Genomic DNA, 42,540 nt, shown 5'->3' with positions numbered 1-42,540 from the left:
CTCAGACTATCTCGGTTTTGATATGGTCATGGCCGATAACCTGCCCACGCCAAGCGTCCTGCTGGCCGACCGAGGCTATGACGCTGACAGCATTCACAAATCCATGGACAGGCGTGACGTTCTGCCGGTCATCCCGATGCCGAGATCACGCAAGATGCGCGTCGGCGTCAACCGCTCCCTCTACCGGCTACGCAACCTGCTTGAACGGTGCTTCAACAAGCTGAAGAACGCCCGCCGAGTTGCCACTCGTTACGATAAGACCGCAGAGAGCTTCGTCGACATCACCTCGATCAGGCTTGGGATCCGCCATTTGTCAACATGAACTAGCGCGTGAGGAACCCGAAGTCCTGCTTGTCGTGGGCGCCGGAGGCCTGGCGCCGCATGTCATTGCCGCCCATTGCGCGGCGCGGCCTTCGATTTCACGCATTATGGTCTGGAACCGGACGCCAGCGCGGGCCCGGACATTGCAAGCCACGCTCGCCAAAGAGGGTGTCACGATCGAGACCGTCTCAGACCTCGATGCCGCCTTGGCGGTCGCGGATGTCATCTCATGCGTGACGATGTCCAACGCCCCATTGGTCAAGGGCGCGCTATTAAAGCCTGGCGCGCATCTCGACTTGGTGGGGGCCTACCGTCCGGATTTTCGCGAAGGCGACGACATCTGCATGACACGCGGCACCGTCTTCGTGGACACGCGCAACGGAATGCAAAGTGCCGGGGATCTCTGCCAACCTGTCGCTGCCGACGTGATCGGCTGGGACGCGGTGCAGGCGGACGACTACGACCTGGCGCAGGGCAGACACTCTGGTCGCAACAACGATACGCAGATCACGGTCTGCAAGAATGTCGGCGGCGGGCATCTTGACCTGTTTGCCGCACAAGCGCTGATGGCTCGGCTGGCCGCCTGAGCCCGGCGCGGCATGACCAAAATGGACCGGCGTGCAGACTGTGATCTGACAAGAGGTCATCCAGTCTTTGCCGGTCCGATCGTACCGCGATCCAACAGAGGCGTCGGGATCACGAAAAGCTTCGGCGGGGAGGCATCGCCCTGCAGCCGAGCAATCAATCGCTCGGCTGCCTTTTGACCAAACTGATAGGTTGGCTGATCTACCACGCTGATCCGGGGCGAGGTCACCCGCGACCAGTCTGCATCGAACCACGACACCAAGCTCATGTCTTGCGGCAGGGACAGGCCACGATCCGACAGTTCCCGGAAAACCCGCGCCCCGATAAGGCTGTCCGAGGCCAAGATCGCAGTAATCGGCGGGGAATGCTCAAGAATGCGGGTCACAACAGAGGTCGTCTCATCGTCACCGGTTGCCCCGATAAAGGCAAGATCGGCAGGGTTTTCCACGCCCGCCTCGCGCATGTGTTCCAGAAAGCCCGCGATCCGCTCCCTCACCGCCGAAATTCCAATGTCTTCCAGTCGGCCAAGTTTTCCATCGCGCGTTTCCATGGCCGTGACGTAGGCGACGTGGCGATGCCCCGCGCCTTGCAGCCTGCTCAGCACGCGCCCGATGCTTTCGCGGTCCTCGCCGCAGATCGCATCGGCCGCGAGTTCCGGCGCATGTCGGTCGATTGTGACAACCGGCGTGCCCGCGACCAAAGCTGCTTTCAGGTGATTCACGTGACGTGAATCTGTCGGCGCCACGATAAGACCGGCAACCCGCTGGCGCAGCAGGACCGAGACCATCTCGACCTCTTCAGAGAGCCGCTCGCTGGAATTGCTTATGATCAGGTTGAGGTCAGCGGCGCGCAAAGTGTCGCTGATGCCCCGCACGGCTTGGCTGAAAAAGGCGTTTTCGATGTCGCCGACGATCACGCCGACCAAACCGCTGCGCCCGGTGCTCATGGAGCGGGCCAGATCATTTGGCTGATATCCCAGACGATCAGCAGCCTCCATCACGACGCGGCGCGCGCTGTCGCTGGCAATGCCGTAGCCTCCGAGGACACGAGCAGCCGTAGCCTTCGACACTTTTGCTTCGCGGGCGACATCCGCCACGGTTGGTGAACTCGATTTTTCGCTCATTTCTGACACTTCGATTTTTTCGGGCTCGAAATCCTTAGCAATCCTATTGACGCGAATCAAAACATACATAAAGCATAAAGCTAATGATACCGGTCTCACACCATGTGATATCGGTATCATTTCCAAAAAGAGGTAGGCTTGGCAGTGCTTGGGCGCCGCAAAAGCCGACCCGTCAACAGCGGAGAAACGACATGTCAAATTCCCTTTTCGCCCGGGTGAAAGCCCCCCTGACCGGCGTTCTGGTTGCTCTTGCCACTGCCGGCGCCGTCCAGGCCCAGGACAATCCCTACAACCTGATCGACCCCGACACGGTAAGCGTCGGTTCACTGGGTGACGCAAAGCCCTATGCCTTCACCACGATGACCGGCGAATTCAGTGGCTTCGACGTCGAGTTCCTGCGCAACGTGCTCGGGCGTCTTGGGTTCGAAGAAGATCAGATCCTCTTCACCGGTCAGGATTTCGCAGCACTTCTGCCCTCGGTCTCCAACGGTCGCTTTGACATCGCCGCTGCCGCGATCGGGATCACCGAACAGCGCGAAGAGGTCGTTGATTTCTCGGATGGCTATCTGGCCGGTTACCTGACGGTCCTTTCGGGCGAAGACACGATCACCGATGACCCCGCCAGCCTCGCTGGAAAGCGACTGGGCGTCGTTCAGGGGACGCTTCAGGAAATGTATGCAAAGAAGACCTTTACTGACACCGATATCGTGCAGTTCCCCGACAACAACACCGGTGTCGCAGCGCTGAACAACGGCACGACCGACGCGCATTTCCTCGACTACGAGGCCGCCAAGTCCTACGGCGAGCGCTACGAGCTTGAGCTAAAGGTTAACATTCCGTCCTTTGACGCGCCGGCGGGCTTTGCCGTCAAGCCGGGCAACGACGCGTTGCGCAACGCACTGAACGAAGCGCTCCGCGCTGCGATGGAAGACGGCACCTGGCGCGACCTTTACGAAAAATGGTTCCCCGGCTCGCCGATGCCCAAGCAGTACCTGCCGAACAACGGCTGATCACGCCAGCCCCTCTGGCTGCCGGTGGATCCGGCAGCCCAACCCCCTAGACGTCGGGCGGCGCCAAGGCCCCGCCCAGGGAGATCCCTCATGTGGTTGGAAAACCTTCAAAGGACGTTCCTTGACTGGGACGCCATGGCCCAGATCTTGCCGATCATGCTGGCGACCGGACTGAAGAACACCCTGATCCTTGCCGCCGCTTCGACTGTCATCGGCATCATCATCGGCATCATCTTGGCCGTGATGGGCATCTCGCGCGCCGCTTGGCTGCGCGTGCCCGCCCGCATCTACACCGACATCTTCCGCGGCCTGCCCGCCATCGTCACGATCTTGTTGATCGGTCAGGGTTTTGCGAGTGTAGGGCGAGAAATTTTCGGTCCTTCCCCCTACCCTCTCGGCATTCTGGCCCTGAGCCTGATTGCCGGTGCCTATATCGGCGAGATCTTCCGCGCCGGCATCCAAAGCGTGCCGACCGGCCAGATGGAAGCCTGCCGAGCCTTGTCAATGAGCTATGGCGAGGGCATGCGCCTGATCGTTGTACCACAGGGCATCCGCCGGGTGCTGCCGGCGCTGGTCAATCAGTTCATCTCGAACGTGAAGGACAGCTCGCTGATCTACTTCCTTGGCCTTCTGGCCACGGAGCGCGAGATCTTTCGCGTCGGACAGGACGCTGCCGTGGTCACCGGCAACCTGTCGCCGATGCTTTTGGCGGGGATCTTCTATCTCGTGATCACCGTGCCTCTGACCCACTTGGTCAACTACATCGACCACAGCCTGCGCACTGGCAAGCGCCTGTCCGGTGGCCAGCCCACCAGCGGCCTTGACGAAGTCGAAGAACTTGGCGCGGCAACGCGCGGCGACGCACAGACCCGATTTGACGGCGGCAGCCTGTCGATCCAAGGACTGAGGCTCAGCTACGGCACCCTCGAAGTGCTGCGCGGGATCGACCTGGAGATTCCGAAAGGATCGGTCACCTGCATCGTCGGGCCATCCGGCTCGGGCAAGTCGACGCTTTTGCGCAGTCTCAACCGGCTGGTCGAAATGAACGATGGTCAGGTGATGCTTGATGACACCGACATCCGCAGCATGAAACCCGAAACCCTGCGTGCCCGCGTCGGCATGGTGTTCCAGCACTTCAACCTGTTTCCGGATCACACGGCGCGGGAAAACGTCATGCTTTCACTCACCAAAATCAAGGGGTTGGGGCGCACCAAGGCCCGCGCCATCGCCGATGCCCGTCTGGCCGAGGTCGGCCTGCAGGGGCGTGGCGATCACCGTCCCTCCAGCCTGTCGGGAGGGCAACAGCAACGCGTCGCCATCGCGCGGGCGCTAGCGATGGACCCAGAGGTGGTGTTGTTCGACGAGGTCACCAGCGCGCTTGATCCGGAACTGGTGAAAGGCGTGCTCAACCTCATGGCGGATCTTGGACGGCGTGGCATGACCATGGTCGTGGTGACCCACGAGATGGGGTTTGCACGGCAGGTCGCTGACCAGATCGTGTTCATGGACGAGGGCAAAATCGTCGAAGCGGGCCCGCCCGACGTCCTCTTCGAGTCCCCAAAGACCGACCGGCTGAAGAAATTCTTCGCCGAGGTTATGTGACACGAAACTCTAAGGAAAATCCGATGAACGACCTGACATGGGGCATCCTCGGCACCGCCGGCATTGCGCGCAAGGCGATGCTGCCCGCCCTACGGGCTGCCGAAGGCTGCCGTCTCGGCGCGATCGCCTCGCGCGATGTCACCCGCGCCGAGGCGATGGCCAGAGACTTTGACATCCCCCGCGCCTACGGCAGCTACGAGGCGCTGCTTGCTGATCCCTGGATCGACGTGATCTACAATCCCCTGCCGAACCACTTGCACGTGCCCCTGACGCTGCAGGCCCTGGCCGCCGGCAAGCACGTATTGTGCGAAAAGCCGCTCGCCCTGACCCTGTCCGACGCCCGAAACGTCACCGCAGCCGCGCAAGACGCCGGGCGCGTGGTGGCTGAGGCCTTCATGACCCGGCACCACCCGCAATGGCGGCGCGCCCGCGACATGGTGAGCTCGGGCCGGATCGGGCGGCTTAACGGCGTGCAGGCGATGTTCAGCTACTGCAACAACGACCCCGGCAACGTGCGCAATCAGAAGGCCATCGGCGGCGGCGGTCTTTATGACGTCGGCTGCTACGCGGTCGACACCGCCCGCTTCTTTTTTGGCTCAGAGCCAGAGGCGGTAAGTTGCCTGATGGATATAGACCCGGACTTCGGCACCGATCGGCTGACGACCGGCGCTGCGCGCTTTGCGGGTGGTGGGCAGCTCAGTTTCACCGTTTCGACGCAATCCGCGCTGGTCCAGCAGCTCACGCTACTGGGGTCCGATGGCTATCTGGTGTTCGACGCGCCGTTCAACTGTCCAGCCGATCATCCGGCGCGGTTGGCCGTCGACAGCGGGGCCGATCTGCTCGGCGGTGGTCGCGCGCTGCTGGCCTGTCCACCCGTCGACCAATATCGGCTGCAAGCCGAAACTTTCGCGCAGGCAGTGCGTCAGGCCCGGCCAGACCCGGCCACGGCAGGGGATATTCTGGGCAATGCTGCGACGCTTGAGGCTCTGGCCCGCGCCGCACAAAGCCACCGCTGGGAAGCCATTTCACCAACGACAAATCACGCAGGAGACTGACATGCAGTGCCCCAAACCCTCCATTTCGACCGCAGTTATCATCGGAGGCGGCATCTTTGGCGTCTCGACCGCCGCAGAGCTCTGCCGCATGGGTGTGCAGGTCACGCTGGTAAATGACGGTCCGCTGGCAAATGGCGCCTCCGGGCGCTCTTTGGCCTGGCTCAATTCGGCGCGGCGACGCAGCCTGCCCTACCACCGTCTTCGTCTGGCTGGGATTGAGCGCTACCGCGTGCTTGCCGATCGCACCCCCGGTATCGACTGGCTGTCTTTTGCCGGTGGCCTGACCTGGGACGCCGAAGACGACAGCAACGAGATCGCGGATATTTACCGCCATGAACGCGCGTTGGGCTATCCGTCCGAGCTGCTGTCAGGCGACGACGTCACCAGGCGGATCGCAGGTGTCGACGGCAGCCAGGTGACCAGCGCCGGAGCGATCCTTAACGGCAACGAAGGATGGGTGGACCTGCCGTCGCTGATCAACAAGCTCGCCTCCGAGGTCACCGAGCTGGGCGGCACCATTGTTACCGATGCAGGGCCGGCCAGCCTGATCGTCGAAGATGGCCACTGCACCGGCGCGGTTTGCGCCGACGGTCGCAGCTTCAACGCCGACAAGGTGTTGCTTGCCACCGGCCCTGCGGTCCCGGCCATTGTGGCCGAACAGGGCATCACCATCGGCGACGACACGCCCGTGGCGCTGCTTGTCGAGACCCACCCGACCGCACATCCTTTGCAGACTGTGCTCAACACCCCGCGTGTTGCCATCCGTCCGACGCCGGACGGGGCGTTCTTTCTCGACTCCGGCTGGTCCGAGGAAGAGGTGATCGTGCATGACGACGGGAGCTTTGAGGCGCCGGAGGAAACCGTTTCGCAACTGATCTCCGAGGCGCGCAAGGTGCTGTCGGGCGCGCCCGATCTTACGGTCAAAGCGGTGCACCTTGGCCCCAAACCGATCCCCGGGGACGGCGAACCTGTGTTTGGCGAGTTGCAAGAGCTTCCGGGGTGTTTCGTGGCGTTTTCGCACAGCGGCGCCACGTTGGGGTTAGTTGCCGGCGAATTGCTGGCTGAAGAAATGGCGCTCGAGCTGCGCCATCCACTGTTCGACCCGTTCCGCCCCGAGCGTTTCGCGAACTGAGCCGCCAGGTTGGCGGGACTGGCGTGGCCGCGACCCAGGTCGCGGCCACAGGTCCACTCGCAATCAGTTCTGTAGAAAAAACATCATGATTTGGCTCGCATCCGTATCCGAGGATCATTTTTCAGCATGATCTCAGCTGCGATGAGCCGGATACGCCCCTCGTTGTCCACCACGATACTGGCGCAGGCTACATTGCCGGAGATGTAGTCGCTCCATCGCAAACGGGTCTTCCGTGCCCCCGAAGGACGCCACGCATAAATCTGATGCTTTCGGGCAGGCTGCGGACGAAGCTATTGTCCTCCCCTACCCCGCACGCAATTGTATGAGACTATGGCATTGAGATGGATCGCGATCTGTTTCGTGTGTGGCTCTTGTCGTCAGTCATCGGCCAAGTCGTCGAAGGCGCCCGGAGAAAGCTCCTCCCAAAAAGCCCGGATTGCCTCGGCGTTCAGCGCCGACATCCAACCGTGGCGCTCGAAATCCTCTCGTAGGTCACCGTTGAGCCGTGCCGAAAACAGCCGCTTATCCGCGTCGCGCTGTGTGGGTTTGCGGGCCGAGGCCAGCTCCTGAACGCGTGCGAGACGGAGGGCGCGCGGGCTGGACGGTTTCGCAGGTTTCGCGGCGAAACCTTCCACCCGTTCGGGCCGGTAATCTTCTTTCAACGCCGCTGTGAGATAGCCCACCGGGTTTTTCACACCACCCTGCCCCGCCACGTAATCGAGCTTTGTACGCACCGTGCTTTCTCCGTGCTCGGACATCCATTGGCGCGCCAGACGGTCTGAGACGCCCAAGGCCCGCAGACGAGCATAGACGTCGGATTTGCGCAGCCCTTCGCCGTCGTCGATGTCCAGGATCCCAAGCTGCGGGTTCTCCGCAATCTTGAACCGGATGTCAGTCACGGTACGGCCCATTTTACGGGTTTCAGGCGTGACCACGATGTTGGAAGTCTTGTTCACCTCTGTCACCGCGGGCTTGATGATCTTGGCGTTGAGGTGCTTGTAGACCTCGTAATACGGGCTGTCCGCGACGCCCATCAGTCGGCGGAACAGCTCCAGCGACCACCAGCCTGTCGATCCCGTGCGCACGAAACGATAACAGTTTTCGTACAGAGCGAGCGCATGGCCAGACGTGAAGCGCCGCTGGATATTGAGGTTGATGAGCGCAAAGACCTTTGGATCGTGCAGCTTTTCCGCCAGCGCCGGGGAATAGGCGTATTCGCAGACCCCGCCAGACAATTTGGCGTAGGACAGCAGCGAGGACACGCCCCACTCCTGCTGGCCCTTTTCGTCCAGCATGTCCCATTCGGCAACCGTTTCTGCCAGTCCGCGCAGGGAGGCTTTCAGCGTGTCCATATCGTTGGAGTTGTAGCCGATCATCAGACACAGCGTGCGCGCATCAATCTGGTGGCGGCTTTGCGAAGTTATCGTGTCATAGGCGTTGAGCAGCAGCACGTTCGAAAGCTTGCGCTGCAAGAGCGTCAACTTGCCGGAAACGTGGATCGCCGCGACGTGCTTTTTGACCGCACCGCGGCGCAAGGAGCCGCTGAGCTGATCGCGGGGGATATCGTCCATGGGTCTCGTGCCTCTTGCCAGACGGGGCCGCGCGATGCCACGACCTATGTGCCTCTGTCCGGAATCACGAGCACCGCCCGGCTCCGGTTGCGTTGAGTGTCGGTTAAAAGGTATCCATAGGCAAGAGAAGATCGGGCACCTTGGACGCACACCGTAAACGGGTGCCTGTGAAAGGACCCCCTGCTTTAAGGGACCCGTTTACAGGATTACGCAGGTTGGAGCCCCTCCGGTTGCGAATCGATTCGTGCTCCACAGGCTCTAATCAGGCCAAAACAGGGGGCGAGACGGCGGTTATCCACAGGAAGACCGCGAATCGGTTCTTTTGATCCTGCAAACGGGTGCCCCAAAGCCCGCAAGCGGGTGCCCGAGTTCCCGTAAGCGGGCACCTATTGTTGGCTAACGTACTGAGTAATTTACAGAAATCACGCCGTAAAGATTCTTAAATATCCAAAAGACTCTCAAACATCGTTGTCGTTTTCTGTAAGTATATCGAAGAATATAGGGGAACAGTGACGAAGCTGATTCACTCTGACCTCAGCATGTGCCATAGTTTCCACGATATCGCGGCAAACAGCGAACATGACGAGGCGAGGCAGCACACTGATGGTACAGAAACCCGGCCAGAAACCGACAGCGAAACCTGACCTTCCCCCCTATTTCAACATCGACCCGGAGACGGCAGCGAAGAAACTGGCGGAGCCGATCGATACGGCGCGCTTTGCCAAGGCGGCGGCTTTTGCCATGCGGGGGCGCGACGATCTGGCGAAGCGCGGCTATGCGCCGGACGGGGCCAAGCGACTGCGCAAGTTTTCGACCTGGGAGGTATGCCGTTACCTGATCCCGGTGAACCCCGCGCATCTGCGGCGTGTGCTGCGCCAGAACCCGGAGCTGCCCCAAGGCGAAGGCGAGGGCGGCTCGAAATGGTTTACGCTCGAAGAGATCCTGACGCTGCGGGATTTCTTTGCCGAGGAGGGGGCGAAGGACAAGGAATACCGCGCATGGCGTCCGGAGGGGTTGCCGGCGAAAGTCGTCGCCGTGGCGAATTTCAAGGGCGGCGTGGGCAAGACATCCACCTGCGCGCATCTGGCGATGAGTGCGGCGCTTGATGGCTACAAAGTGTTGGTGATCGACCTCGACAGCCAAGGTTCCATGACCTCGATCATGGGCGGCAAGGTTGAGGATGAATGGCAGACCGTCTTTCCGATGCTGGCGCGGGATTATGCGTTGAAATTGCAGGAAGAGAATCGTGTCCGGGAGGCCGCGGGTCAAACACCTTTCCCATTCGATGAGACACTGACCGCTGCGTTAGAGGTTTCGCCACGAAACCTCGTTCAGAAAACCCATTGGCCGAATATCGATCTGATCGGGGCGCAGCTGAACCTTTATTGGTCCGAATTCCAGGTGCCGGTCTGGCGCATGCAACTCCGGGGTTGGGCGCTGTGGGATGCGCTGCTGAACGCGCTGGAAGAAGGCGGAATGCTGGATGAGTACGACATCATTCTGCTCGATACGCCGCCGGCGCTTGGCTACCTGACAATCAACGCGCTGTCGGCGGCGGACATCCTGCTGGTGCCCTTGGGCGCGTCGTTTCTGGAATTTGACAGCACGGGGCGCTTCTTTGACATGATCTATTCGACCTTTGCCTCCATCGAGGAGGGGGAGAACCGCGCGCGCAGAGCAGGGGGCTTGCCCGAGATGAAGTTTGAATGGGACGCGGTGCGGGCGCTGGTGACGCGGTTTGATGCCAACCAGCAGGCGGATCTGGCAAACGTGATTCAGGCTTATTTCGGAGATTTCATGACGACTTATCGCCAGGAGATGACGGCCATGGTGGGGCAGGCGGGTGAACAGGTGAGTGGCATCTACGAGACCGATTACCGGGAGTTCAACCGCGACACCTATGTGCGCGGGCGGGAGACCTTTGACCGGACATGGGCAGAGGTGAAGGAGGTCATTCTGGGCACCTGGTGGCGGGATGCGCAGTTGGCAAAAAGCGCGGAGGCAGGCGCGCAAGAGGAGACTGAGTGATGGCCAAACGTCGTAAGCTGGAGGCCCCGTCGGCCGAGGATCTGAGTAGGCTGGAGGAGGAGTTTCGCCGCGAAACCTCCAAAGGAATGATGAACGCACCGATCGCTCAGGTGGCAGCGGAAACGGCCAGCGCCCACGACGTGCGGTCGCAAGCGGAGCGTGAGACGGCTGCCAAGGACCGGGCTGATGCGACGCGGCTGCGGGCGGCGGAGGCCGAGGGACTGGTGATGCGGGAGGTGCCGCTGGACCAGATTCGCCGCGATGCCATTCAGCGGGATAGGGTCGTGATCGACCGGGAGGCCTTGGACGAGCTGAAGCATTCGATCATGCGCAACGGACTGCGGCTGCCAGTAGAGGTGTTTGCCACGCCGGATGATCCCGATTTTGCTTACGGGCTGTTGTCGGGCTACCGCCGGATGATGGCGATGCAGGAGCTGGCGGAGTATTTCCAGGGCGAGAAATACACCACCATTCGGACCGTGGTGCGCGACCCGGAGACCATGGGCGGCACATTTGCCGCGATGATCGAAGAGAACGAAATCCGCGCCTCGCTGAGCCATTTCGAGCGCGGGCGGATTGCGGTTCTGGCGGCGCAGCAGGGGGCTTTCGTGAATACCGAGGAGGCTGTGAACGCGCTGTTCCCGCAGGCCTCGAAGGCGAAGCGGTCGAAGATCCGTTCCTTTGCGCTGATCTTTGAAGAGCTCGGCGATATGCTGGAATTCCCCGACATGCTGCGGGAGAAGGATGGGCTGCGCATGGCGGCTGCGCTGCGGGACGGGGCCGAGGCGCGGCTGCGCAGCGAACTGGCAGAGGTGCGGGCAGAAACGGCGGAGGACGAGACTCTTGCGATTCGACGCGTTCTGGATGGTGTGGAGCGTAAACATGACCCAAAGAGGGGAGGCCGTCCGGCGAAGGCCCCAGCCGCGCGAAAGACACCCACTGGAATCTCGATCCTCGCGGAAGAGGATAGCCGGGGCTGGTACATTCGCATGAGCGGAAAGCAGGTCGACCGCGAGCTGGTCGAGGTGGCGATGCGCGAACTGGAACGGTTGCTCAGCCCGCCGCAAAAGTAACTGCCGCAGGGCAGGGGGCTGATCCTCGGTAGACACGCAGGCCTTGTACCGGATCGGCTGGACCGTGCGTCGGCTGTCCGGTGGAGCTGCGCCGCTGACAGTTCGGTCGTGTGTGGGCGATCTCGAAACCTTCCTTGATCGACGCCAACGTCCTGGGCAGGGAGAGCGTTTCGAAGAGGCCAAGGCTCCCTTGCGCTTGCTCGAGATGGCAGAGCGCGAAGCCTTCGAGGACCGGGCTGCCGGATGGCTCGCGATGATGGATCAGGCCGACGACCTCCACCCCGTGACTCGGGCCTGCATGGGTTTGGCATGTCGCGGAGCTCTCGCCGGTCGACGATCCGGTCGAGGCCGCGGTGACGGCGTCGCGTGTTGCGATCACCGAGCTCGCACCGTCAGGGAGCATGCCCGGCGCGATCTTCGCACCGATCGCCATGGGCGGGGGAGGGGGCTTCCGCGCGATCGGGGACCCGCCCGCCCGGTTAGCGCGCTGGCTGAACGCGATGGAGAGCGCGACATTCGCAGCCCTGCGCAGGCTCGAGGAGATCGAGGCTTGGGCGGCTGCCGCGGAACGAACGATGGCCCCCCTATCGGGCAATACGCCGCCGATGCTGCGGAACCTCTTCACAAGCTGGCCGCTGGTCTCGGTACAGGTGGCCGAGAAACTGACAGGTACGCATCGGGCAACGGTTCAGCGCAACATCGACTGGATGGGCGAGCAGGGCCTCATCCGGGAAGTTACGGGGCAGGGACGATACCGAATGTGGCGGATCGTTGAGCCGCGCTCAACAGAGGCAAATTCGATGCCCGAAAGGCATAATGAGCTGCTGGCTGAAGATTTCTTCGATGTGCTGGCCGCGCGCCAGTGATCTCCGGATTTTTTCCCTTCAGGTTTCCGCGTCCCGCAGCTCTCGCAGAGCAGCCAGATAGCGGTTCATGCGGCGCATGTCCTTTTCGGTCAGTGCCGACAGTCGCGAAGCGTTCAGATTGTCGAGGATGTCTGCCGTTTTGACCCGGCGCGCGATCTTGTTGCCCTTGGCGCGTCGGACGAAGGCCACGTAGACGGCCTCGCTGTCGGCTTCATCCTCGGGCCTCTTTGTGACAAGGCGTAAAGCGTCGAGCACAGTCGGCGAGAAACCTTCTTCCTCAAGGCGCTTGAATGTCCAGCCAGGGCCGTCTTCGACTACGTCATGCAGGACGCCAACGATCCGTTCGTCGTCGGTCTCAATGACATCATCACCCGGATCGGATGTAGCAGATACGGCGCGCCGGCCTTGTCGGTTTGTCCCCGATGGGCTTTCGCAGCGATTTCAATGGCGCGTTGAAGGTTCAATAGCTTCTCCCGGTGTGTGAATATGATCGTGACCATTCGGTTGGTGTTTTTGGATCTTCACATCACTTCCATGGCGCAAAGTTTGGCGTGTATACAATAATACGGTTCCTAAGAGCTTCTAGTTCTGGAGAAATTTCTGCGTGGGTTCCCTGATGCGGCAAAACTTCCCCGTGTAATTGTGCACGCAGCTCCATCCACCGCTCCTTCAGGACCTGCCAGTTGTGATCATCATAGGTCCCGCTGACAACGACAGGATGAATGCGTATACGTGATGGGTCGCCCTCGGCGTGCCCATACCAATTTTCCAAGTCTTGGAGCCAATGGCTGAAGGAAAGGATCGGCGTTGCGCGGTCGTCGATCCGCACCTCGACCACCGAGGGCCCGTCATGGGCAAAGGTTTCGTCCAGCGCGGCGCCGATCTCGTACGGCTTTTCGACGTAGATGCCGTTGAGCCCAAGGGCCTCACCTACGACGCTTCGGCGACCACCATGGCCCTCGGGGGCCTTCTCCCTGAGCCGGAGGCGCGGCTGTGAACGGTAACCTATCCCGCGCGGCCACCGCGCCCTTCGGCCGGTCTCTCTGAAGAAGAGATATGTATAGTTAAGTAGGGGGAGGTGACGGAGAGTATAGCGCTGTTACGTAGCCCGTAACGCCTTAGTTATTGATTTATATATATTATATTTGGTTCGTAACAGCGTAACGGATGTAATGCCCATCATGTATCGAGGTTGCTGAGTTTTCTGACCAGTCTACCTTTCCTGTCCATTGGACAGTTGGACGGTATCGATATTGCTGTATTTTTCGTCGCTTTATCGATGGACAACCAGTGCAGCCCTGCCGAATGCAGATCGTCCGGGCCGGAAGATGTGGACAACCGATAACCTTCGGTTGAGATATCAGGCCCCATGCCCGACAATCAGGTCAGTAAAATGATCGGACGTCCCATGAACCAGCCTCTCTCCTCGGAGTTGACCGCCGACGCTCCACATCCGGAGCTTTCCGCCACCGGCCGTTTCCTTCATGAGCTGCGCAGGCTGATGCCGCCATCCTATGTTTTGGCGAACGGAACTATCCATTGCTGCAACCGAAGCAACAAACCGGGCATACCGGTCTGCTCGCCCCTGCAAGTGAGCGCGCTAGTCCGTGATAACAACGGTCAGGGTTGATCTCGCCTGGTTCAGGTTCTGACACCTGACCGTCGCGTGATCGACTGCGTCGTGCCGCATACGGAGGTAGAGGCCAAACCCAATGACGCGATCGCACGGCTCGCTGATTGCGGGTTGCAGATTCAGGGTGACCGCTATCTTTTCCTGCAGTTTCTCACGTCCTGGAAGCCCACAAGCTATGCTCTGCGCCTCCCTCATGTTGGGTGGACACCGGACAGGACAGCCTTTGCACTTGGTGATGGGCGCATCATCGCGCCGGTGCCGAGGGGTGAAACGGTGATCTACACAGGGACGGTCGACCGCACCACCACAGGTCGCCTAGAAGATTGGCAGTCAGGTGTGGCGACACGTGCCTCAGGTAACCCTATTTGATCTTCGGCATCAGCCTCGCGCTCAGCGGACCCTTCTTGAGCTTGACCAACCGAACTGGAGCGATTTTCCATATCTACGGCGAAAACTCGGTCGGCAAGACCAAGGCGCTCATGGTCGGCAATACGGTCTGGCCCTCCGCTGGAACGGAATCTCCATGGCGTACCACGAGCGCGGGCCTGGAGGGACTGCTGGCCCAGGCGAACGACACATTTTTGCGGGTTGATGAATTGCCCGGTGAGCCGCATGCCGGCTTCGGAGATGACATCTATGCAGCTGCGAATGGCGCCGGCAAGAACCGCGCCACGGTGACTGGCCGGGCCCAAGCGCGCCAGCAGTGGCGGGCTCCGGTCCTCTCGACCGGTGAGGCTCCTGTTCGCCAGGTTCTGCGGGATCTGGGCCAGTCACTGCGAGGTGGTCAGGCTGTCCGGAGGATCGACATTCCAGTCATGGGCATGGCGCATGGCGTCTTTAACGACCTTCATGGGCACGCAACGTCGAAGGCGTTCGCTCGCAAGATCGAAAGCATCGCCCCGAGAAATTGCGGCCATGCCGGGGCCAATCTGGTCCGCGAGCTTATTCTGTCGGACCAGGACCAGTCGATCCGGACCACCATCGAGACCCTGCATGAGATCGAGCTTTCAAAGCTGGTGGTGCAGCTTGGTCTGGACCCCCGGACCGCACGCAATGAGACCCTGCGGGTGCCGGACCGGTTCGCACTTGTCGCGGTGGCGGGGGAGTTCGCCAGCCAGCGTCAGATCACGGGTTGGCCGGCAGGAACGGCGCCTGAGGCGGTCATGGAGGGTTTGTTGCACATATCAGTGATGAGGATTCACCGCGCGAATCCAGTGAGTTACATCGGCGCCATGCCGAAACCCTCTCCTACCCGCTATCGCACGACGAACTGATCCGAATATAACGCGGCGCTGCGCCAGCGGGGTTCGCTCTCGGTCTGGTTTGATCCCGACACGGTCTGGCACGCCGGAAAGACCGGCAAGCGGGGACGGCCCGAGACGTTCTCGGATGCGGCGGTCCAGGTCTGCCTTACGCTGAAAGTGCTCTTCGGCCTTCCGCTTCGGCAAACGGTTGGGCTGGTCGACAGCCTGATCCGGATGGCTGGGCTCGACTGGCCGGTGCTGGATTATTCGACGCTGTGCAGACGGCAGGCACGGATCGGGGTGCAGGTCCCGTATCGCCGTTCGGGCAAGCCCTTGAACCTGCTTTTCGACAGCACAGGCATCAAGTTTCGCGGCGATGGCGAATGGCTGGCCCGCAAGCACGGGTCGTCGCGCCGCAGGCAATGGCGCAAGGTCCACATCGCCATGGACACGGAGATCGGCGACATACGCGCAGTCGAGTTCGCCTCGAGCCTTCAGGGGGCCAGCCCTCTGCTGCCGGACCTGCTGTCGCAAATTCCCGAGGGTGAAGAGATCGCCACCGTCACCGCGGATGGTGCCTGTGACACGCGGCGATGCCATGCCGCGATCATCGAGCGAGGCGCTGACGCCATCATACCCATTCGCCGGAATGGCCGCGCCTGGAAAGAAGACTGTCCCGCCGCAATTGCGCGAAACGAGATCCTGCGCGCAACACGGCACCTCGGTAGGGCACTCTGGAAGACGTGGGCGGGCTACCATGTCCGAAGTCGGGTCGAGGCGCAAATGAACTGCCTGAAGCTCTTCGGTGAGCGGATCATGTCACGAGACCCCGACCGCCAGACCGCAGAAATCCAGATCCGCATCGCCATCATGAACCGCTTCTACGCCCTCGGCAGAGCCGAGATCGAGGCCATCGCGTGAAGGGCAACGGGAACGGGAACGGGAACCGTCAGACCGTAAGACGATTTGCGCAACAACGCCATGTTGTTGACGCATCCCATCTGCACTCATAGCCATCTCTCAGGATCAGCCAAGTTTCTCAGCCTCGCCTGAAGGGTTTTCGGTTCCCTCGGTCCATCATTTCTTATGCCATCTGGACGGACCATCGGTTTGGCTTGGGCCTTCGCGATGTCGAGGATCTCTTGGCTGAACGGGGCGTAATCGTTTCGTATGAAAGCGTCCGGGTGTGGTGCCAGCGGTTCGGAACGCAGACAGCAGCCATGATCCGTCGCGATCGCCCGTTACCTGCCAACAAATGGCACCTGGACGAGGTCGTGATTTCAATTCGAGGGCGAAAACAATGGCTTTGGCGAGCAGTCGACGCCAACGGAGACGTACTGGGATCCTGATAAAAAGCCGCAGAAATGCCCATGCCGCCAAGCGCTTCTTGATGAAGTTGATGAAGCGATGGGGTGTGCCAAGGGTCCTCGTGACGGACAAACTGAGCATCCATGGCGTGGCCGTCCGTGACTTTTGCCCGAGCGCCGATCATCGCTCCCACACGGGTTTGAACAACCGACCAGAGGCGTCTCATCAGCACACACGACGAAGAGAAAAAATCATGGATCGTTTCATATCCCCACGCCAGACGCAGCGTTTTCTATCCGTTCACGATCAGGCCGCGACAATCTTCCGTCCTAAACACCACCGCCTTTCCGCAGCAGCCTACCGCCAATCTCGGGCTGACGCGTTCAGCCTGTGGAACAACTATGCGGCTGAAATGGCTGCCTGAACGGAGGCGCGGTTTTTGGTCGCGTTCCGGCAGAACAACCTGACAAAGCCGACGGCGGCGATGAAGGCCTCGCGCCGCCGCAAAGGCAAGTTCCGGCGTGATAATGGCGGCGGACTCGGCCTCGGTTATCAAAATCATGTCGGTCTCCTTACCAGCCACCGAAGCGGTGCCAGGTCTGCATGGGGCCGCCGTTCACCGGCAGCACATTGTAACGATCATGCTGCGCGGCGGTCGCGCAGGCGTGGTTCGGCAGGACGCGCAGGCGGGTCCCCACAGGCAGATCCGGCATCGGCCTGTCCGCGCCCGGACGGAGCGAAACAATCCCGTGCTCCTGATTGGCGCTGCTCACGATCAGGTCGGGAAGGACATGGCCGTTCTCGTCGCAGACCAGGCCATACCCTTGATCCACGTCCTGCGCCGCTGTGCCGCGGTCGCGCGACAAGGCCATCCACCCGGCGTCAATCATGGTCCAGCCCTTGGCCGGCTGGTGTCCGATCACGGTCGTCAGCACGCTGAGCGCGATGTCGTCCACAGTGCAGACGTCGATCCCGGCCATGACAAGATCGAAGAACATGTAGACCCCGGCCCGCAGCTCTGTCACGCCGGTCAGATCGCGCGCAGCATGGGCAGTGGGTGTTGATCCGACACTGACGACTGGGCACGGCAGGCCCGCGACACGCAGCGCCTCTGCTGCGGCGACGGCGGCCTTGCGCTCCAGTTCGGCAAACTCGGCATGGGCGGCGTCGCCGCGGACGCTATAGCTTTCACCTGCATGCGTCATCACGCCGCGCAAGCAGCCGACCGTATGCAAGATGCGCCCGATCTGGATCAGCGCCGGATCATCCGATCGAAGCCCGCCACGATGGCCGTCGCTGTCGATCTCTATCAGTGCAGGAACGGCTGCCTGTGTCACGGCCTGTGCCTGCGCCTCGCTGTCGAGGATCACCGTGAGGTCGCACCCCCGGCGACGCAGCGCTTGTACGCGCTCCAGCTTCTGCGGGGCGATCCCGACGGCGTAGAGTATATCCGTGTGCCCTGCGTCGTGGAACACTTCGGCCTCCGCCAAGGTCGAGACGGTGATGGAGCCGGGCGTCCCGCCGGTCAGGCGGCGCGCGGCCTCGACGGATTTCGCCGTCTTCAAATGGGGGCGCAGCGAGACGCCGAGGCATTCTGCGCGCCCGGCAAGTCGCGCGATGTTCCGCATCATCTTTGCCTCGTCCAGCAGCAGTGCGGGCGTGGGCAGGGCATTCTGGCTCGACAGATCGGGCTTTATCATCGGGGTCATCCTCCAGCATTTTCCCAAGGTCTACGCGTAAAATAGTTCAGGGCATATTCACATGATCTGAAGTCCGCATTAAGCTGTGCCTTAATGCTTGATGTCTCCGATCTCCGCTTTGTCACGGCCCTCTCGACAGCACCAAGCCTTGCAGCGGCGGCGCGCACTCTGGGCGTCACGCCCCCGGCGGTGTCGCAGCGTCTGGCACTGCTGGAAGACCGCTTGCATCTGCGGCTCATCGAGCGCGGTCGGGGTCAACTCAGGCTTACCGCCGAAGGCGCGTATCTGGTCGACCGGGCAAAAGGAGTCCTGGACGACATCGAAAGTCTTGCGGAAGACATGTCTGCCCGGGCGGGCCGGATCGACGGGCCACTTCATGTCATTGCACCCTTCGGCTTCGGGCGCTTGCGCGTTGCCCCGGTTCTCACGCGCTTCGGCGAGGAGAACCCGGAGCTGCGCCCGATGCTCAGCCTCCGCGAAGATCCCGTGGGCGCGATGAACGACGGGCTCTGGGATGTCCTGGTTCATGTGGGGCGATTGCCGAACCTGCGGATTACGCAGCGCAAGCTTGCGCCCAACCGTCGCCTGTTGGTGGCATCAGCCGATTACGCGGGGCGCGTCGGTCTTCCGCAGAAACCCCAGGACATGGCTGCCCACCGGGTCGGTGTGGTGCGCGAGAACCAGGCCGACGCCTCGCTTTGGCCGCTGACGGGTCCTGACGGCATCGAAATGAACTTGCGCGTGCAGCCGGTTTACAGCTGCAACGACGGAGAAGTCCTGCGCGCATGGGCTCTGGACGGATTCGGGATCGTGGAGCGGTCCGAATGGAGCATTTCCGCCGACCTGCGTGCTGGCAGGCTGGTGCGCGTGTTGCCGGACTGGTCCCTCCCGGACGCCGACATCGTGGCTTTGCTGAACCCCCGCGCCGTGCGTTCGCTTCGAATAGACAAGTTTGTCGAGCGGCTGACGGCGGAGATCAGCGCCATGCCAATGGCTTGACCGTCCGCAGTTCGACAGACCCTCGCAAGGCGCCGGAAAACTGATATTCAGCTCTCTTTTGATCGTCGAAACGGGGGACGGAGCGGCGTGCGGACCTGTTCCAGGCAACGTTTCGATGTCGGGCAGGGCCCACGTCGGCCTTTGGCAACAACGGCCAACGATCCTTTCCGGTTGCCCAGCGATGCCGTCGAAACGACCACTAGACGCCATATCAACGGCCGATGATCTCCACGCGTCGGTTCCGTTCGCGACCTTGTTCGGTCTCTTTGCTTGAAAGCGGATCGGCCTCTCCCCGGCCTTCGGACGAGATCGACACGCTGTTCAGGTTGTCGAGACTTGCAAAGTAGTCGCGCACTGCGGCGGCACGCTCACGCGACAGTGTCATATTATACGCGTCGCTGCCGGTGGCGTCGCTATGGCCGACAACGCGGAAAGCGGAGAGGTTGGCCTCGGCGATCTGCGCGGCGAGCGTGTCGAGAGCCGCCCTGAGGGCCGGCAGAAGGTAGGTGTTGTCATGGGCAAACATCACGGCGCCGTCCAAAGTGAACCGTAGGGCTGAACCGATGGCCGCAAACGCAACGACATCAGCCCCGGCAAATGAAGTGCCATGCCCCTTGCCCTCATCGGTAAGACGCACGTAGCGGGAAACAGTTCCGGCTTGCGCGCTGCCTGCAGTGTCCACCTCGGACCGCCCTCCGGTCATCGCAGCGACGTCTGTCCAATCCATGCCATCGATAGAAGTGGCGAGCACCATCCCGTCGACTTTCGGCCACCCTTGAAAACGTAAAGGTCCGGTCCCTCCACATCCGCAAGGGCGTTGTCGGTAAACTGCAAAACCACATTTCCGTCGCAACCGAGTTACAAGAAGCTGCCGCCATTCACATTTCCGGAGTAGTTTGATGCGCCCAGCACTGCGGCCGGGTCCTGTGCCGAAGTCCTGATCGATCGGCTGCCCACTGTGTGCGAGACAATCGCGCCAGCAAAGGAACGATCGCCCTGAGGAAGAAAGAGAATGCCGCGCGCATCGTCGCTATAGTCGCTCTGCTGCGCGGCGGCAGGGGACGCAGCGAGGCCAATTGCGAAGGCGCGAAGGATTGAATGTATGAGTGGCCTCTTGTTTTTTGAGGAAAGCCGACGCGGGGGCATTCATCAAGTCTGCGAGCTGATAGGCAGGAAAACGAGGGCGCTACGGTCAACCAACAAGTGCCCTGCGACTGATATTACCTGCGGAGTTCCTGGCCGACGGTGTCGACGAAAGTGCGGAGATCATATGACCATTAGAAAAATGGCGGTTTTCGCGCGCGCTCTTCGCTAACCGGTCATCCATCAAAACCCTGAAGGGGATTTTCCGCGAACGGCCCGGTTATGCAAGAAACTGCGTTCATTGCGGTTCTATCCAAACTATCCTGCCGTGTCGCGGTGGGGCTTCGGCATCCGTGCCTTTGCGAAGCGGTCAAAATGGCCAGGAAAGCCTGCTGGCGGCGGCGTTGATCCCAAATGCTCCCGCCTCAGGCCTCGGTGGCCAGAAAGGACTCTCCCCATGACCGATCCTCTTACGCATCTTTCCAAAATCAACCGGGTGGATCAGTTCCTGATCGGAGGAGACTGGGTAACGCCGCAGGGCAGCGCGTTCCAAGCCGTCATCGACCCCGCGACCGAAACGGAAATAGCCCGGATCCCGCTGGGTGACGCCCGGGACGTTGACAGGGCTGTCGCCGCAGCCCGGGCGGCCCTCGCCGGATGGAGTGCACGCGCACCGCAAGACCGCGCTGATATCCTGGAACGGCTGGCCGATCTGATGGAGGATCGGGCAGATATGCTGGCGCAGTGCCTGACGCGCGAAATGGGGGCCGCGCTGTCTTATGCACAAACGGCGCAGGTGCCTCTGGCCATCGCCCATGTGCGCACGGCCTGCGAGGTCTTGCGGGAGTTCGCCTTTGTCACGCAGCGCGGAACCACCGCGATTGTGCGCGAACCCATCGGGGTCGTTGCCTTGATTACGCCATGGAACTGGCCGCTCTACCAGATCACGGCCAAGGTTGCCCCGGCGCTGGCGGCGGGCTGCACCGTGGTTCTGAAACCCAGTGAGCTGGCACCGCTGAACGCGTTGCTGTTTGCCGAACTGATCGAGGAGGCGGGTGTGCCCGCCGGGGTTTTCAACCTGGTCCAGGGCGACGGACCGGGCGTGGGAACGGCTTTGTCGATCCACCGGGATGTCGACATGATCTCGATTACCGGCTCCACCAGGGCAGGCATCGCTGTCGCCAAGGCCGCGGCGGACACAGTCAAACGCGTGGCGCAAGAGCTGGGCGGCAAGTCCCCCAACCTTATCCTTCCCGATGCAGACCTGGCGCGCGCAGTGCCTCCCGGCGTGGCAGCGGCGATGCGCAATCTTGGCCAGTCGTGCAGCGCGCCGACCCGGATGATCGTGCCGCGCGCGCATTTGGCCGAAGTCGAGGACATCGTCGTCCGCGCGGTTTTGGAAATCACCGTGGGTGATCCAAGGGATGCCGGTGTGACCCACGGCGCCATCGCGAACCGGGCGCAGTTCGACCGCATCCAGCAGATGATCGAAGTCGGCATGGCAGAAGGCGCGCGAATGATCGCTGGCGGGCCGGGCCGCCCCGATGGGCTGGACAGCGGGCTTTTCGTCCGGCCAACGGTGTTTTCCGATGTCCGGAGCGACATGCGCATCGCGCAGGAGGAAATCTTTGGCCCGGTCTTGTGCGTCCTTCCCTACGACACACTTGAAGACGGCATCGCCATAGCCAATGACACGGTGTACGGACTGGGCGCGCATGTGCAGGGCCGCCATCTGGATCAGGCGCGCGCGGTCGGTCGGCAGATCCGGGCTGGACAGGTCCACCTGAACTACCCCGCGTTCGATCCGCACGCCCCCTTTGGCGGCTACCGCCAGTCGGGAAATGGCCGCGAGTTCGGGCGCGAAGGTCTGCTTGAGTATCTCGAAGTCAAATCAATGCTGGGCTATTTCCCTCAGTCCTGAGCTGCAGATCCGCCCCGGCCGATAAATCTGTCAGGACGGGGATGATCGCCATTTTCCACTGCACGGCCGCTGCATTCGGCACAAAAAGCAATTCAGCAAGGGGCAGGCTGAAGAAAACAAAAAGATCTTTGCAAAAGGCCTGCGCAACCCATTCCAACAGGAGCATCCATGTCAAATCTCGTCCCTCTCGACCCTAAACCCGATTTCGCGCCGAAGCATGCGCAACCTTTGCCCGAAAGACTGATCTCCGGCGCGCCGGCCTTTAAAACGTGGGCGCAGGACGCGTCCCGCGACGGCAGCGTGCTGACGGGGGTCTGGGAGGCGACGCCGGGCGAAACGCATTCCATCAAGGGGACGACGTTTGAATTCTGTCACATCCTGTCCGGCTCAGTCGAGATCGAAGAAACCGGCGGCGCGACGCACAGCTTTGCTGCCGGCGACAGTTTCGTGATGAAGCCCGGCTTTACCGGCGTGTGGCGCACGCTGGAAACGGTGCAGAAGATCTATGTCGTTGTTCAGGATTGATCGTGGCTCCAGCCGCGATGGCCAGAGTCACACCATGAGCCATCACCAGAAGGATATGCCCAAAGGAGCGCCGGAAACAGACTTTCCTGCTGCATCATCGGCGCGAAACCACACCATCGTGGCTTGCGAACCTTCACACTCTACTCAAAGGCGGCGAAATTCTCCCTTCCGGTTCGGCTTCGAACCGATGGACCGCCCCACAACAACGCCCCGGCCCGGTGACATCTGTCGCAGCCCGGCGCGCAGTCAAGAGGAAATACAGCCTATGGTCGCTGGAGGTCACCCCGCATCCGCCCCCGACGTCGCGCTGTCGGTTCGCGACCTTACGGTGAGCCTGCCCGTCGGCATGGAACGGCTTAACGCGATCGAGGGAGTTTCCTTCAACCTGAACCGTGGCCAGATCCTCTGCGTGATTGGCGAATCTGGATCTGGCAAGTCGATGACCGCGAGCACCATCATGGGGCTCCTGCCCAGAGGCATGGAGACCAGCGCTGGCTCTATCACGCTGGAAGGCCGCGAAATCGTCGGCATGGAAGCCGAGGAATTGCGCAGCCTGCGTGGGCGCGTCGTGTCGATGATTTTTCAGGATCCGTTGTCTGCGCTCAATCCGCTGATGACCGTTGGCGCTCAGATCGAAGAGGCCATGGCCGCCCATGGCGAAGGCACGGCCCAGTCGCGCCGGACGCGTACGGTCGAACTGCTGACCGAGGTCGGCCTGCCCGATCCGGCCATGATGTATCACCAGTATCCCTTTCGCCTGTCCGGTGGGCAGCGTCAGCGGGTGATGATTGCCATGGCGCTGTCGTTGGAGCCGACGATCCTTATTGCCGACGAACCCACCACCGCCCTTGATGTGACAACTCAGGCGCAGATCCTGACGTTGATTCGGGATATCCAGCGCCGTAAGGGCATGAGCGTCATGTTCATCACCCATGACTTCGGCGTGGTGGCCGAGATCGCTGACAGCGTCGTGGTGATGGAAAAGGGCCACGTGGTCGAACGTGGCGAGGCGGCCAAGGTTTTGAAAGCGCCGGACCACCCCTATACCAAGCGCCTGATCGCAGCGGTGCCGCACCTGCGTGCCGAGGATCGCCCGCGCGAGGCGACAGCCAGCGCCGCGGCCGAGCCGCTGCTCAAGGTGCGCAATCTGGTCAAAACCTACCGCAGTGGCAGTCGGTTGTTCCGGACAGAACGCGTTGTTCCTGCGGTGCAGGACGTCTCCTTTGAGGTGCGGCCCGGTCATACGTTGGGCGTGGTGGGCGAAAGTGGCTCGGGAAAGTCCTCGCTGGGACGGCTGCTCAATCGCCTGATGGACGTCGATTCCGGAAAGATTCTGTTCGACGGGCGTGACATTGCCCCTCTGCCGGAATCCGAGTTTCGCAGCATGCGGCCAAAGATCCAGATGATCTTTCAGGACCCTTTCGCCTCGCTGAACCCGCGCATGACAGTCGGTCAGATCCTGACTGTTGGTCCAAAAGCACATGGCATGTCGGGTTCAAAGGCGCGGGAAGAGGCCATGGAGTTGCTGAATCTTGTGGGTCTGGACGTGCGTGCGTTCGATCGATACCCGCACGAGTTTTCTGGCGGGCAGCGCCAGCGTGTCGGTGTCGCCCGCGCACTGATGTTCAAGCCGCAGCTCCTGATCGCCGATGAGGCAGTGTCGGCGCTGGATGTGTCGATCCAGGCACAAATCCTTGAACTGCTCGACCGGATCCAGCGCGAGACCGGTGTGGCAATGATTTTCATCACCCATGATCTGCGTGTCGCAAGCCAGATCTGCGACGAAATCGCGGTGATGCACAAAGGCCGGATTGTCGAGTTCGGCCGCCCCTCGCAGATCTTCTTCAATCCCGAAGCCGACTACACGAGACAGTTGGTCGCGGCGATCCCGGGGGAACGCTTCGACGACAAGACCACGGTGCCCACACAAGCGGATACCGGGACATAAACCACTACCAAAACAGGGAAAAACAAAATGAAAAAGACCAAAGAAACCGGCATGACCTTCACCCGGCGACAGACATTGCGCATGATGACCGCAGGTGGCGCGATCGGAATTGTGGCGCCCAATCTGCTGGGCAAGCCTGCCTTTGCGCAGACTCCTCCGTCCGAGCCTACAGGTCGCGTCGTGGTCGGTCTGTCGCAGGAGCCCACAGTCTTCAACCCGCTGATGCCACATATCGAAACCGATGACGGCGTTGCATTTTCAATCTTCGACGCGCTGTTCCGCATCACCCCCGAGGGTGAGATCGTTCCGAACCTTGCCACAGAGGTACCGACGATCGAGAATGGCGGTCTGTCCGAGGACGGCCTGCAATGGCGGGTCAAGCTGCGCGACGATGTAAAGTGGCACGACGGCGAGGCGTTCACCGCCGAGGACGTCAAATTCACTCTCGAGCTGATCACCAACCCCGATTTCCGCGCCTGGCGGACCACGGGCCACGATCTGGTCCGCGACATCGAAGTCGTCTCCCCGACCGAGATCACCTGGCGCATGGAAGAGCCTTTCGCGCCGTATATCTCGTTCCTGACCGAAACCTTCATCATGCCCGAGCATATCCTTGGCCAGGCAGAAGATCCCAACGATGCGCCATTCAACCAAGCGCCCGTCGGCACCGGTGCCTTCAAGTGGGGGTCGCGCCAGGCTGGCGACAATGTTTCGCTGGTGGCGAACCCGGACTACCACGGCGACGGCCCGTACATCGAACAGCTTGTGTTCAAGTACATCCCGGACATGACGGTGCTTTATACCCAGTTCCGCAGCGGGGAAGTCGACCTCGTTGGCCAGGCCTACATCACGGCCGACAATTACGCTGAAGCCAAGGCGCTCGAAGACCGCGTCGTCACGCTTGAGCCGCGCGGGACGCTCGAATCCATCTACCTCAATCAGGCCCTGCCGGTGTTCCAGGACAAGGCGGTGCGCGAGGCACTTTATTACGCTATCGACCGGAAGTCGATTATCGACATCCTGTATTTCGGTGTCGGTGGCGAAGCGGAAACCTTCATGCCGTCAACGTCGAGCTACTTCAACCCGGACCTGCCGGAGCATTCCTTCGACCTCGAAAAGGCCAAAAGCCTGCTGGACGAAGCAGGCTGGGTGCCCGGCGCTGACGGGATCCGCGAAAAGGATGGCCTGCGGCTGAGCTTTGCGAACTCCACCACCACCGGCGCGCACCTGCGCGAGCAGGCGCAGCAGTTCATTCAGCAGACCTATGCGGACATCGGTGTCGAGATGAGAATCGAAAACCTGCCGCCAGCCGTGATGTGGGGCGAATTCTGGGGCCAGTCGCAATTCGAAAGCGCCATGGTCGGGATCACCTACCTGATTGGCGCCGACCCGGATGTGACCAACCGCTTCCATAGTGATGCGATTGCAGCCAAAAGCGGCAGCGGTTCGAACAACGCGCAGTATTCCAACCCCAAGGTGGACAGCCTTCTGGAAGAGGGCGCGAAAACGTTTGATACGGAACGTCGCAAGGAAATCTACAAAGAAATCCAGGCGATCATCCGCGAGGATCTGCCGTTCCTGCCGCTGTTCCGCTACGTCAACGTCTTTGGTCGCAAGGCCGGGCTGGAAGGGTTCGAGGCAAACTCGAACGTCCGTACAGAATCCTCCAACGCTGCGCTTTGGTACTGGAGCTGAACGTCCTGTCGTCGCCCGCCCCTGGCGGTGGGCGACGGCACCTTCTGAAACCACCATTCCGAAATGGAGGGTCCCTTGGCCGCATTCCTTTTTAGCCGTTTCCTGCAAAGCGCCGTGCTTTTGGTGATCGTGTCGATCATCGGGTTTACGGTGCTAAACCTGATGCCGGGTGGGCCCCTGTCGCAATTTGCGCTCGACCCCGGCATGACACCCGCAGACATTGCCCGGATAACAGAACAACTGGGCCTCAACCGCCCGCTGCATATCCAATACCTGGAGTGGGCTTGGGGAATGTTGCAGGGCGACTGGGGCACCTCGTTCCGCGATGGCAGCCCGGTGACCGCGGTGATTGCGCGACACGTGCCCGCGACGTTGCTGTTGATGGGGTCGTCCACGGTGATCGCCGTGGCCATCGGCACCTGGATCGGCATTCGCGGAGCGACACACCGGTATTCCGGCTTTGACTATGTGGCGACGGTGGGCGCGATGGTGGCGCTGTCGATACCCACATTCTGGTTTGGCCTGATCGGTATATATGTCTTTTCCCTGAAGCTTGGTTGGCTGCCTGCCGGCAACATGTACACGATCGGGGATCAGTCGGTCCTCAACTACCTGCATCATCTTATAATGCCGTCTGTTGTGCTGGCGCTCGTCCATATCGCCATCTGGAGCCGTTTCATGCGTGGTGCGACGCTGGATGCAATCAGTCAGGATTTCGTCAAGACCGCCCGCGCCAAGGGCGTGACCGAGCGTCGCGTCGTCATGAAACATGTGGTCGGAAATGCCATGCTCCCGATGATCACGCTGGCGGGTGTGCAGATCCCGTCACTGCTGACCGGTGCGCTGGTGACCGAAACCGTTTTCACCTGGCCCGGAATGGGTCGGCTGTTTCTCGATAGCCTGGGATACAGCGACTATCCGGTCGTGATGGGGCTGCTGATGTTTTCGGCGCTGCTGACCATCGTCGCCAATTTGATCGCTGACATCACCGTCGCCCTTGTCGATCCGCGCATTCGACTGGCCTGAGTCCCAAAGAAGGATCACCTCCATGACCACCACCGACATAAACACGACCGCCGTTCCCCGCTGGTGGCAAAGTCGCGTCGCACGGCGGTTCTTTGGCCACCGCCTGGCGCTGCTGGGGCTGGTCATGATCACGCTTCTGACGTTGGCCTGCATCTTCGGACCTTATCTGCTGCCCTACGATTCACTCCACATCGACCTGCGGGGCCGGTTTTCGCCGCCGATGTCCGGGCAACACTATCTGGGCACCGATCCGTTGGGCCGCGACATCGCCGCGCGACTGTTGACGGCGGGGCGGATTTCGCTACTGGTCGGGTTCTTCGCCATGGTTCTGGCAACCATTTTGGGTACGCTGATCGGTGTGATTGCGGGCTACGGCGGACGTGTGGTCAACGCCGTTCTGATGCGCTTTGTCGATGGGTTCCTGTCCTTCCCAACGATCTTTATGTTGCTCGCCCTCGCCGTGGCGCTAAAGCCCAGCCCGGTCATGATCACCATCATCATTGCGCTTACCGGCTGGATGGAGGTCGCCCGCATCGTCGAAGCGGAGGTTCGTTCACTCAAGGAGCGTGAATTCGTGCTGGCCGGCCGGATGCTGGGGCTGGGCAAGATGCACATGATGTTCCGCGAGATCCTGCCCAACTGCATGGGGCCGATCATCGTTGCCGCGACATTGACGGTGGCCCGCGCAATTCTGTTGGAGGCCTACGTCAGCTTCCTTGGCTTCGGCATTCAGCCGCCCTTGCCCAGCTGGGGCAACATGCTGAACGGCGCGCAGCAATATCTGGGCTCGGCCCCATGGCTCGCGATCATTCCAGGTATCGCCATCACCCTTGCTGTCACCAGCTTCAATTTCATCGGCGACGGGCTGCGCGATGCGCTCGACGTCCGCAACGACAGTTTCTGAGGTCACATATGTCTAGAGACCCACGCGCGGCCGCTACCGCTATGCCCTACTGGTGGGAGGCAGCGCCCCCCCACGCTATGCCGACAACGCCGCTGCCCAAGAAGGTGGACGTGGCCATCGTCGGTGCGGGTTTTGCCGGGCTGTCTGCCGCACTGGTCCTGACGAGAGCCGGACGCTCGGTCGCGGTCTTTGACGCGATGCGTCCGGGCGAAGGTGCGTCGTCGCGCAACGGTGGCATCACCAGCGGCAACATCCGACCCGGCTTTGCAGAGATCGAGCGGCGCTTTGGTCAGGGGGCGGCGCTTGCCATCGAGGCTGAGGGCAAAGTCGCCCGTGAATTCCTCTGGGACCTGATCCGGACCGAAGGGCTGGAGTGCGATTTCAAGCTGACCGGCAATTTCAAGGGGGCGCTTGGCTACGATCAATACGACACTATGGCCCGGGCCTCTGAGACACTGAGCAAACGTTTGGGGATCGAGACCTATGCCGTTCCCCATTCGGAACAGCACAGCCATATCGGCACGGATTTCTATCGCGGCGGTACGGTAAGGATGGATGTGGGCGGTCTGCATCCGGCGAAGTTCCATGCCGAACTCTTGCGGATCACCCGCGACACGGGCGCCAGTGTTCACGGCCAGACACCCGTGACCGGGATTGTGCCGGAGGGTCCGCACTGCCGTGTAGAAACGGCCAGCGGCACGGTTCAGGCGCGGCAGGTGCTGGTGTGCACCAACGGCTATACCGACAAGGCCATGCCCGACCTGCAACGCCGCATGATCCCGGTTCGCAGCCGGATCATCGCCACCGAAGAGCTGCCCCACGAGGTCATGGACCGGCTGATGCCACGCCGCATGATGATGGGGGAAAACCGGCAGATGGGTTTCTATTATCGGCCCTCACCGGACGGGCGACGTATTCTTCTGGGCGGGCGCGATGGGTCGCGTCAGGGGGACCCGCTGGAACCGACCCTGCGCCTGCGCAACGGGCTGGCCGAGCTGTTTCCAGAGCTGGCACAGGTCAAGCTCAGCCACAGCTGGTTCGGGAACGTCGCCATGAACCGCGATATGATCCCGAGGTTGTTCGAGAAAGACGGTATTCATTATGCGACCGGGTTCTGCGGATCAGGCGTGGTCTGGGCGCCGTGGGTGGGCAGCCGCGCGGCGCACCGGCTGCTGGGCGCAGATGCAGGCCGCAGCGCCTTTGCCGCGCGCCCGCCCGCTGCCGTTCCGCTTTACAAGGGCGATCCCTGGTTCCTGCCGGCAATGCTTGGGTATTTTACAGCGCAGGACAAACTGGCGATGCGGCGGGCACGGCGATGAGCGGAACACTGCTTTTGACAAAAGAAGATGTGCGCAGCCTTATGCGCATGCCCGACGTGATCGCGGCGGTGGGGGACGCCTATCGCGCCTATAGCGGCGGTGATGTGGACCAACCGCCTTATATGGGCATTCACCTGTCCACCGACGCGGCCGAAATTGATTTCAAGGCCGGGTATCACCGCAGTGGCGAACTGGTCTCGCTCAAGGCATCGTCTGGCGGGTTCCGCCATAACCCCGACCGATTTGGCCTGCCGAACGGCATGGGAACGGTCCTGTTGTTTGACGGACAAAACGGCGCGTTGACCTGCGTGATGGATGGCAGCCTTTTGACCGGATTCCGGACGGGTGCATCCGGCGCTATTGCGGTTCAGGCGCTGGCACGGCCCGGCGCGTGCAGGCTCGCCGCTATTGGCACCGGCAATCAGGCCCGCATGCAGATCCGCGCAATCCGCGAGGTCATGCAAATCGAGAGCATCCACGCATGGGGGCGATCACCGGAGGGCGCGCAAGCCTTCGCCGCCGAGATCGAAGCGGAATTCGGCATTTCCGTGGTGTGCGCGACCTCTGCGGAACAGGCCGTCGCCGAGGCTGATGTCGTCATCACAACGACGCGGGCGAGCGGCGTCGTGCTGCAAGACGGATGGCTGCGTCCCGGCACCCTTGTCGTTGCCATCGGCGCGGATCAACCGGGCAAGCAGGAATTGGACCCTGAGCTTTTCCGTGACGCCCGAGTGGTGGTGGACGCCGCCGCCCAATGCCGCGAAAAAGGCGAGGTGCAGCATGCCCTGAAGGCCGGCATCGTGGCTGAGCCGCTTGTCGAAATCGGTGAAGTGCTGCTGGATCGCAAACCGGGCCGCGAGAGCGACGACCAGATCGTCATTTTCGATTCCACCGGCATGGCGATACAGGACAACGCGACCGCCGCCGCACTGCTTCGACTGGCGCGGGAGCGCGGGATCGGCACTTCGTTCGATTTCCTGGCACCGGCAAAATAAAAGGACCCTACGAGATGCTGGAACACCCCACACTCGATGACATTCAGGCCGCCCGTACGCGGATCGCGTCCTATGTCAATCGCACCCCGCTTCTTCGCGCCGACAGGATCGAACCTTCCGTCGGCTGTCAGCTGTTTCTCAAGGCCGAAACGCTTCAGGTGACCGGCGCTTTCAAGATCCGCGGTGCGCTCAACACCGCGCTGCAGTTGTCGCCCGAGCAGATCGCGCGCGGTTTCATCTCCTCATCTTCGGGAAATCATGCGCAGGGCCTGTCCTGGGCCGGTCGGATGCTTGGGGCGAAGGTGGTGCTGGTCCTGCCCACCACCACGCCGCAGCAAAAGGTCGACAACACCCGCGCGCTAGGGGCACAGGTGATCCTTTATGACGGCGATACCGCCGCGCGCTGGAAACAGGTCTACCGCATTGCCGAGGAAGAGGGCTACGAGACCATACACGGTTTTGAGGATCCCCGCGTGATGGCCGGACAGGGGACGATCGGCTGCGAGATCATCGAAGACCTGCCGGACGTCGATACGGTGATCGTGCCGCTTGGCGGTGGCGGGCTGATCTCTGGCGTGGCGACAGCGCTCAAGTCGCTCAAGCCATCGGTCCGGGTGATCGCTGCGGAACCGGCGCTGACGCCCAAGTATTTCCAAAGCCGGCTCAAGGGCGAACGCGTGTCACTGCCGCTGCTGGATACAATTGCGGACGGACTGCGGATCAGCGTGCCGGGACAGAACCCCTGGCCGATCATCGAACGTTACGTGGACGAGATCGTAACCGTCGAGGACGCGGACATAGTGGCGGGTATGCAGGCTTTGGCGCGGGACGCGAAACTGGTGGCGGAACCCTCTGCCGCGATCGGCGTGGGCGCTTTGCTGGCCGGGTCGATCAAGCTGCAACCGGGAGAAAAGGTTTGCACCATTCTGACCGGCGGCAACTGGGGGCTGACGGATCTTGCGGCGGTCTATGGCACCCAAACCACTGTGCCCGAGGTCGCATGATGCCTGTGGCGAGCGTGAACAAAGGCACCGGCCCCGTGTCAGAGGACTGGTTCCAGGCGGCCTTGGCCCCCATGGCGACCCGACCCGAACACGGCGATACGAGCCACGCGGTTCACATGCTCGCGCAGCACTACGGCATTGATACCGAGATCGTTCCTCTCGCTTCCGAAGTCGAACGCACTGACGAGCTGCGTCTCCCTGACGGCCGGCGCCTCATCCTCAAGACATCCGCACGGCCCGAAGCGGTCGAAAGCTTTGCCTTCCAGTCGGGCACGCTCTCGGATCTGGAGGCATACGCTGACGTGATCGCGCCAAAGGTGCTGCGGACGCGGGACGGCGCGCTGATGTTTCGCGATGGCCGGACGTGCGGCTATGTTCAAACCCGTCTGGAGGGTGCGCCTTTGCACGCAGAAGAGCAAACGCCCGCCATTGCCAGACAAAGCGGGCAGGCACTGGGCCGGCTGAACCTTGCGCTGGCGCGCTGCGATCCGCCGAGCACGCGGCGCCCGGTTCTTTGGCATATCGGCTGCTGGACCCGGCTCAGCGCGCTATCGTGTCATCTGCCGGATGGACCGCTGGCCGAGCATGTCCGGGCGGCCATGGCGGATTACCTGTCCCAAGTCGCGCCACGGCTCGACGCGCTGGACTGGCAGATCACCCACAACGACCCCAGCCCGCACAATATGCTGGAAACGCGGGGCGGCACCGGCTTCATCGACTTCGGCGATGGCGGCTGGAATCCTCGTTTACAGGACCTCGCGGTGGCCGCCGGACACATGGTCACCGACCCGGAACTGCCGCTTGGCGGGGCCGAGCAGGTGCTGGCCGGGTATGCTTCCGTGATACCGCTGTCCGACCTCGACCGGGCGGTGATCGTCGGGCTGATGCGGGCGCGGCAGGCAGCGCTGGTCCTGATCAATGCCTGGCGCTCGCATCTCTTTCCCGATCAAGCCATCTACATTAACAAGAACGTCGCACGGTCACAGAACGGATTGGCGATCCTGTCCCGGCTGGATGCCCGCGCCGAAGCGGCAGCGGTCACCGCCGCCCTGTCTCAGCCTCCTCAGGCGGCATAACCGCAGTTCCAAGCACGAGGCCAGCACTATGACCACCGATCTGATGCCCAACCGCTTTCGTCCCGGCGAGACAGACCTGCCCGCACGCGAGGCGGATCTTGTTGCCCGCCGGGACGCAGTTCTCGGCGCGTCCTATCGGCTGCAATACCGGCGGCCGGTGCATTTCGTACGTGGGCAGGGCATGTGGCTGTACGATCCGGACGGGCGGGCCTACTTGGATTTCTACAACAACGTGCCGTCACTGGGGCATGCGCACCCCGAGGTCAACGCGGCAATGACCGAGCAGGCGGGCCGGATCAGCGCCAACACCCGCTACCTCGAGCCTCGTCTGGTTGACTATGCCGAACGGTTGATTGCGACCTTTCCCGAGGCGATGGATCGCGTCGTCTTTACCTGCACCGGCAGCGAGTCGAACGATCTGGCGCTGCGCATCGCGCGCCATGTCAGCGGTAATGACGGGGTGATCGTGTCGTCCTATGCTTATCACGGCACCAGTGCCGCCGTCGCGGCGGTGTCCCCAAACCTGGGCGACGCGGTCCGGCTCAGCCCCTCGGTGCGGATGGTTACTTTGCCCGGCCCGGCGGGTATCGGGCAAGAGCAGGCGGGGGCGCATTTCGAGGCGCAGGTCAAGGCGGCGATCCACGATCTCCAACGGCGCGGCATCGGCGTCGCGGCGCTTTTGTTTGACAGCATTTTTTCCAGTGACGGCGTCTGCATTGATCCGCCAGGCTTCATCGCGGGTGGTGCCGATGCGGTACGCGCGGCGGGGGGCCTTGTCATCGCGGACGAGGTGCAACCGGGTTTCGGGCGCACCGGGGAGCATATGTGGGGTTTCCAGCGGCACGGCATCGTGCCGGACCTCGCCACCCTGGGCAAACCGATGGGCAACGGCTTTCCCATCGGCGCGGTTGTGGGCCGCAGGGATCCGATGGAAAGCTTCGGCACCACCGCGCGCTATTCGAACACCTTCGCCGGAAACACCGTGGGCATCGCCACAGCCGAAGCGGTGCTGACGATCCTGCAACGCGACGACATTCCCGGCAACGCACTGGCCATGGGTCAACGGTTGCGCCAGGGGCTGGAGTCCTTGGCGACGAGCCAGGAGATGATCGGCGAGATCCGAAATGCCGGGCTGTTCTGCGGCGTCGATATCGGCAGGCCGGATGCAACGCCACTGCAGCGGCGCAAGGCCGCACTGGACGTGGTCAACGCGATGCGGGACGACGGGGTGCTGATCAGTACAACGGGCGCCAACGAAGACACGCTGAAAATCCGGCCACCGCTGATCTGTGCTGGCGACCACGTGGACCGTTTCCTCGAAACGCTGGAAGGTGCTCTGAAACGGGTGGCAAGCGCGGTATGACTGAAGTCTTCGGCTTGTTTGCAAAGAGCGCGGAAATTGGGCAGAAAGTACCGTTTAACGCTCGAAAATGAGTAAACCTGCTTTGCGGTTTCAGCTAGGTTGCAGGCAGGGGCGCAGGGCGTCAGGACCATCAATTTTCCGGGACCAATACCCGGCCTAACCGGAGGCAAGGCCTTTGAACGACAGTTTCCGCTTCGACGCTTACGAGGCACAGGTCGAGCCGATCAAAAGTTCCGATCTTGGACGTCTGCACGAGCTGACGATCAGCGTGTTCTGGCCCCATCGCGACAGCGACCTGGACATGCTGATGAAGCTCGGCCATGGGTATATCGCCGTGGACGAAATCGGGCGCCCATTGGGATCTGCCATGCATTTTCCGATGGGCGACGACTTCGCCGTTTTGGGCATGATGGTGACGCCCCCGCGTCTGCAGGCCCAAGGCGGCGGACGTTTTCTACTAAAGAGGATCATGGCCGATTGCGAAGGTCGGGACCTGCGCCTGAACGCGACACGTTCGGGATACCGCCTGTACCAGAGCGTGGGCTTCCAGCACGTGAAGACCGTGTTCCAGCATCAGGGCATTGTCAGCGCTCCACCTGCGGTTGACTCCATAGATGGAATCGAACTCTCCCCGATCACGATGGATGACCGCCCCGCGGTGAAAATGATGGATCAGATCGCCTTTGGAGCGGATCGCCCGGCAGTGATCGATGCCCTTCTGGATATCTCGACCGGCGTGGTTGCGTCCCGCGCAGGGAAACCTTGCGGGATCGCGCTGATGCGGCGTTTCGGAAAGGGTTACGTCATTGGCCCGCTGATCGCCGAGTCCGAGACGCTGGCGGTTCAAATGGTGGCTGACCTGCTGCGTCAGGTGCCCGGTCACTTCGTGCGGCTGGACACGCCCTGCGATGGTCCCTTGTTGACCGGTTTTTTGACGGCGTCCGGCATGACGCGTCACGATCAGGTTACCGAGATGCGCATTGGCGGTCATATGCGGCCCGAAGAAGGTCTGGTGATGTACGGTCTGGCAGCGCATTCGCTGGGGTAGGGCGCTGCAAGACCTCTTTACGAGAGCCGGTCCTTCAGGCTGAACCACAGTCCTGCCAGCGGTAGAAACCAAGGCTTGCCGTTCAGCGCCGGGACTGCGGGCCAGTCGATACCGTCGAGAGGATTGGTATCGCGCCGCCCCATGGCCAGATCCGCCAGAACCTGACCCAACAGGGTCGACATCTGTGCGCCGTGACCTGAATATCCCATGCCATAGACCATGCCGTCGGCCTCACCCGCGCGGGGGAAGCGGTCGCTCGTCAGCCCGACAAGCCCGCCCCAGCAATAGTCGATCTCTACCTTTTTGAGTTGAGGAAAGATGCCGGTCATTGCCTCCCGGAGCAGCTCTCCAGAGACGGCATCCGATTTTTGGTCAGACCGGGCAGAGAAGCGCGCGCGACCGCCCAGGATCAGACGGTTGTCTGGCGACAGGCGGAAATAGTTTCCGATATTCAGCGAGTTGACGCAGGTACGGTTGCCCGGCATTGTCCCGGCCACTTCCACTTCCGAAAGCGGTCGCGTGGCGATGACGAAGGAAGCTATCGGAATGATACGCTTGCGGAAGTAGCCTAGTGGTGCCTTCGGCACTTGCGCCGAATAGGCTCCGGTCGCGGCGATCACCGTGTCCGCATGCAAGCTGCCGCGGGGTGTGTCCAGCTGCCATCCCCCGGCTGCCTTTTGCCGCCCCGTGACCGGAGCATTCTCCCACAGGTCTACGCCATGGCGCTTGGTTGCATCCGCAAGGCCCGTCAGATAGCGGCCCATGTGCATCATCGCGGATTTTTCGAACAGAGCGGCCCCGTGAAAGCTCTGGGAGCCTATCTCGCCTTCCAGCTCCGACCGGTCCAGCCAGCGCGTCGCCGGATCGACCTCCTTTGCAACAAGCTCTTGGTTTGCACGTAAACCAGCGACGTGGCTTGGCTTTGAGGCCAGCTTCAGCTTGCCTGCACGTCTGAAGTCACAGGCGATGCCTTCCTCCGCGATGACGTCCTCAATCATCTCAATCGATCGGTCGTAGGCGCGGTAGAGCCGCTTTGCCCGCTCGTCTCCCAGATGCGTCTTGGCGTCGGCATAGCCGTGGGCGATGCCATTGTTGAGATGACCGCCATTGCGACCGGATCCTCCGGCACCGACATGTCCGGCCTCGAGAAGCGCCACACGAACACCTTCGCGCGCCAGCTTGCGCGCGGCGTTGAGCCCGGTGAAGCCGCCGCCGATCACCGCCACGTCGTAGCGACCCTCGACAGGGCCGGTCTGCCCGCCGGTAAAAGCGGGCGCCGTATCGTGCCAATAGGATGCAAATTTCATCGCTCAGAGCCCCAGTACAGTGGGCAGTTGCGATATATCCGGGATCTCTGTGTAGCCATAGTAAGGATTTGCAGGCTCGTGGCCGCGGTTGACCCAGACCTTGTTGCGGATGCCCAGATCATGCGCGGTCATCAGGTCGTAGCGAAAGCTCGAAGAGATATGCAGGACGTCTTCGGGGCCGCATCCCAGCGTGTCGAACATGTACTCGAAGGCCTGCATGTGCGGCTTGTAGGCCCCCGCACTTTCCGCCGTCAGAACATGGGCGATGGGCGCGCCCAGTTTGGCGATATTATGCGGGATCTGTTCGTTCATCGAGTTGGTCAGGGCCACCAGGGGGAATTCCTCGGCCACGCGGGCAAGGCCCGCGGGCACGTCGGGGTTCGGGCCCCAGGTCGGCACGCGGTTGTAGATTTCTGCGGCCACATCTGGGTTGAAAACAACACCGTTGCGCTTGCAGGTGCGTTCTAGCGCGTTGTGGACAACCTCGGCATAAGGTTTCCAATCCTGCAGCACCTCGTCCAGCCGGTAGGCCGAGAAGTCGCGGATAAACTCTTCCATCTGCTCTGGCGAGAGATTGGCGCCGTAGTGATCGCGCGCCGCACCGGCCATGTCGAAATAAATCATGGTGCCGTGGCAATCAAAACTGATGAATTTGGGGCGGAAGGTCATGGGGGTCTCCGATTTCCTGACTATGTCCCAGCATCTTCATTTCAAAGCGTCAGAGGTGCTGGCTTGGTCCGGTCAAAGGCAGGAAATTTCGTTTACGCGTAAACTTGAAGCATAGCCTGCCGGAACCTTGCGGAAGTCGGGGCCCGCTTTGGCATGGGACGGCGCATTCTGATCGTGACACACGAACAAAGAGAGCCGCGCATGTCACGATTGACCATGACACCTGAAGAAATGCTGACGAAACTGGTGGGATTCGACAGCGTTGTCGGTCGCGGGAATGGCCCTATCGTCGCCTTTATTCAGGACTGGCTGTCGGCTCAGGAGGGGGTGAAGGTGCATGTGTTGCCGGGGCCGGAGGGCGACCGTTCGAACATTTTTGCCAGCATTGGTCCAGTGGACCGGCCGGGATATGTGTTGTCCGGCCACCTTGACGTGGTTCCCGCGACGGAGCCTGGCTGGCGGGCCGACCCGTTCGTCCTGCGCGACGACGGCGGGCGGTTGATCGGGCGAGGAGCTTGCGACATGAAGGGTTTCGTGGCGGCGGCGCTTGCCATGGTTCCAGAACTGGCCGCCATGGACCTTCAGGTGCCGATCCATCTGGCGTTGTCCTACGATGAGGAGGCCGGCTGTCGGGGCGTACCGCATTTGCTGGCCGCACTCCCCGGGCTTTGTGCGCTGCCTGTCGGCGCGATCATCGGGGAGCCGTCGGGACTGGTCCCGGTCCTCGCGCACAAGGGCAAGGCCGCGATCAGGGTGTCGGCGGAGGGTGTCGCTGGCCATTCCTCTCGTCCCGACCTGGGTCAGAATGCCATCCACGCGCTTGTGCCCGTGCTGGCGGCTGCGGTCGCGCAGGCCGCCGACCTGATGAAGGGGGCGACCGATCCGCGCTTTGCCCCCCCTTGGTCCAGCTTGCAAATCGGCACTGTCGCGGGCGGTCAGGCATTAAACATCATCCCCGAACGGTCCGAGGCACAGATCGAGGCGCGCGCCATCGCCGGTGTGGACCCTCTGGAGCTCTTGGCCCCGGTCATCGCCGCAGCCGAAGCCGCCCGCGTAGAGGTAGAGATGATTTCGACCTATCCCGCGCTTTCGCTGGCCGCCGACGATCCACTTGCCGACAAGATTGCGACGCTTTCCGGTTTCACGCCGCTTGCGGCCGTAAGCTACGGCACCGAGGCGGGCCTGTTTCAGGCGGCGGGCGTCCCTGCAGTGGTCTGCGGGCCGGGAGATATCGCGCGCGCCCATAAGCCGGAAGAATACCTGACCCGAGACGAGCTGCACGCCACCTACGCGCTGATCCGGCGACTTGGGGAAAGTTTGGCGGTGTGACAGCATTTTCTGCGGCCCCGGCCCGTACGCTTTGGCTTATGCTGCCGCGCGTCTCCGCGATCAAGCGACAGATGCTCTTGGCGGATCGCTAGATTGCAGACAGATGTGAAGGATTCCTACCATGACCCAAGTTGACACCTCGCCCCCATCTGCGATTGAGCTCGTACCATTCACGCAGGCACATATCCCAGGCGCGCTTGCCTTGTCGCAAGCCGCGCAATGGCCACACCGGATCGAAGACTGGGAACTTAATCTCTCAGTATCTCAAGGTGTTGTCGCTGTTTCCGGTGGTCGGGTCGTGGGGACCGCTCTGTGTTCGCTGCACGGACCCGTGGCTACCCTGAACATGATCATTGTTGACGGGGCGATGCGAGGCCGGGGGCTGGGCCGCAAGGTGATGGAGCGTGTGATCGCACTGGCCGGGGACCGCGAAATGCGCCTCGTTGCCACGCAGGACGGTCTTCCACTTTACCGAAAGCTAGGGTTCGAGGACTGCGGGCGTGTGGTCCAGTTGCGTGGGACGGCCTGCGCCGCGAGCCCCGAACTGCCGGTGTCTTTCGAGCCCGTAGACCTGGCTAAACTGGCGCAAATGGATACAGCGGCCAGCGGGATGGCGCGCGGGCCGCTCCTTATGCGGATCGCAGAAAGCGGCGAGGTGCTGACCACCGATGGCGGCTTTGCCTTGCTGCGACGGTTCGGCAAAGGGCATGTTCTCGGCCCGGTTGTCGCGCGGGATGCTGTTGCTGCCCGGTCGCTTCTTGCCGCCGGGATGAATCACATGCAGGGACAGTTCCTGCGGATCGACTTGATCGAAGAAACGGGCCTCGCCCCATTTGTCGAGGGCCTGGGGCTAGCGGTTGCCGGAGACGGCATCTGCATGGTTCGTAACACTAGAACATGGCCCGCATCCGATTATCGGACACATGCCCTGATCTCCCAAGCGCTCGGCTGAAAGGTTGACATGACAATGCTGAAACACACTCCCCTTGCCAATTCTCTGTCCGAGCTGGACCGACGCCACCTTGTTCACCCGGTGTCGTCCTACCGAGGACATGAGGCGCGCGGCGTGCGCGTGCTGACTTCGGCCAAAGGCGCGACCGTCACAGATGCCGAAGGGCGGGAGCTGATCGACGGCTTTGCCGGGCTTTGGTGCGTGAACGCCGGCTACGGGCAAGAGAGCGTCATTGAGGCGGCGACGCGGCAAATGCGTGAGCTTCCTTACGCGACCGGCTATTTCGACCTCGGGGCCGAAGCGCCCATCCGCCTTGCTGCCGCGCTGGCCGACCGTGCGCCGGGCGACCTGAACCACGTCTATTTCACCCTTGGCGGATCGGACGCCGTGGACAGCACGATCCGCTTTGTCCGCTACTACTGGCACGCGCAAGGCCAGCCGCAGCGGGACCAGTTCATTTCGGTGGCGTCAGGGTATCATGGCTCCTCCAGCATGGGTGCGGGGCTGACGGCGCTGCCGATCTTCCACGAGGGGTTCGGCCTGCCGCACGAGGGGCAACACAAGATTGCCTCGCACGACCTCTACCGTAACCCGCTGGCCGACGACCCGCAGGCGGTGATCGACGCCTCGGTGGCCGAACTGCGCGCAAAGATAGAGACGATCGGCGCCGAGCGCGTCGCCGCCTTCTATGTCGAGCCGATCCAAGGGTCGGGTGGTGTACTGGTGCCACCTCCGGGCTGGATCAAGGCGATGCGCGAGGTCTGCACCGAACACGGTATTCTTTTTGTCGCGGACGAGGTCATTACCGCCTTTGGCAGGACCGGGCCGCTGTTCGCCTGCGAGGACGAAGGCATCGTGCCCGATTTGATGACCGTCGCGAAGGGCCTGACCTCGGGCTATGTGCCCATGGGGGCCGTGCTGATGTCGGACGCCGTTTATGACGTGATCGCTGATGGGGCGGGGGCAAAGGCCGTCGGCCACGGGTTCACCTATTCGGCGCATCCCGTCTCTGCTGCGGTCGGGCTGGAGGTGCTCGCCCTGTACGAAGGCGGGCTGCTGGAAAATGGCCGTGCCATGGGCGCGCGGTTGCAGGCTGGTCTGCAAGGGCTGATGGATCATCCGCTTGTGGGTGACGTGCGTGGCCGCGGCATGCTGGCGGCGGTTGAACTGGTCACGGACAAGGTTGCGAAAACGCCTGTTCCCGCCAGCCTGAACGCCGCGACGCGGCTGTTCGACCGCGCTTGGGATCAGGGTCTGGTCGTGCGCGCCTTCCCGCAAGGTGTCTTTGGCTACGCGCCGCCGCTATGCTGCACGGCGGCGGAGATAGATGCCATCGTCGACCGCACGCGCAAGGTGCTGGATCTGACCTTGGAAGATCCCGAAATTCGCGAGGTGATGCGCTGATGTCCCTGCTTTTCCTGTCTACCCCGTCCCGTCTGCCCGTCTGGCGGTCGATGTTTGCGTCCGAAGGCGAAACGCTGATCGAGGGTGAGGCTGCGGTGACCGATCCCGCAGAAGTGACGGCTATCGCCTGCTGGCTGCCGCCAGAAGATCTGTCGCGCTATCCCAACCTGCGTGCAGTCATCTCTGTCGGGGCCGGCGTTGACCATTTGCCTCCGATGCCGGACGGCGTGATGCTGTCGCGCACGCTGGCGCCAGGAATCGAAGCGATGGTGCGGGACTGGGTGGTCATGGCCACGCTGATGCTGCATCGGGACATGCCAGCCTATCTCGATCAGGCCCAACGCGGCGACTGGAAGGGGCAACCGGTACGCCTCACCGCCTCCCGCCGCGTCGGGATCCTGGGGATGGGTCGGATCGGGACGCTGGCGGCCCAAACCCTTCAGGGCCTGGGGTTCGATGTGGCCGGCCTGTCGCGCTCGGGCCATGCCGATGCGGTTGCGATGTTTCCTGCGTCAGATTTCGACGGCTTTCTGGCAAGGAGCGATCTGCTTGTCTGTTTGCTACCGCTGACAAACGAGACGCAGGGTATCCTGAATGCAAAGACCTTTTCTGCGTTGCCTCAGGGGGCCGCGTTGGTCCACGCGGGCCGGGGCGCGCATCTGGATACGGAGGCGCTGCGGGGGGCGCTCAATTCTGGCCAGATCTCCACCGCTATGCTGGACGTCACTAACCCCGAACCGCTGCCCGCCGGTCATTGGATGTGGGGTGATCCGCGGGTGATCGTAACACCCCATGTCGCCGCGCAGACCGACGCAGGCGAGGGCGCGCGCCACGCGCTGGCCGTCATGCGGTCGCTGCGGGATGGCCCCCCCATGCCCGGCCTCGTGGACCCCTCCCGCGGGTATTGATGCGAAATTAATAAGAATCGCCGAACAAGCGCGCCAGATCCATGTGCTGGCGCGCGAACGGGGTCTTGAGCACAACGAAGCTGAAATACTTGTCGATGCCGAGCTCTCGGTCGACCAGCCCCTCCACGATGGACTGGTAATCGTCGATCCCGGCGGTGACAAATTTCACGAGGTAGTCGTATCCGCCTGAAACCAGATGGCACTCCACGCAGGTGTCGGTCTTTTCCAAAGCCTCCTGAAAGCGTGCAAAATCTATCTGGCGGTGGTTCTTCAGCGTGAACTCGGTAAAAACCGTCATCGTCGAGCCAAGGCGTGCCAAGTCAATTTGAGCCGAATAGCCCGATATATAACCCGCCTGCTGGAGCTTCTTGACACGCATCAGACATGGGGAAGGCGACAGGTTCACCTCGTCAGCCAGTTCAACGTTTGTGATCCGGCCGTTGCGCTGTAGCACCGCGAGAATCTTTACGTCGATCCGGTCGAGCTTGTAGGCCGGCTTCATCGCTTTTCCTTGTTCCTGCTTCGCATGCGCCAATGCCCACCCGGTGTTTCCCCCCATGCTCTTATTTACCATCTGGTTTCAACAGAAAATGCTGTTTGCACGGGCCATTGCGAAAGAACCCGCTTTATTGCGGCGGGTAGGGTGGGGTCAAACGAAAGGTCTGCACATGTCCGCACCACTCCTGGCGGTGACTACATCCAATACGATTCCCAAAGACGCCGATTGCGTCGTGATCGGTGGCGGCATCGTCGGCGTCTGTGCCGCCTGGTGGTTGGCGCGGGAAGGCCAGAACGTCGTGCTGGTCGAAAAGGG

37 protein-coding genes and 3 pseudogenes are annotated in these 42,540 nt (G+C 61.9%); 31 read left to right on the top strand and 9 right to left on the bottom strand.

Annotated features, from left to right (window positions below):
• Nucleotides 1-322 (top strand): transposase (locus GGQ68_RS22725; RefSeq protein ID WP_183970084.1); only part of this gene is annotated, 322 nt, incomplete at its 5' end.
• Entirely contained in the window at nucleotides 240-908 is a 669-nt protein-coding gene (locus GGQ68_RS22720; RefSeq protein WP_183970082.1) for a hypothetical protein, read from the top strand. The genes GGQ68_RS22725 and GGQ68_RS22720, both read left to right, overlap by 83 nt.
• A 56-nt stretch (nucleotides 909-964) precedes the next feature.
• On the opposite strand, the gene GGQ68_RS22715 is transcribed toward GGQ68_RS22720, so the two are convergent.
• The gene (locus GGQ68_RS22715) at nucleotides 965-2,029 is read right to left on the bottom strand and encodes a LacI family DNA-binding transcriptional regulator (protein WP_183970080.1); all 1,065 of its coding nucleotides are present in this window, start codon (nucleotides 2,027-2,029) and stop codon (nucleotides 965-967) included.
• A gap of 191 nt (nucleotides 2,030-2,220) precedes the next feature.
• On the opposite strand from GGQ68_RS22715, the gene GGQ68_RS22710 reads away from it, so the two are divergent.
• From GGQ68_RS22710 to GGQ68_RS22695, 4 genes are all read left to right on the top strand, one after another.
• Nucleotides 2,221-3,039: an ABC transporter substrate-binding protein gene (locus GGQ68_RS22710; protein ID WP_183970079.1), complete on the top strand. Its 819-nt coding sequence runs from the start codon at nucleotides 2,221-2,223 to the stop codon at nucleotides 3,037-3,039.
• 90 nt (nucleotides 3,040-3,129) lie between these two features.
• A complete protein-coding gene (locus GGQ68_RS24760; RefSeq protein WP_183970077.1) occupies nucleotides 3,130-4,641 on the top strand; it encodes an ABC transporter permease subunit in 1,512 nt (503 codons plus the stop codon).
• 23 nt (nucleotides 4,642-4,664) lie between these two features.
• Nucleotides 4,665-5,696, top strand: a complete 1,032-nt coding sequence (locus GGQ68_RS22700) for a Gfo/Idh/MocA family protein (protein WP_183970075.1) — start codon at nucleotides 4,665-4,667, stop codon at nucleotides 5,694-5,696.
• Nucleotide 5,697: 1 nt separating this feature from the next.
• Entirely contained in the window at nucleotides 5,698-6,828 is a 1,131-nt protein-coding gene (locus GGQ68_RS22695; RefSeq protein ID WP_183970073.1) for an NAD(P)/FAD-dependent oxidoreductase, read from the top strand.
• A gap of 377 nt (nucleotides 6,829-7,205) precedes the next feature.
• Here the strand turns inward: GGQ68_RS22695 and GGQ68_RS22690 are convergent, their stop codons facing one another.
• Nucleotides 7,206-8,399, bottom strand: a complete 1,194-nt coding sequence (locus GGQ68_RS22690; RefSeq protein WP_183970071.1) for a replication initiation protein — start codon at nucleotides 8,397-8,399, stop codon at nucleotides 7,206-7,208.
• A gap of 603 nt (nucleotides 8,400-9,002) precedes the next feature.
• On the opposite strand from GGQ68_RS22690, the gene GGQ68_RS22685 reads away from it, so the two are divergent.
• The 3 genes from GGQ68_RS22685 to GGQ68_RS22675 all read left to right on the top strand — a co-directional run bounded on the left by GGQ68_RS22685 (nucleotide 9,003) and on the right by GGQ68_RS22675 (nucleotide 12,366).
• Nucleotides 9,003-10,427 carry an AAA family ATPase gene (locus GGQ68_RS22685; protein WP_183970069.1) on the top strand — a complete coding sequence of 475 codons (1,425 nt, stop codon included), beginning with the start codon at nucleotides 9,003-9,005 and terminating at the stop codon, nucleotides 10,425-10,427.
• Nucleotides 10,427-11,500: a ParB/RepB/Spo0J family partition protein gene (locus GGQ68_RS22680; RefSeq protein WP_183970067.1), complete on the top strand. Its 1,074-nt coding sequence runs from the start codon at nucleotides 10,427-10,429 to the stop codon at nucleotides 11,498-11,500. Before GGQ68_RS22685 ends, GGQ68_RS22680 begins: the two co-directional genes overlap by 1 nt.
• 401 nt (nucleotides 11,501-11,901) lie before the next feature.
• Nucleotides 11,902-12,366 carry a helix-turn-helix domain-containing protein gene (locus GGQ68_RS22675; RefSeq protein ID WP_246429517.1) on the top strand — a complete coding sequence of 155 codons (465 nt, stop codon included), beginning with the start codon at nucleotides 11,902-11,904 and terminating at the stop codon, nucleotides 12,364-12,366.
• 18 nt (nucleotides 12,367-12,384) lie between these two features.
• On the opposite strand, the gene GGQ68_RS24165 is transcribed toward GGQ68_RS22675, so the two are convergent.
• Complete coding sequence (locus GGQ68_RS24165) at nucleotides 12,385-12,621, bottom strand: hypothetical protein (protein ID WP_221235702.1); 237 nt, start codon at nucleotides 12,619-12,621, stop codon at nucleotides 12,385-12,387.
• A gap of 529 nt (nucleotides 12,622-13,150) precedes the next feature.
• Between GGQ68_RS24165 and GGQ68_RS22665 the strand changes: the two genes are divergently transcribed.
• From GGQ68_RS22665 to GGQ68_RS22645, 4 genes and pseudogenes are all read left to right on the top strand, one after another.
• The gene (locus GGQ68_RS22665) at nucleotides 13,151-13,363 is read left to right on the top strand and encodes a hypothetical protein (protein WP_183970065.1); all 213 of its coding nucleotides are present in this window, start codon (nucleotides 13,151-13,153) and stop codon (nucleotides 13,361-13,363) included.
• Between the two features lie 669 nt (nucleotides 13,364-14,032).
• Nucleotides 14,033-14,637: pseudogene (locus GGQ68_RS24940) on the top strand (DUF927 domain-containing protein); the annotation flags it as partial.
• Nucleotides 14,638-15,231: 594 nt separating this feature from the next.
• Nucleotides 15,232-16,164: pseudogene (locus GGQ68_RS22650) on the top strand (IS5 family transposase).
• Nucleotides 16,165-16,268: 104 nt separating this feature from the next.
• Nucleotides 16,269-16,975: pseudogene (locus GGQ68_RS22645) on the top strand (IS6 family transposase).
• Nucleotides 16,976-17,123: 148 nt separating this feature from the next.
• On the opposite strand, the gene GGQ68_RS22640 reads toward GGQ68_RS22645, so the two are convergent.
• A complete protein-coding gene (locus tag GGQ68_RS22640; protein WP_221235701.1) occupies nucleotides 17,124-18,251 on the bottom strand; it encodes an alanine racemase in 1,128 nt (375 codons plus the stop codon).
• 93 nt (nucleotides 18,252-18,344) lie between these two features.
• Between GGQ68_RS22640 and GGQ68_RS22635 the strand changes: the two genes are divergently transcribed.
• Nucleotides 18,345-19,250 (top strand): LysR family transcriptional regulator, encoded by a 906-nt coding sequence (locus tag GGQ68_RS22635; RefSeq protein WP_183970059.1) that lies wholly within the window; start codon nucleotides 18,345-18,347, stop codon nucleotides 19,248-19,250.
• 211 nt (nucleotides 19,251-19,461) lie between these two features.
• On the opposite strand, the gene GGQ68_RS22630 is transcribed toward GGQ68_RS22635, so the two are convergent.
• Entirely contained in the window at nucleotides 19,462-20,004 is a 543-nt protein-coding gene (locus GGQ68_RS22630; protein WP_183970057.1) for an OmpA family protein, read from the bottom strand.
• 786 nt (nucleotides 20,005-20,790) lie between these two features.
• Between GGQ68_RS22630 and GGQ68_RS22625 the strand changes: the two genes are divergently transcribed.
• Nucleotides 20,791-22,254, top strand: coding sequence for an aldehyde dehydrogenase family protein (locus GGQ68_RS22625; RefSeq protein WP_183970056.1), 1,464 nt, complete (start codon nucleotides 20,791-20,793; stop codon nucleotides 22,252-22,254).
• Here GGQ68_RS22625 and GGQ68_RS22620 read toward each other — a convergent pair.
• Nucleotides 22,220-22,429, bottom strand: coding sequence for a hypothetical protein (locus GGQ68_RS22620; protein WP_183970054.1), 210 nt, complete (start codon nucleotides 22,427-22,429; stop codon nucleotides 22,220-22,222). The genes GGQ68_RS22625 and GGQ68_RS22620 overlap by 35 nt on opposite strands.
• On the opposite strand from GGQ68_RS22620, the gene GGQ68_RS22615 reads away from it, so the two are divergent.
• From GGQ68_RS22615 to GGQ68_RS22565, 11 genes are all read left to right on the top strand, one after another.
• Nucleotides 22,423-22,779 (top strand): cupin domain-containing protein, encoded by a 357-nt coding sequence (locus GGQ68_RS22615; protein ID WP_183970052.1) that lies wholly within the window; start codon nucleotides 22,423-22,425, stop codon nucleotides 22,777-22,779. The genes GGQ68_RS22620 and GGQ68_RS22615 overlap by 7 nt on opposite strands.
• 265 nt (nucleotides 22,780-23,044) lie before the next feature.
• A complete protein-coding gene (locus tag GGQ68_RS22610) occupies nucleotides 23,045-24,727 on the top strand; it encodes an ABC transporter ATP-binding protein (protein ID WP_246429515.1) in 1,683 nt (560 codons plus the stop codon).
• Between the two features lie 27 nt (nucleotides 24,728-24,754).
• The gene (locus GGQ68_RS22605) at nucleotides 24,755-26,422 is read left to right on the top strand and encodes a peptide ABC transporter substrate-binding protein (protein WP_183970048.1); all 1,668 of its coding nucleotides are present in this window, start codon (nucleotides 24,755-24,757) and stop codon (nucleotides 26,420-26,422) included.
• Between the two features lie 75 nt (nucleotides 26,423-26,497).
• On the top strand, nucleotides 26,498-27,448 hold the full coding sequence (locus GGQ68_RS22600; protein WP_183970046.1) for an ABC transporter permease: 951 nt from the start codon (nucleotides 26,498-26,500) through the stop codon (nucleotides 27,446-27,448).
• 22 nt (nucleotides 27,449-27,470) lie between these two features.
• Nucleotides 27,471-28,352 (top strand): ABC transporter permease, encoded by an 882-nt coding sequence (locus GGQ68_RS22595; protein ID WP_183970044.1) that lies wholly within the window; start codon nucleotides 27,471-27,473, stop codon nucleotides 28,350-28,352.
• 8 nt (nucleotides 28,353-28,360) lie between these two features.
• Nucleotides 28,361-29,671 (top strand): NAD(P)/FAD-dependent oxidoreductase, encoded by a 1,311-nt coding sequence (locus tag GGQ68_RS22590; RefSeq protein WP_183970042.1) that lies wholly within the window; start codon nucleotides 28,361-28,363, stop codon nucleotides 29,669-29,671.
• On the top strand, nucleotides 29,668-30,666 hold the full coding sequence (locus GGQ68_RS22585; RefSeq protein WP_183970040.1) for an ornithine cyclodeaminase family protein: 999 nt from the start codon (nucleotides 29,668-29,670) through the stop codon (nucleotides 30,664-30,666). The genes GGQ68_RS22590 and GGQ68_RS22585 overlap by 4 nt, the downstream gene beginning before the upstream one ends.
• A 14-nt stretch (nucleotides 30,667-30,680) precedes the next feature.
• A complete protein-coding gene (locus tag GGQ68_RS22580; RefSeq protein WP_183970038.1) occupies nucleotides 30,681-31,670 on the top strand; it encodes a threonine ammonia-lyase in 990 nt (329 codons plus the stop codon).
• A complete protein-coding gene (locus tag GGQ68_RS22575) occupies nucleotides 31,667-32,746 on the top strand; it encodes a phosphotransferase enzyme family protein (RefSeq protein WP_183970036.1) in 1,080 nt (359 codons plus the stop codon). Before GGQ68_RS22580 ends, GGQ68_RS22575 begins: the two co-directional genes overlap by 4 nt.
• Nucleotides 32,747-32,774: 28 nt before the next feature.
• Nucleotides 32,775-34,109: an aspartate aminotransferase family protein gene (locus GGQ68_RS22570; protein WP_183970034.1), complete on the top strand. Its 1,335-nt coding sequence runs from the start codon at nucleotides 32,775-32,777 to the stop codon at nucleotides 34,107-34,109.
• A gap of 175 nt (nucleotides 34,110-34,284) precedes the next feature.
• Entirely contained in the window at nucleotides 34,285-35,157 is an 873-nt protein-coding gene (locus tag GGQ68_RS22565; RefSeq protein WP_183970032.1) for a GNAT family N-acetyltransferase, read from the top strand.
• 17 nt (nucleotides 35,158-35,174) lie between these two features.
• On the opposite strand, the gene GGQ68_RS22560 is transcribed toward GGQ68_RS22565, so the two are convergent.
• Complete coding sequence (locus GGQ68_RS22560; protein WP_183970030.1) at nucleotides 35,175-36,464, bottom strand: NAD(P)/FAD-dependent oxidoreductase; 1,290 nt, start codon at nucleotides 36,462-36,464, stop codon at nucleotides 35,175-35,177.
• Nucleotides 36,465-36,467: 3 nt separating this feature from the next.
• Complete coding sequence (locus GGQ68_RS22555) at nucleotides 36,468-37,133, bottom strand: haloacid dehalogenase type II (RefSeq protein ID WP_183970028.1); 666 nt, start codon at nucleotides 37,131-37,133, stop codon at nucleotides 36,468-36,470.
• A 201-nt stretch (nucleotides 37,134-37,334) separates the two neighbouring features.
• On the opposite strand from GGQ68_RS22555, the gene argE reads away from it, so the two are divergent.
• The 4 genes from argE (at nucleotide 37,335) to GGQ68_RS22535 (ending at nucleotide 41,726) form a co-directional block, all read left to right on the top strand.
• Nucleotides 37,335-38,462, top strand: a complete 1,128-nt coding sequence (gene argE / locus GGQ68_RS22550; protein WP_246429514.1) for an acetylornithine deacetylase — start codon at nucleotides 37,335-37,337, stop codon at nucleotides 38,460-38,462.
• A 121-nt stretch (nucleotides 38,463-38,583) separates the two neighbouring features.
• A complete protein-coding gene (locus GGQ68_RS22545; protein ID WP_183970026.1) occupies nucleotides 38,584-39,414 on the top strand; it encodes a GNAT family N-acetyltransferase in 831 nt (276 codons plus the stop codon).
• A gap of 9 nt (nucleotides 39,415-39,423) precedes the next feature.
• Nucleotides 39,424-40,818, top strand: coding sequence for an aminotransferase class III-fold pyridoxal phosphate-dependent enzyme (locus GGQ68_RS22540; RefSeq protein ID WP_246429513.1), 1,395 nt, complete (start codon nucleotides 39,424-39,426; stop codon nucleotides 40,816-40,818).
• Nucleotides 40,818-41,726, top strand: a complete 909-nt coding sequence (locus GGQ68_RS22535) for a 2-hydroxyacid dehydrogenase (protein ID WP_183970024.1) — start codon at nucleotides 40,818-40,820, stop codon at nucleotides 41,724-41,726. The genes GGQ68_RS22540 and GGQ68_RS22535 overlap by 1 nt, the downstream gene beginning before the upstream one ends.
• Nucleotides 41,727-41,733: 7 nt before the next feature.
• Here GGQ68_RS22535 and GGQ68_RS22530 read toward each other — a convergent pair whose 3' ends face one another.
• A complete protein-coding gene (locus GGQ68_RS22530) occupies nucleotides 41,734-42,285 on the bottom strand; it encodes an Lrp/AsnC family transcriptional regulator (protein WP_246429512.1) in 552 nt (183 codons plus the stop codon).
• Between GGQ68_RS22530 and GGQ68_RS24755 the strand changes: the two genes are divergently transcribed.
• A partial coding sequence (locus GGQ68_RS24755) for an FAD-dependent oxidoreductase (RefSeq protein ID WP_343056059.1) occupies nucleotides 42,284-42,540 on the top strand: 257 nt, incomplete at its 3' end. The genes GGQ68_RS22530 and GGQ68_RS24755 overlap by 2 nt on opposite strands.

Source organism: Sagittula marina (assembly GCF_014196795.1).
Lineage (GTDB): Bacteria > Pseudomonadota > Alphaproteobacteria > Rhodobacterales > Rhodobacteraceae > Sagittula > Sagittula marina.
This window is presented reverse-complemented; position numbering and strand designations above follow the sequence as displayed.

Coding starts and splice junctions, on each gene's coding strand:
- GGQ68_RS22710 (WP_183970079.1), top strand. CDS start 2,221: ATGTCAAATTCCCTTTTCGCCCGGGTGAAAGCCCCCCTGACCGGCGTT.
- GGQ68_RS22570 (WP_183970034.1), top strand. CDS start 32,775: ATGACCACCGATCTGATGCCCAACCGCTTTCGTCCCGGCGAGACAGAC.
- GGQ68_RS22580 (WP_183970038.1), top strand. CDS start 30,681: ATGCTGGAACACCCCACACTCGATGACATTCAGGCCGCCCGTACGCGG.
- GGQ68_RS22630 (WP_183970057.1), bottom strand. CDS start 20,004: ATGGTGCTCGCCACTTCTATCGATGGCATGGATTGGACAGACGTCGCT.
- GGQ68_RS22680 (WP_183970067.1), top strand. CDS start 10,427: ATGGCCAAACGTCGTAAGCTGGAGGCCCCGTCGGCCGAGGATCTGAGT.
- GGQ68_RS22625 (WP_183970056.1), top strand. CDS start 20,791: ATGACCGATCCTCTTACGCATCTTTCCAAAATCAACCGGGTGGATCAG.
- GGQ68_RS22595 (WP_183970044.1), top strand. CDS start 27,471: ATGACCACCACCGACATAAACACGACCGCCGTTCCCCGCTGGTGGCAA.
- GGQ68_RS22615 (WP_183970052.1), top strand. CDS start 22,423: ATGTCAAATCTCGTCCCTCTCGACCCTAAACCCGATTTCGCGCCGAAG.
- GGQ68_RS22590 (WP_183970042.1), top strand. CDS start 28,361: ATGTCTAGAGACCCACGCGCGGCCGCTACCGCTATGCCCTACTGGTGG.
- GGQ68_RS22700 (WP_183970075.1), top strand. CDS start 4,665: ATGAACGACCTGACATGGGGCATCCTCGGCACCGCCGGCATTGCGCGC.
- GGQ68_RS24760 (WP_183970077.1), top strand. CDS start 3,130: ATGTGGTTGGAAAACCTTCAAAGGACGTTCCTTGACTGGGACGCCATG.
- GGQ68_RS22675 (WP_246429517.1), top strand. CDS start 11,902: ATGCCCGGCGCGATCTTCGCACCGATCGCCATGGGCGGGGGAGGGGGC.
- GGQ68_RS22665 (WP_183970065.1), top strand. CDS start 13,151: ATGGCTGAAGGAAAGGATCGGCGTTGCGCGGTCGTCGATCCGCACCTC.
- GGQ68_RS22605 (WP_183970048.1), top strand. CDS start 24,755: ATGAAAAAGACCAAAGAAACCGGCATGACCTTCACCCGGCGACAGACA.
- GGQ68_RS22640 (WP_221235701.1), bottom strand. CDS start 18,251: ATGATAAAGCCCGATCTGTCGAGCCAGAATGCCCTGCCCACGCCCGCA.
- GGQ68_RS22585 (WP_183970040.1), top strand. CDS start 29,668: ATGAGCGGAACACTGCTTTTGACAAAAGAAGATGTGCGCAGCCTTATG.
- argE (WP_246429514.1), top strand. CDS start 37,335: ATGTCACGATTGACCATGACACCTGAAGAAATGCTGACGAAACTGGTG.
- GGQ68_RS22545 (WP_183970026.1), top strand. CDS start 38,584: ATGACCCAAGTTGACACCTCGCCCCCATCTGCGATTGAGCTCGTACCA.
- GGQ68_RS22555 (WP_183970028.1), bottom strand. CDS start 37,133: ATGACCTTCCGCCCCAAATTCATCAGTTTTGATTGCCACGGCACCATG.
- GGQ68_RS22540 (WP_246429513.1), top strand. CDS start 39,424: ATGACAATGCTGAAACACACTCCCCTTGCCAATTCTCTGTCCGAGCTG.
- GGQ68_RS22715 (WP_183970080.1), bottom strand. CDS start 2,029: ATGAGCGAAAAATCGAGTTCACCAACCGTGGCGGATGTCGCCCGCGAA.
- GGQ68_RS22695 (WP_183970073.1), top strand. CDS start 5,698: ATGCAGTGCCCCAAACCCTCCATTTCGACCGCAGTTATCATCGGAGGC.
- GGQ68_RS22530 (WP_246429512.1), bottom strand. CDS start 42,285: ATGGGGGGAAACACCGGGTGGGCATTGGCGCATGCGAAGCAGGAACAA.
- GGQ68_RS22610 (WP_246429515.1), top strand. CDS start 23,045: ATGGTCGCTGGAGGTCACCCCGCATCCGCCCCCGACGTCGCGCTGTCG.
- GGQ68_RS22690 (WP_183970071.1), bottom strand. CDS start 8,399: ATGGACGATATCCCCCGCGATCAGCTCAGCGGCTCCTTGCGCCGCGGT.
- GGQ68_RS22685 (WP_183970069.1), top strand. CDS start 9,003: ATGGTACAGAAACCCGGCCAGAAACCGACAGCGAAACCTGACCTTCCC.
- GGQ68_RS22560 (WP_183970030.1), bottom strand. CDS start 36,464: ATGAAATTTGCATCCTATTGGCACGATACGGCGCCCGCTTTTACCGGC.
- GGQ68_RS22635 (WP_183970059.1), top strand. CDS start 18,345: ATGCTTGATGTCTCCGATCTCCGCTTTGTCACGGCCCTCTCGACAGCA.
- GGQ68_RS22575 (WP_183970036.1), top strand. CDS start 31,667: ATGATGCCTGTGGCGAGCGTGAACAAAGGCACCGGCCCCGTGTCAGAG.
- GGQ68_RS22535 (WP_183970024.1), top strand. CDS start 40,818: ATGTCCCTGCTTTTCCTGTCTACCCCGTCCCGTCTGCCCGTCTGGCGG.